This is a genomic window from Flavobacterium anhuiense (genome assembly GCF_900101855.1).
Taxonomy (GTDB): domain Bacteria; phylum Bacteroidota; class Bacteroidia; order Flavobacteriales; family Flavobacteriaceae; genus Flavobacterium; species Flavobacterium anhuiense.
Map to the genome: position 1 here is coordinate 1 of NZ_FMVC01000011.1, position 57,671 is coordinate 57,671.

55 protein-coding genes and 2 tRNA genes (1 of these 57 running past the window's edge) are annotated in these 57,671 nt (G+C 33.6%); 29 read left to right on the top strand and 28 right to left on the bottom strand.

The genetic code is table 11. The annotated features are described in order from the left end of the window. From BLP44_RS22265 to BLP44_RS22280, 4 genes are all read left to right on the top strand, one after another. Positions 1-333 (top strand): integrase core domain-containing protein (locus BLP44_RS22265; protein ID WP_139159231.1); only part of this gene is annotated, 333 nt, incomplete at its 5' end. A 289-nt stretch (positions 334-622) separates the two neighbouring features. Next, positions 623-1,339: a pirin family protein gene (locus tag BLP44_RS22270; RefSeq protein ID WP_091136487.1), complete on the top strand. Its 717-nt coding sequence runs from the start codon at positions 623-625 to the stop codon at positions 1,337-1,339. 167 nt (positions 1,340-1,506) lie between these two features. After that, the gene (locus BLP44_RS22275; RefSeq protein ID WP_091136491.1) at positions 1,507-1,734 is read left to right on the top strand and encodes a (4Fe-4S)-binding protein; all 228 of its coding nucleotides are present in this window, start codon (positions 1,507-1,509) and stop codon (positions 1,732-1,734) included. A gap of 133 nt (positions 1,735-1,867) precedes the next feature. Then, positions 1,868-2,401 carry a YceI family protein gene (locus tag BLP44_RS22280; RefSeq protein ID WP_008467251.1) on the top strand — a complete coding sequence of 178 codons (534 nt, stop codon included), beginning with the start codon at positions 1,868-1,870 and terminating at the stop codon, positions 2,399-2,401. A gap of 224 nt (positions 2,402-2,625) precedes the next feature. Here BLP44_RS22280 and BLP44_RS22285 read toward each other — a convergent pair whose 3' ends face one another. Then, a complete protein-coding gene (locus BLP44_RS22285) occupies positions 2,626-3,489 on the bottom strand; it encodes a helix-turn-helix domain-containing protein (RefSeq protein ID WP_091136494.1) in 864 nt (287 codons plus the stop codon). Positions 3,490-3,584: 95 nt separating this feature from the next. Here BLP44_RS22285 and BLP44_RS22290 point away from each other — a divergent pair, with 95 nt between their 5' ends. Together BLP44_RS22290 and fabD are read left to right on the top strand one after the other, a co-directional pair. Continuing rightward, complete coding sequence (locus BLP44_RS22290; RefSeq protein ID WP_091136496.1) at positions 3,585-3,947, top strand: DUF983 domain-containing protein; 363 nt, start codon at positions 3,585-3,587, stop codon at positions 3,945-3,947. Between the two features lie 73 nt (positions 3,948-4,020). Beyond that, positions 4,021-4,893, top strand: coding sequence for an ACP S-malonyltransferase (gene fabD / locus BLP44_RS22295; protein WP_091136500.1), 873 nt, complete (start codon positions 4,021-4,023; stop codon positions 4,891-4,893). A gap of 200 nt (positions 4,894-5,093) precedes the next feature. On the opposite strand, the gene BLP44_RS22300 is transcribed toward fabD, so the two are convergent. From BLP44_RS22300 to BLP44_RS22315, 4 genes are all read right to left on the bottom strand, one after another. Next, entirely contained in the window at positions 5,094-5,999 is a 906-nt protein-coding gene (locus BLP44_RS22300) for a DMT family transporter (protein WP_091136504.1), read from the bottom strand. 79 nt (positions 6,000-6,078) lie between these two features. Continuing rightward, complete coding sequence (gene galE, locus BLP44_RS22305) at positions 6,079-7,095, bottom strand: UDP-glucose 4-epimerase GalE (RefSeq protein ID WP_066032742.1); 1,017 nt, start codon at positions 7,093-7,095, stop codon at positions 6,079-6,081. 14 nt (positions 7,096-7,109) lie between these two features. Further along, a complete protein-coding gene (locus tag BLP44_RS22310) occupies positions 7,110-7,550 on the bottom strand; it encodes a nuclear transport factor 2 family protein (protein ID WP_091136508.1) in 441 nt (146 codons plus the stop codon). Positions 7,551-7,552: 2 nt separating this feature from the next. Next, positions 7,553-8,686 carry a DegT/DnrJ/EryC1/StrS family aminotransferase gene (locus BLP44_RS22315; RefSeq protein ID WP_091136512.1) on the bottom strand — a complete coding sequence of 378 codons (1,134 nt, stop codon included), beginning with the start codon at positions 8,684-8,686 and terminating at the stop codon, positions 7,553-7,555. 136 nt (positions 8,687-8,822) lie between these two features. Between BLP44_RS22315 and BLP44_RS22320 the strand changes: the two genes are divergently transcribed. Both BLP44_RS22320 and BLP44_RS22325 read left to right on the top strand, forming a co-directional pair. Then, positions 8,823-10,052 carry a 3-deoxy-D-manno-octulosonic acid transferase gene (locus BLP44_RS22320; RefSeq protein ID WP_091136516.1) on the top strand — a complete coding sequence of 410 codons (1,230 nt, stop codon included), beginning with the start codon at positions 8,823-8,825 and terminating at the stop codon, positions 10,050-10,052. Between the two features lie 338 nt (positions 10,053-10,390). After that, positions 10,391-10,606 (top strand): PG1828 family lipoprotein, encoded by a 216-nt coding sequence (locus BLP44_RS22325; RefSeq protein ID WP_008467260.1) that lies wholly within the window; start codon positions 10,391-10,393, stop codon positions 10,604-10,606. A 137-nt stretch (positions 10,607-10,743) separates the two neighbouring features. Here BLP44_RS22325 and BLP44_RS22330 read toward each other — a convergent pair whose 3' ends face one another. From BLP44_RS22330 to mutS, 4 genes are all read right to left on the bottom strand, one after another. Beyond that, a complete protein-coding gene (locus BLP44_RS22330) occupies positions 10,744-11,127 on the bottom strand; it encodes a DUF1508 domain-containing protein (RefSeq protein ID WP_066032745.1) in 384 nt (127 codons plus the stop codon). A 197-nt stretch (positions 11,128-11,324) separates the two neighbouring features. Further along, a tRNA-Leu gene (locus BLP44_RS22335) sits at positions 11,325-11,410 on the bottom strand. 15 nt (positions 11,411-11,425) lie between these two features. Next, positions 11,426-11,498 (bottom strand) — tRNA-Gly (locus BLP44_RS22340). 162 nt (positions 11,499-11,660) lie between these two features. Further along, entirely contained in the window at positions 11,661-14,267 is a 2,607-nt protein-coding gene (gene mutS / locus BLP44_RS22345) for a DNA mismatch repair protein MutS (protein WP_170830270.1), read from the bottom strand. Positions 14,268-14,425: 158 nt separating this feature from the next. On the opposite strand from mutS, the gene BLP44_RS22350 reads away from it, so the two are divergent. The 4 genes from BLP44_RS22350 (at position 14,426) to BLP44_RS22365 (ending at position 18,047) form a co-directional block, all read left to right on the top strand. Beyond that, on the top strand, positions 14,426-14,857 hold the full coding sequence (locus tag BLP44_RS22350; RefSeq protein WP_008467274.1) for a DUF1573 domain-containing protein: 432 nt from the start codon (positions 14,426-14,428) through the stop codon (positions 14,855-14,857). A 74-nt stretch (positions 14,858-14,931) separates the two neighbouring features. Further along, positions 14,932-15,468, top strand: coding sequence for an RNA methyltransferase (locus BLP44_RS22355; RefSeq protein ID WP_091136519.1), 537 nt, complete (start codon positions 14,932-14,934; stop codon positions 15,466-15,468). A gap of 42 nt (positions 15,469-15,510) precedes the next feature. Further along, a complete protein-coding gene (locus BLP44_RS22360; RefSeq protein ID WP_091136522.1) occupies positions 15,511-17,694 on the top strand; it encodes an Ig-like domain-containing protein in 2,184 nt (727 codons plus the stop codon). A 2-nt stretch (positions 17,695-17,696) separates the two neighbouring features. Next, positions 17,697-18,047: an MmcQ/YjbR family DNA-binding protein gene (locus BLP44_RS22365; RefSeq protein ID WP_008467279.1), complete on the top strand. Its 351-nt coding sequence runs from the start codon at positions 17,697-17,699 to the stop codon at positions 18,045-18,047. A gap of 2 nt (positions 18,048-18,049) precedes the next feature. Here BLP44_RS22365 and folK read toward each other — a convergent pair whose 3' ends face one another. Next, complete coding sequence (gene folK / locus BLP44_RS22370; RefSeq protein ID WP_091136526.1) at positions 18,050-19,186, bottom strand: 2-amino-4-hydroxy-6-hydroxymethyldihydropteridine diphosphokinase; 1,137 nt, start codon at positions 19,184-19,186, stop codon at positions 18,050-18,052. 138 nt (positions 19,187-19,324) lie between these two features. Here folK and sppA point away from each other — a divergent pair, with 138 nt between their 5' ends. The 3 genes from sppA to BLP44_RS22385 all read left to right on the top strand — a co-directional run bounded on the left by sppA (position 19,325) and on the right by BLP44_RS22385 (position 24,825). Continuing rightward, positions 19,325-21,082 (top strand): signal peptide peptidase SppA, encoded by a 1,758-nt coding sequence (gene sppA / locus BLP44_RS22375; RefSeq protein WP_091136530.1) that lies wholly within the window; start codon positions 19,325-19,327, stop codon positions 21,080-21,082. Positions 21,083-21,094: 12 nt separating this feature from the next. Continuing rightward, entirely contained in the window at positions 21,095-22,042 is a 948-nt protein-coding gene (locus tag BLP44_RS22380; protein WP_091136534.1) for an alpha/beta hydrolase, read from the top strand. A 176-nt stretch (positions 22,043-22,218) separates the two neighbouring features. Beyond that, positions 22,219-24,825 (top strand): AsmA-like C-terminal region-containing protein, encoded by a 2,607-nt coding sequence (locus BLP44_RS22385; protein ID WP_008467287.1) that lies wholly within the window; start codon positions 22,219-22,221, stop codon positions 24,823-24,825. A gap of 115 nt (positions 24,826-24,940) precedes the next feature. On the opposite strand, the gene BLP44_RS22390 is transcribed toward BLP44_RS22385, so the two are convergent. Together BLP44_RS22390 and BLP44_RS22395 are read right to left on the bottom strand one after the other, a co-directional pair. Beyond that, positions 24,941-26,023 carry a glycosyltransferase family 9 protein gene (locus BLP44_RS22390; protein WP_091136537.1) on the bottom strand — a complete coding sequence of 361 codons (1,083 nt, stop codon included), beginning with the start codon at positions 26,021-26,023 and terminating at the stop codon, positions 24,941-24,943. Positions 26,024-26,271: 248 nt separating this feature from the next. After that, entirely contained in the window at positions 26,272-27,066 is a 795-nt protein-coding gene (locus BLP44_RS22395) for a DUF2797 domain-containing protein (protein ID WP_091136541.1), read from the bottom strand. A 239-nt stretch (positions 27,067-27,305) separates the two neighbouring features. Here BLP44_RS22395 and BLP44_RS22400 point away from each other — a divergent pair, with 239 nt between their 5' ends. Together BLP44_RS22400 and BLP44_RS22405 are read left to right on the top strand one after the other, a co-directional pair. Continuing rightward, positions 27,306-28,817: a GH3 auxin-responsive promoter family protein gene (locus tag BLP44_RS22400; RefSeq protein ID WP_008467294.1), complete on the top strand. Its 1,512-nt coding sequence runs from the start codon at positions 27,306-27,308 to the stop codon at positions 28,815-28,817. A gap of 12 nt (positions 28,818-28,829) precedes the next feature. After that, positions 28,830-29,072 (top strand): redox-active disulfide protein 2, encoded by a 243-nt coding sequence (locus BLP44_RS22405; RefSeq protein ID WP_066032755.1) that lies wholly within the window; start codon positions 28,830-28,832, stop codon positions 29,070-29,072. Between the two features lie 281 nt (positions 29,073-29,353). Here the strand turns inward: BLP44_RS22405 and serB are convergent, their stop codons facing one another. The 6 genes from serB to BLP44_RS22435 all read right to left on the bottom strand — a co-directional run bounded on the left by serB (position 29,354) and on the right by BLP44_RS22435 (position 33,110). After that, the gene (serB, locus tag BLP44_RS22410; RefSeq protein WP_035691791.1) at positions 29,354-30,583 is read right to left on the bottom strand and encodes a phosphoserine phosphatase SerB; all 1,230 of its coding nucleotides are present in this window, start codon (positions 30,581-30,583) and stop codon (positions 29,354-29,356) included. Between the two features lie 156 nt (positions 30,584-30,739). Further along, a complete protein-coding gene (locus BLP44_RS22415) occupies positions 30,740-31,177 on the bottom strand; it encodes a VOC family protein (RefSeq protein WP_008467300.1) in 438 nt (145 codons plus the stop codon). An 89-nt stretch (positions 31,178-31,266) separates the two neighbouring features. After that, positions 31,267-31,704 carry an SRPBCC family protein gene (locus tag BLP44_RS22420; RefSeq protein WP_008467301.1) on the bottom strand — a complete coding sequence of 146 codons (438 nt, stop codon included), beginning with the start codon at positions 31,702-31,704 and terminating at the stop codon, positions 31,267-31,269. 1 nt (position 31,705) lies between these two features. Further along, a complete protein-coding gene (locus BLP44_RS22425; protein WP_066032758.1) occupies positions 31,706-32,116 on the bottom strand; it encodes a VOC family protein in 411 nt (136 codons plus the stop codon). Positions 32,117-32,244: 128 nt separating this feature from the next. Beyond that, positions 32,245-32,649, bottom strand: a complete 405-nt coding sequence (locus BLP44_RS22430) for an SRPBCC family protein (RefSeq protein WP_091136545.1) — start codon at positions 32,647-32,649, stop codon at positions 32,245-32,247. A 50-nt stretch (positions 32,650-32,699) separates the two neighbouring features. Next, complete coding sequence (locus BLP44_RS22435; RefSeq protein WP_066032759.1) at positions 32,700-33,110, bottom strand: VOC family protein; 411 nt, start codon at positions 33,108-33,110, stop codon at positions 32,700-32,702. A gap of 140 nt (positions 33,111-33,250) precedes the next feature. Between BLP44_RS22435 and BLP44_RS22440 the strand changes: the two genes are divergently transcribed. Further along, positions 33,251-34,216 carry a GlxA family transcriptional regulator gene (locus BLP44_RS22440; RefSeq protein ID WP_091136548.1) on the top strand — a complete coding sequence of 322 codons (966 nt, stop codon included), beginning with the start codon at positions 33,251-33,253 and terminating at the stop codon, positions 34,214-34,216. A gap of 66 nt (positions 34,217-34,282) precedes the next feature. Here BLP44_RS22440 and clpX read toward each other — a convergent pair whose 3' ends face one another. From clpX to BLP44_RS22465, 5 genes are all read right to left on the bottom strand, one after another. After that, positions 34,283-35,515 (bottom strand): ATP-dependent Clp protease ATP-binding subunit ClpX, encoded by a 1,233-nt coding sequence (gene clpX, locus BLP44_RS22445; protein ID WP_008467306.1) that lies wholly within the window; start codon positions 35,513-35,515, stop codon positions 34,283-34,285. Positions 35,516-35,707: 192 nt separating this feature from the next. Then, complete coding sequence (gene clpP / locus BLP44_RS22450; RefSeq protein ID WP_008467307.1) at positions 35,708-36,382, bottom strand: ATP-dependent Clp endopeptidase proteolytic subunit ClpP; 675 nt, start codon at positions 36,380-36,382, stop codon at positions 35,708-35,710. A gap of 330 nt (positions 36,383-36,712) precedes the next feature. Next, complete coding sequence (locus tag BLP44_RS22455; RefSeq protein WP_091136553.1) at positions 36,713-38,035, bottom strand: trigger factor; 1,323 nt, start codon at positions 38,033-38,035, stop codon at positions 36,713-36,715. A 114-nt stretch (positions 38,036-38,149) separates the two neighbouring features. Then, positions 38,150-38,494 (bottom strand): phage holin family protein, encoded by a 345-nt coding sequence (locus tag BLP44_RS22460; RefSeq protein WP_008467309.1) that lies wholly within the window; start codon positions 38,492-38,494, stop codon positions 38,150-38,152. Positions 38,495-38,547: 53 nt separating this feature from the next. Then, positions 38,548-39,312 (bottom strand): alpha/beta fold hydrolase, encoded by a 765-nt coding sequence (locus tag BLP44_RS22465; RefSeq protein ID WP_091136557.1) that lies wholly within the window; start codon positions 39,310-39,312, stop codon positions 38,548-38,550. A 209-nt stretch (positions 39,313-39,521) separates the two neighbouring features. On the opposite strand from BLP44_RS22465, the gene BLP44_RS22470 reads away from it, so the two are divergent. Beyond that, positions 39,522-40,877, top strand: a complete 1,356-nt coding sequence (locus BLP44_RS22470; RefSeq protein ID WP_091136561.1) for a hypothetical protein — start codon at positions 39,522-39,524, stop codon at positions 40,875-40,877. A gap of 37 nt (positions 40,878-40,914) precedes the next feature. Here BLP44_RS22470 and BLP44_RS22475 read toward each other — a convergent pair whose 3' ends face one another. From BLP44_RS22475 to BLP44_RS22485, 3 genes are all read right to left on the bottom strand, one after another. Further along, the gene (locus tag BLP44_RS22475) at positions 40,915-41,781 is read right to left on the bottom strand and encodes a DUF4249 domain-containing protein (protein ID WP_091136565.1); all 867 of its coding nucleotides are present in this window, start codon (positions 41,779-41,781) and stop codon (positions 40,915-40,917) included. Between the two features lie 4 nt (positions 41,782-41,785). Beyond that, positions 41,786-44,056, bottom strand: coding sequence for a TonB-dependent receptor plug domain-containing protein (locus tag BLP44_RS22480; RefSeq protein ID WP_244511838.1), 2,271 nt, complete (start codon positions 44,054-44,056; stop codon positions 41,786-41,788). Positions 44,057-44,138: 82 nt separating this feature from the next. Beyond that, entirely contained in the window at positions 44,139-44,852 is a 714-nt protein-coding gene (locus BLP44_RS22485; protein ID WP_091136633.1) for a pyridoxine 5'-phosphate synthase, read from the bottom strand. A 115-nt stretch (positions 44,853-44,967) separates the two neighbouring features. Here BLP44_RS22485 and BLP44_RS22490 point away from each other — a divergent pair, with 115 nt between their 5' ends. The 8 genes from BLP44_RS22490 (at position 44,968) to murI (ending at position 53,416) form a co-directional block, all read left to right on the top strand. Then, the gene (locus tag BLP44_RS22490; protein WP_008467315.1) at positions 44,968-45,627 is read left to right on the top strand and encodes a CBS domain-containing protein; all 660 of its coding nucleotides are present in this window, start codon (positions 44,968-44,970) and stop codon (positions 45,625-45,627) included. Between the two features lie 99 nt (positions 45,628-45,726). Further along, positions 45,727-46,611 (top strand): NAD kinase, encoded by an 885-nt coding sequence (locus BLP44_RS22495; protein WP_008467317.1) that lies wholly within the window; start codon positions 45,727-45,729, stop codon positions 46,609-46,611. Positions 46,612-46,784: 173 nt separating this feature from the next. Beyond that, on the top strand, positions 46,785-47,477 hold the full coding sequence (gene porG / locus BLP44_RS22500) for a type IX secretion system protein PorG (RefSeq protein WP_008467319.1): 693 nt from the start codon (positions 46,785-46,787) through the stop codon (positions 47,475-47,477). Position 47,478: 1 nt separating this feature from the next. Continuing rightward, a complete protein-coding gene (locus BLP44_RS22505; RefSeq protein ID WP_008467320.1) occupies positions 47,479-48,219 on the top strand; it encodes an isoprenyl transferase in 741 nt (246 codons plus the stop codon). Further along, a complete protein-coding gene (locus BLP44_RS22510) occupies positions 48,152-50,899 on the top strand; it encodes a BamA/OMP85 family outer membrane protein (protein WP_035691792.1) in 2,748 nt (915 codons plus the stop codon). Before BLP44_RS22505 ends, BLP44_RS22510 begins: the two co-directional genes overlap by 68 nt. A 42-nt stretch (positions 50,900-50,941) precedes the next feature. Beyond that, positions 50,942-51,973 (top strand): OmpH/Skp family outer membrane protein, encoded by a 1,032-nt coding sequence (locus tag BLP44_RS22515; RefSeq protein WP_091136571.1) that lies wholly within the window; start codon positions 50,942-50,944, stop codon positions 51,971-51,973. A gap of 14 nt (positions 51,974-51,987) precedes the next feature. Beyond that, positions 51,988-52,491, top strand: coding sequence for an OmpH/Skp family outer membrane protein (locus BLP44_RS22520; RefSeq protein ID WP_170830271.1), 504 nt, complete (start codon positions 51,988-51,990; stop codon positions 52,489-52,491). 148 nt (positions 52,492-52,639) lie between these two features. Further along, a complete protein-coding gene (murI, locus tag BLP44_RS22525) occupies positions 52,640-53,416 on the top strand; it encodes a glutamate racemase (RefSeq protein WP_008467324.1) in 777 nt (258 codons plus the stop codon). Positions 53,417-53,420: 4 nt separating this feature from the next. On the opposite strand, the gene BLP44_RS22530 is transcribed toward murI, so the two are convergent. Together BLP44_RS22530 and BLP44_RS22535 are read right to left on the bottom strand one after the other, a co-directional pair. Then, the gene (locus BLP44_RS22530; protein ID WP_091136574.1) at positions 53,421-54,656 is read right to left on the bottom strand and encodes a BamG family beta-barrel-assembly machinery protein; all 1,236 of its coding nucleotides are present in this window, start codon (positions 54,654-54,656) and stop codon (positions 53,421-53,423) included. Next, entirely contained in the window at positions 54,657-55,985 is a 1,329-nt protein-coding gene (locus BLP44_RS22535) for a DUF4270 family protein (RefSeq protein ID WP_091136577.1), read from the bottom strand. A 231-nt stretch (positions 55,986-56,216) separates the two neighbouring features. Here BLP44_RS22535 and BLP44_RS22540 point away from each other — a divergent pair, with 231 nt between their 5' ends. Together BLP44_RS22540 and BLP44_RS22545 are read left to right on the top strand one after the other, a co-directional pair. Then, a complete protein-coding gene (locus tag BLP44_RS22540; protein ID WP_091136580.1) occupies positions 56,217-57,059 on the top strand; it encodes a DUF6268 family outer membrane beta-barrel protein in 843 nt (280 codons plus the stop codon). 12 nt (positions 57,060-57,071) lie between these two features. Next, positions 57,072-57,671, top strand: the 5' portion of a protein-coding gene (locus tag BLP44_RS22545; RefSeq protein WP_091136583.1) for a Kelch repeat-containing protein. The gene runs 408 nt beyond the window's last position; only the first 600 of its 1,008 coding nucleotides appear in the window; it begins with the start codon at positions 57,072-57,074; the stop codon falls past the right edge of the window.

A 57,671-nucleotide genomic window follows, 5' to 3' on the forward strand; every position in this document is an offset into this window, starting at 1 on the left:
GAAATAAAATTTGAAGAGATATTATCTGATAATGGAGCTGAATTTGGAATTAAAACCAGCAAGGTAAAAAATCAGCATCCTTTCGAAAGAATGCTGATGGAGCTCGGGATCGTACACAGATACACCAGACCTTACCGCCCACAGACAAACGGCAAGGTGGAGAGGTTTTGGAGAACTCTGGAAGAGGATTTATTGCGAGATACTGATTTTGATTCTCAAGAAGAGTTAAAAGAGGAATTGCTGCAATATTTATATTATTACAATCATGAAAGACCGCATCAGGGAATTGATGGAAAAAAGCCAATCGAAATGATAAATCCGTTACCGAAATAAGTAACTTTTACAATTTCGACGAAGGAGAAATCCTCGTAAGAAGCTCGACAAAGATTGGATTCACATTGCGGAGTTACTTGCGAAGATTTCCCCTTCGTCGAAATGATAAACCGTATGGTTACTTTGAGGTAAAACCTTTAACCTTCTGTAACTTTGTGCCTTTGTTCCTAAAAACTTAGTCCTCAGAACCTCCAAAACTTAGCACCTCAAAGAACTTAACCTAGATTAAGTGCTTTTCCTTTACATCGGCCGTATCTTTGTACTATAAAAATAACAAAAGGACAAAATCATGGAAAATATAGTATTGCACAAAGCAGAATCAAGAGGAAATGCAAATCACGGATGGTTGAACGCTTATCACAGTTTTAGCTTTGCGAGCTGGTACAATCCCGACAGAATTCAGTTTGGAGCGCTTCGTGTTTTGAATGATGATACAATTGCTGCCGGAATGGGATTTGGAACTCACCCACACGATAATATGGAAATTATTACGATTCCGTTAGAAGGTGATTTGGCTCACAAAGACAGTATGGGAAATACTGAAGTAATTAAAAATGGAGACATTCAGGTGATGAGTGCAGGAACCGGAATTCAGCATAGCGAGTTTAACCCGAATGCAGATCAGCAGACTAAACTGTTACAGATTTGGCTGTTTCCAAACAAAAGAAATGTTACGCCACGTTATCAGCAAATCACTTTGGATGTTGCCGACAGACATAACAAATTGTCTCAGGTTTTATCACCAAATGCAGATGATGAAGGAGTTTGGATTCACCAAGACGCTTGGTTCAACATGGGTAATTTCGATTCTGGAGTTACTGCTGAATATAAAATCAAAAAAGAAGGAAATGGAGTTTATGCTTTCGTTTTAAAAGGAAATGTTACGATCAACGGTCAAGAATTAAATTCTCGTGATGCGGTTGGAATCTCAGGAACTGATACTTTAAATATTAAAGCCAATACAGATGCTGAATTTTTAGTAATGGACATTCCGATGAATTATTAATTCAAACAAATAACAATTAATACCTGTACTTTGAAACGATAATGAATCTGGAAATCAGATTATTATCGTTTCTTTTTTTTTATTTCATTTCAAAAAAGAAGACTAACTTTATAAGTAAAAAAATTGGTCTGACTTTAAAATTAAACTAACTCTTAAAATTTTAAACCATGAATCCAAATAACCTCACTAAAGAATACACAAACGGCGAAGTAACAATTGTATGGCAATCTGGAAAATGCATTCACTCGGCTAATTGTGTCAAAAACAATCCAGATGTTTTTCGCCCAAAAGAAAAACCGTGGATTACTCCAAAGCAATCTACAACTGAGAAAATTATTTCTACTGTTAATAAATGCCCGTCAGGAGCGTTGACATTTTACATGAATAAAAAATAATCGCAAGAGACCTAACGGGTTTTAAAACCTGTTAGGTCTTTCACATTTCTTAATCTAGGTTAAGTGCTTAAGGACAACTGCCATCGTAACTTTGTCCTATCAAAATGAAATTAATTATTTAAAAAATAAAATTATGGCAACTACAAAATGGTCAATTGACCCAACTCACTCAGAAATTGGTTTTAAAGTTAAACACATGATGTTTACTAATGTTTCAGGAAAATTTGGAACTTACGAGGCTTCTGCAATCACAGAAGGAGAAAGTTTTGATAATGCAGATTTCAGTTTTTCTGCTGATATCGCTTCGATCGACACTGCAAATGCAGATCGTGACGGACATTTAAGAAGCGGTGATTTCTTTGACGCTGAGAATCATCCTAAATTAACTTTCAAATCTTCTGCTTTCAAAAAAATTAATGATGGTGAATTTGAATTAACTGGAGATTTAAACATTAAAGGTGTTTCAAAAACAGTAAAATTCCCAGTTGAATTTAGCGGAATCATGACTGATCCTTGGGGAAATACAAAAGTAGGCTTAAGCATAGAAGGAAAAATTAATCGTAAAGATTGGGGTTTAAACTGGAACTCAGCTCTTGAAACAGGGGGTGTTTTAGTAGGCGAAGAAGTTCGTTTAAACATTGAATTACAATTTGTAAAACAAGCCTAATCTATTTGGTTTTAGATTTAATTGGTTGGTTAAAAGCCTTGCGTTTACTCGCAGGGCTTTTGTTTTTTTAGCCACAAATTACACAAATTTCCACAAATTATTATTTTTTAATTTTTTTTGCCACAGATGAAGAATTTCCTCAGATTAAAAATCCAAATAATCTTTTTAATCTGTGGCAAAAAATTAATTTGTGGAAATTTGTGTAATTCGTGGTTATAAAAAACTCAACGCGAAGTATTTCTAAATTCTGTAGGCGACATTCCGGTTTGTTTTTTGAAGAATCTTGAGAAATAGGAATAATCTTCGTAACCGACTTTGAATGCGACTTCATTTACGGCTAATTGTTTGTCAATCAGCATTCTTTTGATTTCTAGGATCACCCTGTCCATAATTACTTCTGTCGCTGTTTTTTGGAGAATTTCATTGCAGATTCTGTTTAAATGTTTCAGCGTAATATTTAGCTTTTCCGCATAAAATGAAGGCAGTTTCTGAGTTCTGAAATGCTCTTCCAAAAGCGATTCAAACTTATTGATTTTGATATTGTACGAATGGGTTTGATGCGAATAGGTTTCTCCATATTTTCTAGCTACTTCAATATGAATGCAGTCTAGCAAATTCAGTAATTTGTCTAATTGGTATTTGTTATCTTGGTTGTTTTCTTTAATCAGTAAATCAAAATATGGAACGATTTTCGGGATTTCTTTTTCTTCAAAAACCATTTCTGGTCGGTTTTGAATGGAATGATAAAAATTATAATCGTTGATTTTCTTCTGTCCGAAATACAAATTGTACAATTCCTGAGAAAAGATAATTACAAAACCTTCAATATCTTCAGACAAATTCCAATGGTGCATTTGTCCAGGCTGTAGCACAAAAAGACTTCCTCTTTTGATTTCAAACTGGTCAAAATCGACTTCATGTAATCCCGAACCTTTAGTAAAAAAGACCATCAAATACGAATCATGACGATGCGGTTCTTCGACAAAACTGTGACTTTTTAAGTGTTCCGTAAAAGTATTGACATAAAAATCGCGGTGAATATCGTTACAGCTGAAATTCTGAACACTATAAATTGGATATCGCTTCATAAAAATGTCTTTATTGTGCTATAATAAGCGAAGATACTAAAAAGACTTTTATAATGCTCTGAATTACCTTTGTATAAACAAAAATCAATAATATCATGTCAAGTGCATTAACTCATATTTTAAAAAACGAATGTCCTGTTTGTCATAAAGGAAAAGTTTTTACAGACAAAAATATTTTTCTGAATTTCAGTTTTCCAAAAATGAATGAATACTGCAATCATTGCCATTATAAATTCCAAAAAGAGCCTGGCTATTTCTTTGGCGCCATGTATGTAAACTATGGGCTAACCGTTGCTCAAGGAATTGCAACGTATTGTATTGCACAGTTTTTCTTTGAGAAAAATTTCGATTTAAGAATCCTTCCAATTATTGCTGTTTCTATCACTCTACTTACTCCTTTTAACCTGAGATTTTCCAGATTAGCATGGATTTATATGTTTAAGGATTATACGAAATAAAAAAGTATTATTTTTGCCTTCCAATTGAAACTAATTTTCAATTTTAAAAAAAAGTAAAAATTAAATTAGACAAATGAAAGCATACGTATTTCCGGGTCAGGGTGCACAGTTCACAGGAATGGGTAAAGACCTTTATGAAAATTCGGCTTTAGCCAAAGAATTATTCGAAAAAGCTAATGAAATATTAGGTTTCAGAATTACAGATATCATGTTTGAAGGCACTGCCGAAGAACTAAAAGAAACTAAAGTGACACAGCCTGCTGTATTTTTACATTCAGTTATTTTAGCTAAAACTTTAGAGGATTTCAAACCGGAAATGGTTGCAGGGCATTCATTAGGAGAATTTTCGGCTTTGGTTGCTAACGGGACTTTATCTTTTGAAGATGGACTTAAATTGGTTTCTCAACGTGCTTTGGCAATGCAAAAAGCTTGCGAAATCACTCCATCTACAATGGCGGCTGTTTTAGGTTTAGCTGATAATGTTGTAGAAGAAGTTTGTGCTTCTATCGATGGTGTTGTGGTTGCGGCTAACTATAACTGCCCTGGACAATTAGTAATTTCTGGAGAAACTTCGGCTGTTGAAAAAGCTTGTGAAGCTATGAAAGCTGCAGGAGCAAAACGTGCTTTAATTTTACCTGTTGGAGGTGCATTCCACTCACCTATGATGGAGCCTGCAAGAGAAGAATTGGCTGCTGCAATCGAAGCAACTACTTTCTCTACTCCAATTTGCCCAGTATATCAAAACGTTACTGCAAACGCGGTTTCTGATGCTAACGAAATTAAAAAGAACTTAATCATCCAATTAACAGCTCCTGTAAAATGGACTCAGTCTGTACAGCAAATGATCGCTGATGGCGCAACTTTGTTTACTGAAGTTGGTCCAGGAAAAGTATTAACTGGATTGATTAATAAAATTGATAAAGAAGCTGCTGTTGCTAATGCGTAGTTAGTTTTCAGTCGCGGTCTCAGTTTTCAGTTAAAAAACTATACATATAAAAAGCTCTGAAAAAATTTTGTTTTTCAGAGCTTTTTGTCATTTCGACGAAGGAGAAATCTTCGCAAGAAACTCTACATAGAAAGTCTAAAAACTTTGCAGAGCTACTTGCGAAGATTTCTCCTTCGTCGAAATGACATACTAAAAGAATACTACAAAACTTTCTTTTCCTTCTTCTTGTAATTCACAATAAAAACTCCAAGAATAATTAAAGCTGTAGCAATAATAAAATCAATCGTAATTACTTCATCTAAAAGCGACCAGCCCAAGAAAACAGCAATTATTGTATTGATGTAGGACAAAATAGAAACCTGAACCGCTGTAACATGTTTTAGTGCATAATTATAACAAAAGAAAGCAATTACAGATCCAAATATTGATAAATACAAAGCAGCAAAAATACTTTTTGAACTCCAAGAATTAAAATCTGGATTTGGTGAGAATATTGAAGCCAAGACCAACTGAATACAAGATGCGATTGTAAATTGGTAAAATAAATTGAGCGTTATATTTTTCGATTTATTTGCATGCGTTTTGGTATAAATTGTTCCAGCCGCCCACGCCAAAATTGCAAATCCCATAAACATCATTCCAGTTCTGTAATTAACATCTAAAAATGATTCGAGTCCATCTTTAAAAATAAACACTACTCCTGAAAACCCAATAAGTACACCAATAAATCGCTTTAAACTCATTTTTTGCAATCCAAACATAATACTGCCCAAAAAAATAAGAATTGGAGTCAAGGCATTTATAACTGATGCTAATCCGCTAGGGATATTCTGCTCTGCAATTGTCGTAAAGCCATTTGCAATTACAAGCATTAAAACCGAAGCAATAAGCTGTTGTTTAAAATTCTCCCAGCCAATCCATTTTAATTCTTTTTTGAATAATAAAATGGTCATCATAATAAATCCCGCAAGACCTTGACGAATTGAAGTTACAAACCAAGGCGGAATCGTTTCAACGGCAACTCTAATTCCTAAAAATGTAGTTCCCCAAACAATTCCAACAGCCGCTAGGGCAAATATTAATTTATAATCTAAACTTTGTTTCATGATAATTAATAGCTAAAAAAAATCCCAAACTATATTACTATAATCTGGGATTTTAAAAATTTATAATTTTATTAAAAAATTACTTATTCCTCACTTTTTGTTCCCATTTCCAAGCACTTGCCATCGCTTCATCCAGACTTAGTTCAGCTTTCCATCCTAAGACATTATTTGCCTTGTCTGTATTTGCATAAGCCTCAGTAATATCACCTTCGCGACGAGGCATCATCTTATAAGGCAATTGTTTACCGCTGACTTTTTCAAAACTATGAATGACTTCAAGAACAGAACTTCCTTTTCCTGTTCCTAAGTTGAAAGTCTCCACTTTTGCCAAATTCTTTTTATTCAACAAACGCTGTAACGCAATTACGTGTGCTTTCGCTAAATCTACTACGTGAATATAATCGCGAATTGCAGTTCCGTCTGGCGTTGGGTAATCATTTCCGAAAACAGATAATTCCTGACGTAGACCCACTCCCGTTTGTGTAATAAATGGAACTAAGTTTTGAGGAACCCCCAATGGCAATTCTCCAATTTCTACAGATTCGTGCGCTCCAACTGGATTAAAATAACGCAATAAAATAGCGCTGATATTGGTAACTTTAGCTGTATCTATAATAATTTCTTCTCCAATCTGTTTTGTATTTCCGTAAGGAGACATGGCAGTTTGAACCGGAGCATCTTCTGTAATTGGCATTTTTTCAGCTTGACCGTAAACTGTACAAGAAGAACTGAAAATAAAACTTGCTTCAGGTTTTTGCTGTAATTCCTGTAAAAGATAAACTAAACTGCTAATGTTGTTTTCGTAGTACAACAATGGTTGTTCAACACTTTCGCCAACAGCTTTTGAAGCTGCAAAATGAATAACCCCAGTAACATCATTATGTTTTTTAAAGAAATCCCGAACATCGCTTTTTTCTCTTAAATCAATTTTTTCGAATAACGGCGTTTTTCCCGTAATCGCTGTAATTCCTTTTAAAACATCTTCTGAAGAGTTTGAAAGATTATCAATAATCACTACCTCGAAGCCTTCATTTTGCAATTCGACTACGGTGTGGGAACCGATAAACCCTAATCCTCCTGTTACTAATACTTTCATTTTGTGGTTGTTTGTTATGTAGTTAATTTATATGCTTGTCTGGCAATAAGAATCCATTTATTTTTTTGTTTCTGCCAAACCAGCATTATTCCTATTTTAATATCTCGATCTATACCATCATCTTTGGTATGAGCCGATAAAACATGCCGAACAATAGCAACATCATTCTGAATTGTTATAGTTTGGTTTTGAAAATCGATAGATACAAAATCAGATTTTCCGCTAACTATTCCCTCTATAAATTCAGCTTGATTTTGAAAATTGCCATTAGAATGAACATAATTTAATTGATCAGAAGTCAGTGCTTTCAACTTCGCTCCGTCAGCATCAATCATTGCCTGACGCAATATTTCAACCTGACTTTTTACAGCATTCTCTTCTTTAGCGTTCGTTTTTTGAGCAAAAACCGAATACTGAAAAAATACCATTAAAAGTAAAAGACCAAATCTTTTCATTTTTATTTATTCAAAAATTCTAAAACAGAATCGGTAATAAATTTAATTTGTTCGTCGTCAAGTTCAGTATGCATTGGCAAAGCAATTACTTCTTGCACTAATTGGTTTGTAACTGGAAATTGCTCCTCTTTATAACGTGGATCTAAATACGCTTTTTGTGAATGCAACGGAATTGGATAGTAAATCGCACATGGAATTCCTTTATCCAATAAATATTGCATTAAAGCATTTCTATCTGCATTTAAAATTCTCAGCACATATTGATGGAACACGTGGTCATTTTCATTTGCATCAAAATCTGGTGTAATGATTTTTGCATTTCCCGCGAAAGCTGCATTATATTTTGTTGCCGCCAAACGACGCGCTTTATTATATTCATCTAAAAGAGGCAGTTTTGCATTTAAAACTCCAGCCTGAATACTATCTAAACGAGAATTCACTCCAACAACATCATGGTGGTAACGCTCATACATTCCGTGATTTACGATTCCGCGAATGATGTGAGCCAATTTATCGTCATTTGTAAAAATTGCACCTCCGTCTCCATAACATCCTAAATTTTTAGATGGGAAGAAAGAAGTTGCCGCAACGTGACCGATTGTTCCAACTTTGCTTTTTGCTCCAGATTTAGAAACATAATCAGCTCCAATTGCCTGAGCATTATCTTCAATTACATATAGATTATGCTCTTTAGCAATTTCCATGATTGCATCCATATTAGCTGCACGCCCAAATAAATGAACCGGAACAATCGCTTTTGTTTTTGGCGTAATCGCTTTTTTCACTGCATCAATATCGATGTTCATATTGTTCAAATCAACATCAACTAAAACTGGAGTTAATTGCAATAAAGCGATCACCTCAACCGTTGCTGCGAAAGTAAAATCGGCCGTAATAACCTCATCACCTGGCTTTAAATCCAACCCCATCATGGCAATCTGCAACGCATCTGTACCATTTGCACATGGAATAACATGTTTTACTCCTAAATAATCCTCAAGATTTTTTTGAAACTGATGAACTAAAGGTCCGTTGATGTAAGTATTTGTATCTAAAACTTCTTGAATTGAAGCATCTACAGTAGATTTTATTTTTTCATATTGACTTTTTAAGTCAACCATTTGAATTTTTTTCATTTTGAATGTATTTAAAAAATTAAAGACCCTGTTTTTATACAGAAATCTCTAAAAGGAGGAACAAAAATAGTTATTAATAGCTTCAAACCAATGAAAATAGTCGAAAGAAATGTAATTTAGCTGCAAAAAAAATTACATGCTTTTTTTATACAATCTAGCCATACACCTTGCAGGTTTTTTCTTAAGAATCATAGCGTTATTTAGTCCGAAAATTAAGCTTTTTGTTGAAGGCCGAAAAAATGTATTTTCAATTTTAGAAGAAAAAATCAAAGCAGAGGACAAAACGATTTGGTTTCATTCAGCCTCTCTCGGAGAATACGAACAAGGACTTCCTGTTATAGAAAAAGTCAAAGAAAAATATCCTCAACATAAGATAATTGTAACTTTTTTTTCTCCTTCTGGATATGAAGTGCGTAAAAATAACACTGTCGCAGATGTTACCGTTTATTTACCGCTTGATTCCAAAAGTAACGCTAAAAGATTTTTAAAATTAGTTCATCCCGAACTTGCATTTTTCATTAAATATGAATTTTGGCTGAACTACTTAAAGGAACTAGAAAAAAGCAAAACGCCTACTTACTTGATTTCTGGAATTTTCAGAGACAATCAGGTGTTTTTTAAATGGTATGGCGGTTTCTACAGAAAAGCTCTAAATGCCTTTACTTATTTCTTTGTTCAAAATGAAAAATCAAAACAAAAAGTTGAAAGTCTAGGTTTTAAGAATGTAATTATTTCTGGCGATACTCGTTTTGATCGTGTAAACGCTATATTAGAAAGAGACAACCGACTGGATTATGTTGAAAATTTTAAAAACGGCCAGCTTACGATAGTTATTGGAAGTTCATGGCCAAAAGATGAAATTTTAATTGCAGAATACATTAATCAAGCACCCGATGATGTAAAATTTATAATTGCACCACACAATATCAAACCAGATCAAATATCAGATCTTCTATCAAAAATCACAAAACCGACAGTTTTATTCTCAGAAAAAGAAAACAAAGATCTTTCAACCTATAATGTCTTTATAATTGATACAATTGGAATCCTTACTAAGATTTATAGTTATGGAACCATAGCTTATGTCGGCGGCGGATTCGGAAATCCTGGAATACATAATATATTAGAACCAGCTACTTTTGGCATCCCGATCGTGATTGGACCAAATTATTCCAATTTCGCAGAAGCAGTTGACTTAGTGGGCATTGGCGGCTGCATGCCAATTTCAACAAACATGGAACTTAAAGCAATTTTTGACCGATTACTAAACGACAAAAACTTTTTGGCCGAAAAAAGCGAAATCTGCAGGTCATTTATTCAAAATAACAAAGGAGCTACTGAGACAATCATGAAACGCATTTCATAATCTTTTACAGTTGAAAAAAGTGCTAAATTCTAAAAAACAACAACAAGATCTCCTTTTTTGCTTTTAAAAGATTCTAGCAAATAGTCTTAAAAAACAAAATAAACTATTAGTTAGAGAAATAAAACAGCCTATTTTTATAAAGATTCTTCAACGAAAAATTATTTCGCTAAGAAATTAGATAATTTAAGAAAAAATTATAATTTTGGCATATTCTTTGATAAATAAGATAAACGTGAGCAAGGAAAATATTTTAAAAAAAAAGTGAAAAAATATTTTACATATTAAAAAATTTATATCTTTGCCACGAATTAATAATTAACCTTTTATAATAAAGTAAGATGAAAAAAGTATTTTTAAGTTTAGCTGTTGTTGCTGTATTAACTGTTGTATCTTGTAAAAAAGCTGACGCTGCTGCTGAAGCTCCTGCTGTAGACTCTACTGCTGTTGCTGTTGATTCAGCTGCTGCTGTTGTTGATTCTGCTGCTGCAACTGTTGATTCTGCTGCTGCTAAAGTTGATTCTGCTGCTGCTAAAGTAGAAGAAGTAAAAAAATAATTAGAACCTAAGTTCTAACGATTTTAAAACCATCTTTTTAGATGGTTTTTTTTGTGATTAATATTTCTATTAATTCACAACAATAAAAAAAGCGTCTGTATTTACAAACGCTTTTTTTATTACCCATATCTTTTTTTTTACTCCGCAGCTTCTTCCATTTCCTCTTCAAGCTCTTCATCACCAAAAATCGATTCACTCGAAGAAAAATCCAAAATCTCCGACTTGGAAGAATATGTTACAATTTCTTTTATCCCTTTTTGCAAAAGCAATTCCGTACTGTATTTTCGACTTGTAGCAAAGTGAACATCACCAAGCATCAATTTAAAAAAATACTTCCCTCCAGAACCTTTAAATTTTAAAAATTTCGCAAGATCAATATTCGCTTTAAACCTCTCAATATCCTCTTCACATTCAAACCTCAATTCATAGCTTAAACTTGTAAAAATCACCTTCCCTTTTCGAGAAGTAAACGTAAACTTATATTCATCATTAAATCGCTTGCTAATTACAAAAGCACCCATTTATAAATTTTAGATTTTAAAGATTATTGATTTTAGATTTTTTCCTGAGATTCTGAGATTCTGAGATTCTGAGATTCTGAGATTCTGAGATTCTGAGATTCTGAGATTCTGAGATTCCCTAAAATAAATTTACTGCGCAAATTTATTTTCTGCAAGTCTGCAAATAAAAAAAGCCTCTTCAAAAGAAGAGGCTTTAGTACTCAGAGCGGGACTTGAACCCGCACGAACATTGCTGTTCACTGGATTTTAAGTCCAGCGTGTCTACCAATTTCACCATCCGAGCATTGTATGGTTTTAGAGCGAAAAACGGGGCTCGAACCCGCGACCTCGACCTTGGCAAGGTCGCGCTCTACCAACTGAGCTATTTTCGCATTTTCAAATTTTACTAAGAACCGCAACACTTGATTTGTTTCGTATTGCGAGTGCAAATTTAGGACATTTATTCAATTACACAAGCGTTTTTTCAAAAAAAAATCGACTTATTTTATAACATTCTGATAACCTAAAGTTTAAAATTGAAAATATTTTGAATTTTATTTTTTAACCAGCATTCTTTTGATCTCATTCAGTTTCATCAATGCTTCTACCGGCGTAATGGCATTAATATCGAGATTCAAAATCTCTTCTTTTATCTCTTCTAGCAAAGGGTCATCAAGATTAAAGAAACTCATCTGCATTTCTTCATTTGCCGATTTTATTCCATTCAAAGCATCACTAGAATGATTCTTTTCTAATTTCTTTAAAAGTTTCTGAGCCTTCGAAATAACCAGCTGAGGCATTCCAGCCATTTTTGCCACGTGAATTCCAAAACTATGCGCACTTCCTCCTTTCACCAGCTTTCTAACAAAAAGAACAGTGTCTTTTAATTCTTTTACTGCCACATTGAAATTCTGAATTCTCGGCATCGATTCAGTCATTTCGTTCAGCTCGTGATAATGCGTTGCAAAAAGTGTTTTTGCTCTTCCTGGATGCTCGTGCAAGAATTCCGCAATTGCCCAAGCAATCGAGATTCCATCATAGGTACTTGTCCCTCTTCCAATCTCATCCAGCAACACCAAACTTCTATCTGATAGGTTATTCAAAATAGAAGCCGTTTCATTCATTTCGACCATAAAAGTAGATTCTCCCATCGAAATATTATCTGAAGCTCCTACTCTGGTGAAAATCTTATCTACAATTCCCATTCTAACGCTATCAGCAGGAACAAAACTTCCCATCTGAGCCAAAAGCACAATTAATGCCGTTTGCCTTAAAATAGCCGACTTACCCGACATGTTAGGTCCGGTAATCATTATGATCTGCTGCTTTTCTCTATCTAAGAAAACATCATTTGCAATATATGGCGTACCAACAGGCAATTGTTTTTCGATTACGGGGTGTCTTCCGTTTTTGATATCCAACTCAAATGAATCATCAATTTCAGGCTGTACATATTGATTTTCGACAGCCATTTGTGTAAACGAACATAAACAATCCAACTGCGCAACCAAATACGCGTTCATTTGAACAGGTTTGATGTAAGTAGAAATCCAAGCTACCAATTGCTCAAAAAGCTCGCTTTCTATTTTATAGATCTTTTCTTCTGCTCCTAAAATTTTGGTTTCGTATTCTTTTAATTCTTCGGTAATATAACGCTCTGCATTTACCAAAGTCTGTTTACGAATCCATTCTTCTGGAACTTTATCTTTATGCGTATTTCTAACTTCAATATAATATCCAAAAACATTATTAAAAGAAATTTTCAATGAAGAAATTCCTGTTCTTTCCGATTCACGTTTTTCGATTCCTTCCAAGAATTCTTTTCCAGAAGTTGAAATAGAACGCAATTCATCTAATTCCTCATTTATTCCTGCCGCTATCGCATTTCCTTTTGAAATGGCAACTGGCGCATCTTGATTTAAAGTCGTTTTGATTTTTTCGCGAAGCAAATCGCAAGCATGCAAACTATCCCCAATTACTTTTACCGCTTCCTGCGGACTTTCAAGCGCAAGAGTCTTAATTGGAATTATAGCATCTAAAGACTCTTTCAAATACACTATCTCTCTTGGCGAAACTTTTCCTGCAGCAATTTTAGAAATCAAACGTTCTAAATCTGAAATCTGCTTGATTTGATATTGGATATTATGAAGGATTTCAGGATTTGATTTTAAATACGCCACAACTTCATGTCTGCTTTTTACCTTGTTCGCATCTTTCAAAGGCAAAGCCAGCCATCGTTTTAGCAAACGTCCTCCCATTGGAGAAAGCGTTTTATCAATCACATCCAAAAGCGTCACTGCGTTCGGATTATAACTGTGGTATAATTCTAAGTTTCTTATCGTAAAACGATCCATCCAAACGTAGGCATCTTCTGCAATACGCTGAATTGCTGTAATATGCTGCACACGATTGTGTTGCGTCTCTGACAAATAATACAAAATTGCTCCAGAAGCAATAATTCCTTCTTTTAATTCTTCAACACCAAATCCTTTTAAAGAATTGGTCTGAAAATGCTTAGTCAAGGTTTCTAAAGCATAGTCTTCTTTATAAATCCAATCTTCTAGAAAAAAGCTATGAAAATCTTCTCCGAAAGCAGTTTTAAAGTCATTCTTACAAGTCTTTGGAACTAAAACTTCACTTGGATTAAAGTTTTGCAGCAATTTATCAATGTATTCTGCATTTCCTTGAGCGGTTAAAAACTCTCCTGTAGAAACATCTAAAAATGAAATTCCGATATTTTTATTAGCAAAATAAACAGATGCTAAGAAGTTGTTTGATTTTGACTGCAAAACCTCATCATTCAGAGAAACTCCAGGAGTAACAAGCTCCGTCACACCTCTTTTTACGATTGTTTTGGTCATTTTGGGATCTTCCAGCTGATCACAGATCGCCACACGAAGTCCGGCTTTTACCAGTTTTGGCAAATAAGTATTTACAGAATGATGCGGAAACCCAGCCAATGCTGTTTCGGTATCAGAACCTGCTCCTCTTTTAGTTAATGTTATCCCTAAAATTTTTGAAGCTCTAATGGCGTCTTCTCCAAAGGTTTCATAAAAATCTCCTACTCTGAAAAGCAGACATGCATCAGGATATTTAGCCTTGATTTCGTTGTACTGTTTCATTAAAGGTGTTTCCTTCACCACTTTCTCTTTAGCTGCCAAATTATTATATTTTTAAATGAAAAATTAAGACAGCGAATTTATGATTTTTTGGCGGCATATCGAAAGCTTCAAAAATTAAAATATTTTAAGATTTTTTTAGTTACTGATTTAAGAATTTTATATAGCTTTGTTTATCATTTAAAAAAAGACCCTTAAAGATGAAAAAAATAATTTTATTCGCTATGTTGGCTGTTGCTGGTATCACGGCTACAAATGCACAAACAACTAAAAAAGCTAAAGCAGCTAAAGTTGCTAAAGTTGAAGGAGCAGGAATGCTTTTCGAAACTGAAACTATTGACTACGGAACTATCGCACACAATGCTGATGGAAAACGTGAGTTTGTTTTTGTTAACAACGGAACTAAACCATTAATCATTACAAACACTCAAGGATCTTGCGGATGTACTGTTCCAACTACTCCAAAAGAGCCAATCGCTCCAGGAGCTAAAGGTGTTATTGGTGTAAAATATGCTACTGACAGAGTTGGTGCTTTTACAAAAACTGTAACTGTTACTTCTAACGCAGAAGGACAACCAACAAAAATCCTTACTATTAAAGGTACTGTTTTACCAGATCCAGTAAAAAGCTAATCTGAAAAACATTTAAATAATGAAAAAGCTTCCTTATCTTTGGAAGCTTTTTTTATGACTACAATTCAAAAACAATGAGAAAACTCGAAAACAGCGAACTTGACCGTAAATCAATTGAAGATTTTAAAAAATCGGAGAAAACTCCATTAATCTTGGTTTTAGATGATATTCGAAGTCTGCACAATATTGGTTCTGTATTTAGAACAGCTGATGCGTTTTTGATTGAAAAGATAATTCTATGCGGTATTACTGCCACTCCTCCAAACAAAGAAATTCATAAAACAGCTCTTGGCGCAACTGAAACTGTTGCATGGGAACATCACGAGAATGTTTTGGAAGTAATTGAGAATCTAAAGAAAGAAAATATACTAACAATGGCCATCGAGCAAGTTGAAAGCTCGGTATTTCTTCAGGATTTTAAAATTGAAAAAAATCAGAAATATGCTTTAGTTTTTGGAAATGAAGTTTATGGCGTATCGCAAGAGGCCGTTGCCATCTGTGATGGGTGCATTGAAATTCCTCAGTTGGGAACAAAGCATTCTCTTAATATTTCTGTAAGTGCCGGAATTGTTGTCTGGGATTTATTTCAAAAAATAAACTGGCCTGAATAAAAATTTATTTTTTTATTCTCAATTTATTGATATTTTTAGCGAATGAAGAATATCAAATTAACAGCATTTGCCGTTTTACTTTCCGTTTTAAGTTTTAATTTTTCTAATGCAAATGAAAAATCAAAAACTTTTAACAAAAAGAATATATACTTTTCAAAACCTATCGTAAATTCAAAAATAAAAAAACAAAAGAAAAGCGATTTTGCCATTGACCCTCCAAAACTTATTGCGCAAGGAGATCAATTTTACTGCCCACAAACATCTATAAAGATTGTAACCGACTTTACAATTAATCATGATATAGCCGAAAATGGGACACAAGTACTTTATATTCAGATTTCGTCTGGATATTCAAATGGCTTTGACCGATTAGAACTAACAAATCCGACCTTGCATCCTAATATTGTAACCAGTTGGGACGCTACTTCCGGAAAGCTAAGGTTGTCGGGAACAACTACTGCTGACATTCCTTATGATGATTTTGTTTCAGCAGTAAAGGATGTTGTATTTACTAACTCTTCTGCAACAGCTAATGGAACAAGAACATTTTCGATTACTATTGGACAAGCCAATTATTTGCCATCTACTGGACATTACTATCTCTTTATCCCAAATGTGGGTGTAACTTGGACAAGTGCACGAGATTTAGCCACATCAAGCACCTATTATGGTCTTCAAGGATACTTAGCCACCATTTTATCTGCTGATGAAGCAAAACTAATTGGTGAGCAAGCTTCTGGAACTGGATGGATTGGAGGAAGCGATGCTGAAACTGAAGGTATCTGGAAATGGGTGACAGGTCCTGAATCTGGAACTGTTTTTTGGAATGGCAACGCAAATGGTTCGACTCCTAATTTTGCTTTTTGGAACACAGGCGAACCTAACCAACAAGGTGACGAAGATTATGCCCATATCACTCAGCCTGGTGTTGGAATAAGAGGTTCTTGGAATGATTTATCAAATACAGGAGATGCGACGGGTAATTATCAGCCAAAAGGCTATGTGGTGGAATATGGCGGAATGCCAGGAGAAGCTCCGTTAGAAATTGCCACAAGCACCAAAATTACCATCCCTACAGCAACTCCAGCTATTGATCCAATTCCAGTTTGTGATTCGGGAAGCTTTACCTTTAATGCGACTTCAACTGCTGGAACGACAATTAGATGGTTTGATGCCGCTGTTGGAGGAAATTTATTGGCAACTGGCCCAACATACACTACACCACCAATAAACGCAACTACAACTTATTATGTTGATGCTGGTTGCGAATCTAACCGTAAATCAGTAAAAGCAACTGTATATCCCACCCCTGTAGCTCCAATAGCTGAAAAAAATACTTATACAAATTGCGGTCCAGGAACTCTAACGATTAAAGCAACTTCAAATATTGGAACTATAAACTGGCATACTTCGGCAACTGGTGGAACAAGCGTTTTTCAAGGAACAACTTTTACAACTCCAACAATTTCATCCAATACAACTTATTATGCTGAAGCTTCAAATAATGGATGCACAAATCCAACTAGAACTCCTATAGACATTGTAATCTATACGCCTCCAACTGTTACAGATGAGACTTTGACTTTATGCCAGTTTCAGTCTAGAACATTAGACGCAGGAATTTCTGGAATGAGTTATTTATGGTCAAATGCCAATGAAACTACTCAACAAATTACGGTTAGCAAAGAAGGAACCTATACTGTTGTTGTTACAAGTCCTGAAAACTGTTCGAGCACAAAAACAATTGTAGTAGAAGAACACAAGATTCCGCAAATTGCACGTGTTGATGTTGAAGGAACAAGAGCTATTATTTATCCTGTAAAAGAAGAAGATTATTTTGAATATTCTGTTGATGGTGTCAATTATCAAAACTCTACTGTTTTTTACGATGTTCCTGGCGGATTGCAAACTGCTTATGCACGAGAAAAAAATGGATGCGGAGGAACTATCAAACAATTTGTAGTACTTGCTTTTCCTGCATTTTTTACGCCAAACAATGATTCTTATAACGATGTTTGGGAGGTTACCGGAATGGAAAATTATCCTCAAGCTGTCGTTACAATTTTTGATCGCTACGGAAAACTAATAGCTCAATTAAGCCGTTTCAAAATGAGTTGGGATGGCACTCTAAACCAAGTTCCGCTTCCCGCATCTGATTATTGGTACGCTTTAAAAGTAGACGATTCAATGCCGGTTTTAAGAGGACATTTTACATTAAAAAGATAATTATGAATATAGAAACCATTCGAGAAATCTGTCAAAAACTAACTGGCACAACTGAAGATATTAAATGGGAACACGACCTAGTATTCTCTGTGGGCTCAAAAATGTATTGTGTTGTTGGGCTTGACCAAAATCCCACTTCTGCTTCATTTAAAGTTTTGGACGAAGAATTTGAGGAAATGAGCAATAGACCTGGATTTAAACCTGCGCCTTATGTTGCCAAATACAAATGGGTTTTAATTGATGATATCACTCGAATGAAAAAATCAGAATGGGAAAAATACATTCAACAATCTTATCGTCTTGTTCAGGAAAAATTATCTGCAAAACTTAGAAAACAGCTCGGAATAATATAAATTTAAGAAGCCGTTTTATTCTTAATTTCATTTAAAATATAAAGATAATCTTCGTGATTTTTTACAAAATCACGGTCAGAAACATCGATGATTAAAACATTCAAATCGGTTTGAGATTTTATGTATTCCAAGTAACCGTTATTGATTTTTTCTAAATATGCCGCTTCAATATTCTGTTCATAAACGCGTCCGCGTTTTTTGATATTTTGAAGAAGACGATCCGTATTTTGATATAAATAAATATACAAATCTGGTTTTGGCATTTCTCTGTAAATAATATCGAATAAATTTCTGTACAAACGATATTCGTCTTCAGCAAGCGTTATTTTTGCGAAAATCAGCGATTTAAAAATATGATAATCGGCAACAATAAAATCTTTAAACAAATCAAATTGCGCCAAATCATCGGCTAACTGCTGATAACGATCGGCTAAAAAAGACATTTCTAAAGGAAACGCATATCGGCTTTGGTCTTTGTAAAACTTTGGAAGAAACGGATTATCAGCAAATCTTTCTAAAACTGTTTTCCCATTAAAATCCTCTGCAATTTTATGCACCAAAGTAGTTTTTCCTGCTCCAATATTGCCTTCAAAAGCAACATAATTAAATTGGTTTAACGGAATTTCTCCTATCGGACTTTTTAAATCCTGAACAACTGTACATACACTGTCATCTGGAGTAATTGCGATTAGTTCAGAAATTGTTTTCTGCAAAATAGGATGTTTCCAATTTAACTTTAAATCTTGCATTGGCAGTAAAACAAAATTTCTATTCTGCATTAATGGATGCGGAACCTGAAGTTTTTCTGTATCAATTATTTCAGCATCAAAAGCAATCAAATCAACATCAATAATTCTAGACTGATACCCTTCTTGATTCAAGCGGATTCTTCCCAGTTCCTTTTCGACTTTTAAAATTTGATTGAGTATTTTTTGTGCAGATGAATAGGTATGCAAAAGAAGTGCGCAATTATAAAAAGCATCACTCTCAAAACCCCATGCAGGAGTCTCGTAAAGTTTTGAAACCTGAATGACAGTTCCCACATTTTGGTGTATTAAATCAATACATTTCTGAATGTTTTCTAGTCTGCTGCCTTGGTTGCTGCCTATCGATAAAACGACTTGATGCTGTAATTTCATAATTAATGCAAATTAACTAAAACTATTTTAGAATTAACCAATATATTTGTGAAACGACGTCTCAAATCAAATCATAAATTTAGAAGTCTAGTTTGTAACATTTTGCCCTTTTTCGCTACTTATTAAAAAAATATACATATGAAGTTTTTAGGAAATGTAATTGCCACAGTAATTGGTATTTTTGTATTTATTATGCTCTTCTTTTTTGGAGTAATCTTTATCGGAGCCATTTTTGGCGGAGACGACACGGTTTCTGTTAAATCTGATTCGGTTATCGAATTGAACTTAAAAGAAATCAAAAACGATTACGCAGGAAAATACAAAGATCCGTGGGTAACTGTTTTTTCAGACAAAAAAGGCATTGGTCTGACCGATGTTATTAATGCTATCGAAGCGGCAAAAACAGATGATAACATCAAAGGAATTTCGATTTTAAATGACGAATCTTCTCTTGGTCTTGCACAATATAAAGATTTACGAAATGCTCTTGAAAGCTTTAAAAAATCTGGAAAATTTGTCTGGGCTTATGCCAATACTTATTCTCAAAAAGAATATTATTTAAATTCTGTTGCTAATACGATTTATATAAATCCAGCAGGAGATTTAGATTTTAAAGGTCTTTCTTCTGAAGTTATGTTTTTCAAAGATTTTCAAGATAAATCTGGAATCCACATGGAAGTAATTCGTCACGGAAAATATAAAAGTGCCGTCGAACCTTTCTTAGAAAATAAAATGAGCGATGCCAACAGAGAACAGATTACTGCACTTTTGAACTCTATTTGGGCAACTGTTTCAGCTGATATTTCAAAAAGCAGAAATATTCCGTTGCCTAAACTAAACGAAATTGCAAATGGTCTTCTGGCAAGAACTCCAGAAATGGCCAAACAACAGCATTTGGTTGATATTGTTGCTTATGAAGACGTTTACCATGATGCGATTAGAAAAGCCTTAAAGGTAGACAAAGACGAAGATTACAATAAAATCTCGATCACAGATTATACTCAAAATCACGTAACAACAGCTTTAGCTAATACTGCAACAGATCAGATCGCTATTATTTACGCTCAAGGCGAAATTGGAAGCGGCGAAGGAGATGTAAATACAATTGGAGAAGGTTCGATGAGACGTTCTCTACAAGAAGCAAGAAAAAATGACGATGTAAAAGCGATCGTTCTTAGAATTGACAGCCCAGGCGGAAGCGCTCTAACATCTGATTTAATTTGGAGAGAAATAGAAATCACGAAAAAAGTAAAACCAGTTGTGGTTTCTATGGGGAATTATGCTGCATCTGGCGGTTATTACATCGCTTGTAACGCCAATAAAATCTTTGCTGAAAACAACACTATCACAGGATCTATTGGAGTTTTCGGGATGCTTCCAAACTTTAGTCCATTAGCAAATAAATTAGGAATCAATTCTGAGCAAGTTAAAACGCATGAAAATGCTGCAAACTATAGTCCATTTTTACCTGTCGATGAAAAATTCAAAGCCTTTACTTTAGAAGGAGTAGAAAAAATTTATAACACATTTGTAAGCCATGTTGCTGAAGGCCGCAAAATGTCTTTTGCACAAGTTGATTCTATTGCTCAAGGTAGAGTTTGGTCTGGAACTGAAGCTTTAAAAATTGGTTTGGTTGATAAAATCGGCGGCTTGAATGATGCGATTGTTGAAGCTGCAAAAATTGCTAAAGTGAAAAAATACAGCACTCAGAATTATCCTGAATATGAAAAAACCTTAAATGATCTGCTGGGTAATCTCCCTTTTGCAAAATCGAAAGAAGCGTTTATAAAAGAAGAAATTGGAGAAGAAAATTATCTTCTTATTGAACAGGTGAAAAAATTCCAAAAACAAAAAGGAATACAAGCCATATTGCCTTACGGAATCAATATTTATTAATTGGATTAAAAGATGAATAAAGTAATTCTTTTTCTAACGGTTTTATTTTGGAGTTTCTTAAATGCCCAAACCAAAAAAGAAATCACGTTTAAGGAAACGCCAGCAATCTTAAAAATAAATAATGATCAGATTTTTGGTACGCTGACAACGCCAGATTTAACCAAAAAGTTTCCAGTTGCTTTGATCATTGCTGGTTCTGGCCCAACGGACAGAAACGGAAATAATCCGATGATGAAAAACAATTCGTTGAAAATGCTGGCAGAAGCGTTGGCTAAAAACGGAATTGCATCATTGCGTTACGATAAAAGAGCTATTGGGGAAAGTAAAGCAGCAGGCGGATCTGAAAGCAGTTTGGTTTTTGAAAATTACATTCAAGATGCCAAAAGCTGGATTAATTATTTAAAACAAGACAAACGTTTTTCTAAAATAATTATAATTGGACACAGCGAAGGTTCTTTAATTGGAATGGTTGCCAGTGCAAAAGCCGATAAGTTTATCTCGATTGCAGGCGCAGGCGAACCAGCAGATCAGATTTTAAAAACACAGATTGGAGCAAAGTCAATGAAACAGCTTAATGACATGACTTTTCCAATAATTGATAGTTTAAAAAACGGATTTGAGGTAAAAAAAGTAGATCCAATGTTGAATTCTCTTTTTAGACCAAGCGTTCAGCCTTATCTGATTTCTTGGTTCAAATACAATCCGCAGACCGAAATACAAAAACTTACTATTCCTGTATTAATCGTACAAGGAAACAAAGACATTCAGATTGCAGTAAAAGATGCCGAAAACCTAAAACAAGTCAGCAAAAATGCAGATTTGCAGATTATTGACAAGATGAACCATATTATGAAAATTATTGATGGCAATCAGGAAGATAATATGGCTAGTTATAATAATGAAACACTTCCAATTTCTGAAGCCTTAGTTGAGAAGATTGTCTCTTTTATTGAGAAATGATAAAATAAATACCCTAAAAAATCCGTTTTGAAAATAGTTCTCAACGGATTTTTTTTATTTTATAAATTTTAATAAAATTCCTACACAATTAAGAAAACTTTATCTTCAAACTCTAGTAAAAAAAACTATTTTTGCAGGAGTCGATTTTAAAAATGTAAACCCTCAAATCTATTTATATGCTAAAAAAAGTTCTAAAAATAAGTGCCATAGTCCTTGTGGTATTTGTTGCTGCATTATTTGCCATTCCGTTTTTGTTTAAAGACCAGATTAAGGCTAAAATTGTCGAAGCCATTAACGAAAGTGTTGATGCTAAAGTAAGTTTTACAGATGCTGATTTAAGTTTGTTTAAGAATTTTCCAAACGCAACAGTTGGAATCGAGAAATTAGTCATCATCAACAAAGCTCCTTTTGAAGGCGACACTTTGGTTTCATTAGGAGAATTGAATTTAAAAATGAGCATTAAAGAACTTTTCAAAGGAAAAGATGAACCTTTAAGCATTCAGGGAATTAGTTCTACAAACGGATTAGTAAATATTATCTTCAATAAAGATGGTATCGGAAACTTTGATATTGCTCTAAAAGACAAAAAAGAAGAAAATGCCAAAGACGAAGCAAGCAAACCTCTTGCCTTGAAAATTCAAAACTATAAAATTGAGAATTTTACTTTTAGATACATCGATCAAGGTTCTAAAATTAAAATGGTAATTGACAGTTTAAACCACGAAGGAACTGGAGATTTTACCAATTCAAAATTAGATCTGGCTACAAAATCTACTGCAAAAGTTTCATTAGACATGGATAAAATAAATTACATGAAAAATGTGAAACTAACTTTAGACGCTGTCCTTGGAATCGATTTAGAGAAAAGCAAATATACTTTCAAAGAAAATAAAGCTTTAATCAATCAATTGCCTTTAGAATTCGATGGATTCATTCAAATGGCAGAGAAAGCTCAGATTTACGACTTAAAGTTTAAAACTCCTACTTCATCTTTTACCAATTTCTTAGGCTTAATTCCTTCGGCTTACGCTGCTGGTTTAGATGGCGTAAAAACAACTGGAGATTTTACCGTAAATGGTTTTGCAAAAGGGGAACTTACAGATACAACTGTACCTAAATTTAATATTGAAATTGCATCAAACAATGCTTCTTTCCAATATCCAAACCTTCCAAAATCGGTTCAAAATATTGTAATTGATACGAAAATCATTAACGAAACTGGAATTTTAAATGATACTTATGTGAACCTGGACAAGCTATCATTTAGAATTGACCAAGATGTTTTTAACGCTAAAGCGAATATCAAAAACATTACTGTAAATCCTATTATCGATGCGGCTTTAAAAGGAACAATCAACTTAGCTAATCTTTCAAAAGCGTATCCAATTAAAATGGATAAACCTTTGGCAGGTATTTTAAAAGCAGATGTTACTACCAATTTTGATATGGCTTCTGTAGAAAAGAGCCAGTACCAAAACATCAAAAATGCTGGTACAATGAGCTTGTCAGGATTTAAATATACTGATGAAAACAATAAATCGATGAACATCAGCACAGCGTTGGTCGAATTCAATCCGAGCAAAATTAACTTAAAGCAGTTTGATGCTACGACTGGAAAAAGCGATATCAGCATTAACGGAGTTTTAGAGAATTTCTATGGTTTTATGTTTAAAAAACAAGAACTGAAAGGAAACTTCAATATGAGCTCAAACCAATTAGCTGTTGATGATTTCATGACTGCTGGCGAACCTGCAAAAGAGGAAACCAAAACTCCTGCAAAACCAGCTGATGCAATGAAGATTCCTGCTTTCTTAAACTGCACGTTAAATGCAAAAGCAACAACAGTTTTATATGATAATTTGAAATTAAAGGATGTTTCTGGAAGATTGCTTATTAAGGATGAAAAAGCAACTCTTGAAAACTTTAAAACAAACATTTTTGGAGGGTCTATCGGTCTTAACGGAGCGGTTTCTACAAAAGAAAAAGTGCCGACTTTTGACATGAATTTAGGTTTCAATCAAGTTGATATTGCGCAGACTTTTACACAATTGGATATGATGAAAAAAATTGCGCCAATTGCCGGAATCATAAACGGAAAACTGAATTCGACTATCAAACTGAATGGTAATTTGGATGCAAAAGAATTGACACCAGATTTAAAATCGATTTCAGGAGATTTATTAGGTCAGCTTTTATCTACTACGGTAAATGCCAAAAATTCGACAGTTTTAAATTCGCTTACTTCAAACGTGAAGTTTCTAGATCTAAACAAATTGAATCTAAACGATTTAAAAATGGCATTGACTTTTGATAACGGAAAAGTAAATGTTAAACCGTTTGATATTAAATACCAAGACATTAAAGTAAGCGTTGGCGGAACTCATGGCTTTGACCAAAGCATGAATTACAATCTAAAATTTGATGTTCCTGCCAAATATTTAGGAACTGAAGCTAATAATTTAATTGCGAAAATGTCTCCTGCAGACGCTGCAAAACTAGATAATATTCCAATTAATGCTTCTTTGACAGGGAATTTTTCAAATCCTAAAGTCAGTACAGATATGAAAGCTGCTGTTAGCAATTTGACTACGCAATTGGTCAACCAGCAGAAAGAAAAACTGACTCAAAAAGGAACTTCAGCACTTACAGATTTGATCAACAAAAACACTAAAGCAAAAGATACGACTCAGGCTGCTAAAACTGAAAAAGAGCAAAAAACTCAGGAAGTAACTAAAAAAGCAAGTGATTTATTGAATGGATTGTTTAAGAAGAAGAATCCATAAAGAAAGATGCTGAGATGCTAAGCTTCTAAGATACTGAGTTTATTCTAAAGCTAAAAAATCTTAGAATCTTAGAAGCTTTAAAAAAAAATCCTGTTCAAAATGAACAGGATTTTTTTTATATCGCTTTTGACAAACCATTCAATCTACCGTTATTCAAAATAGTATTTATTGTTTTTATGTATTTCTTTTTCGTGTAGAGATTTACATCTATCCCAATGCTGCAATTATCGTACGGCTCATATTTTTTCAAATTTGATACGGAAAACAGCCCAATAGTTGGTGTATGTACCGCACTCGACAAGTGCATAATGCCACTGTCTGCACCAATAAACAACTCTGTATTTGCAATAACAGATCCTATTTCGCGAATATCTTTACTATAAAATGATGGTGCTTTAAACCCGATTTGCGATACGTTTTCTACCGGCAGAATTTCAATAATATTATAATCTTTATATTCTGCAGTAAGCTGAGAATAAAATTTTTCCCACCACTCTTCCGAAAGACATTTTGCTCCTGTCGCATAAGTAAAAATGCAAATCGTTTTTTTATCGTTGTCTGTAATTTCTTTTAGTTTTTTTCTACCTTCTGTAATTTCAGAAGCTGATAATTTGAGATCTATAGGCGCAATTATTTTATTGCTGTTTGTTGGCAACCTAAGTTTTGATAAAAAATTTCGAAAATTATAGACTGGATATTTTGCAATGTGTTCAAAATCATTCTTTTGTTCCGCAGACTCATCGATGGAATCTCCAAAAAACTTGTATTTTGCATTTGAAAATTGAACTGCCAATCGGCCCGAAGAAGAATTTTGATCTACATTAATAGCTAAATCATAGTGTGCTTTTTTTAATGAAATCCAAACCTTTGAATATTCTACTAAACTTTTAAATGGCTTTTTAGGCAAATGAATTATTTTGTCAACGCTATCATATTTTTCAAAAATAATGGGAGCTAATGTGCCTTTTACAAATAAATCGATTTTACAATTTGGAAACATTTCAGACACTTCTTGAACGAGTGGGGTAATCAATAAAAGGTTACCTAACCTTCCATTTGGTCTGCAGATAAGAACTTTCTTGATTTCACTCTTGTCGACCAAAATAAAATCGTCCTGTATATTTGCTTTTCCAACATTCTTTGTCAGGTTCCGCATTATGTTTCTTCTGTGTACATTAATTTTGCTTAAAACACTCATTTATGGAATAATTTAGGGGGATTACAAATCTCAATTAAAATTTAAAATAGTGGCAAACTCAAATCTACCTCCTTTTATTTTCTAAAAATAAATTCTTCCAATAAGCATTTGTTACAAAATTGTAACGAAATGTATCAATATTTACATCTTTTTGTTTTTGGAATTGAGTTAAAATTACAATAAATTATAATATATTTAACACTTTAATAGACGTATACATAAAAATTATCGACAAATACCGACTAAACCTAGACATTAATTGTGACAACATAACCTTCAGAACCTCGGATATTAAATACTGTTCCGTTCTCAAATAATAAATACTGGCCTTTAATCCCCGTTAGTTTTCCACTGAAAGAAGATGTTTTATCTAAATTTAAGCTATTCACTTTTGCAGGATAACTTAAAACTGGATATTGAAGTTCGTAAACATCATTTTTTTGAGCATAAAAATAATCTTTAACTTCTGACGGAATCAAACTTTCGATTTTGGCTTTTTCTGCAATCAGGTCAAAAGTCTCAACAGAATTTTGCAACATTTTTCTCCAATTCGTCTTATCTGTATAATAATCTTTTAGTGCCACCTCTGTTATTCCAGCCAAATATCTGTTCGGAACCTCAACAATAGCAATAGCTTGCGAAGCGCCTTGATCTATCCAACGAGTTGGCACTTGCGATTTCCGCGTTACACCCACTTTTATCTCACAAGCCGAAGCCAAATACACAATGTGGGGCTGTAGCTGCGCTTTTGATTCGTATTCTAAATCTCGGTCTGCAATTCCTAAATGTGCTGTACTCAATTCTGGCCTCATAATCCAATCTCCAACTGCTGGACTTGAATAAAAGCATTCGTAACAAAAACCTTGTCGGTATATTTTTTTCTTCTTCCCGCAATTCAAGCATTGACAGCCTACAAAATCGATTTCAATTTCTTTGTCTAATAATTGATTCACATGTAAGAAACTATCTTCGAAAACCAAATAATATTGAATTGGACTTCCAAGTTCAGTTTGCATTTTTGTCAGTACGCCTTGATATTGCATTCGTATTTTTTTATAATTGCTGATTTAGATTTATCAAAAGATTTAAAATTTTTTGTGTTAAAATTCGTTTATATAGTTGGAATCTTTACTTCAAATAGAATTGTTTTTTACAAAAAAATAGTATTTTTGATATGAAGACAAAGTTACTATTTGTCTCTCGATATTCAAATTTTATGTTTTTTGTTTTACAAAGATTGTAAGATTTAAAACCTAAAATCAGTTAACTTAAAAACAAATTCATGCCTTTATCTATTATCAATTCGTTTGCATCTTGGGTCCTAAAACAAAGGATTCATCAAATAGAGCTTTTTTTAAAATACCCTAATGAAGTTCAGGAAGAATTATTGCACAACTTATTGACGGCATCTGAGAATACAGTTATTGGAAAACAATATGAATTTTCGAGTATTAATTCTTATCAGACCTTTGCAGAAAGAGTTCCTATTGCAACTTATGAAGAACTGCAGCCACTTATTGAACGCACACGTTTAGGCGAACAAAACGTTTTTTGGGAAAGCCCTATTAAATGGTTTGCCAAATCGAGTGGCACTACAAATGCTAAAAGTAAATTTATTCCCGTAAGTAATGAGGCTTTGGAAGATTGCCATTATAAAGGCAGTAAAGATCTTCTTTGTCTTTATTTGAATAATAATGAAGATTCTGAATTGTTTTTAGGAAAAAGTCTCCGTTTGGGAGGAAGTTCTCAGATTTACGAAAACAACAATACTTACTTTGGAGATTTATCGGCAATTTTGATTGAAAATATGCCAATTTGGGCAGAATTCAGCAGTACTCCAAGCAGCAAAACTTCATTGATGAGCGAATGGGAAACCAAACTTGCAGCTATTATCAACGAAACCAAAAATGAAAATGTAACTAGTTTTGCAGGTGTTCCATCTTGGATGCTGGTTTTAATGAATAAAGTTTTAGAGAATACAGGAAAACAAAACTTATTGGAACTTTGGCCAAATCTTGAAGTATATTTTCATGGCGGTGTGAGTTTTTCTCCATATAAAGAACAATACAAGAAAATTTTACCTAGTTCAGATTTTAAATATTACGAAATTTACAATGCTTCTGAGGGCTTTTTTGCGATTCAGGATCTAAATTATTCGAGCGATTTACTACTGATGCTGGACTACGGAATCTTCTACGAATTTATTCCGATGGACACTTTTGGAACTCCAAACCAAAAAGTAGTTCGTCTGGCAGATGTTGAATTAAATAAAAATTACGCTATTGTTATTACTACAAATTCTGGTTTATGGCGATATTTAATTGGCGATACAGTTCGTTTTACTTCTTTAAATCCGTACAGAATTAGAGTTACGGGAAGAACGAAGCATCACATTAATGTTTTTGGTGAGGAATTAATGGTTGAAAACACCGATCAAGCTATTGCAAAAGCTTGTCAGGTGACTCAAACTGAAGTTATAGATTACACAGTTGCTCCTATTTTTATGCAAGACAAAGAAAAAGGCGCTCATGAATGGATGATCGAATTCAAGAAAAATCCTGCCGATGTAGGTCTTTTCCAAAAAGTGCTTGATGAGACTTTACAAACGTTGAATTCTGATTACGAAGCGAAACGCTACAATAATATGACTTTAAATCCTTTGGTGGTTAATGTTGCCCGTGAAAATTTATTCTATGACTGGCTAAAAGAAAGAGATAAATTGGGCGGTCAGCATAAAATTCCGAGACTTTCGAATCAGAGAGATTATTTAGAACAATTAAAAGAAATGTGCTAAAAACAATATAAAATGAAAGACACAAAATTTAGCGAAATGACCACTGAAGAACTGATTAAAAATCAGAAAACACTAAAAACCGTGAATACCGTATTTTGCGTTGTGCTTTTTATGCTGTTCATTCTTAATATATTCATCGTTTTCATGAAGGGTTTTAGTGCCATGAATGTTATTCCTGTTGCCTTATTGCCTATTCTTTTCTTGAATCTTAAGAATTTGAAGGAGATTAAAAATGAATTGGAATCTAGAAAATAAAACGTTAATTCCACTAAACCCGCATGAGGGATAGAAGTGGAAATCCTTTTTATTTTTTCTTTAAAAATAAAAAGATTGAAACGGATAGCCCGACCCGGAAACAAACCTCAGCCTTTTATTGCAAAGACTGAGGTTTGTTTTTTATTTTGATTATGGAATTCTGAATGCTATTTCTTCTTTGCTGAATAACATAGATGAATTTACTTTGTCAGGCTGAGCGGAGTCGAAGCCCTTTTCTACATGAAAGTCCTCCGACTCCGCTCAGGGTGACAGATTGCAAATTACATCATATCAATATATCTATCGTGATATCCTAATAAGTATAAAACACCGTCAAGACCTAAACTTGAGATGGATGTTGAGGCGCTTTCTTTTACTTTTGGTTTCGCATGGAAAGCGATTCCAAGACCTGCTAAGTTTAGCATGGGCAAGTCGTTGGCTCCATCTCCAACTGCGATTGTCTGATTGATGTGAATTCCTTCTTTTTCTGCGATTGCTTTTAGATATTCGGCTTTTTTCTGGCCATCTACGATGTCTCCTAAATATTTTCCCGTCAGTTTACCATCTTTTATTTCTAATTGATTGGCGTGAACGTAGTCTATTCCTAATTCTTTTTGAAGGTATTCTCCGAAATAGGTAAATCCTCCTGAAAGAATTGCAGTTTTATAGCCATAATATTTTAAAGCTTTCATCAAACGGTGTGCTCCTTGTGTTATTGGCAGATTTACGGCAACATTTTGCAAAACTTCTTCGCTCAAACCTTCTAGAAGTGCCATACGCTTTTTGAAACTTTCGTTAAAATCAATTTCACCGTTCATAGCCGATTCTGTAATAGCACGAACTTGGTCTCCTACTCCATTCAATTCCGCAAGTTCGTCGATTACTTCGGTTTGAATTAAGGTCGAATCCATATCGAAGCAAACCAAACGGCGGTTTCTTCTGTAAATATTGTCTTCTTGGAAAGAAATATCAACGTTTAGCGTTCTGGAAATTTCCATAAAACTCGCTGTCATTATGATCTTGTTTACAATTTCACCCGTTACAGACAATTGAATACAAGAACGCGGATATTCTTCTTTTTCTACAACAGAAGTTCTTCCTGTTAATCGAATAATCGAATCGATATTTAAATTTTGGTCTGACAATATTTGGGTCACTGCAGACAATTGTGAAGCCGCCAGTTTTTCTCCCAAAATATTGATAATATAACGTTGTTTTGATTGTGATTTTACCCAAGTTTCGTAATCTTCTATAGAAATCGGAATAAATTTCACTTTGATTTCCAATTCGTATGCTTTAAACAAAAGATCTTTTAAAACAGGTGCAGATGATGATCCTGCAGCAATTTCGAACAAAATTCCTAGAGAAAGCGTATCGTGAATATCAGCTTGCCCGATATCTAAAATATTGGCATCATATGCCGCCAATACAGCTGTTAATCCTGCTGTAACTCCAATTTTATCGTGTCCAGAAACTTTTAGTAAGATTATTTCTTTGTCTTCTGCTGCCATTTTTCTTTCTTGATTATGAAGCGACAAAAATCGACAATCTCTCGTTGATAAAAAAGAATAATCTTTGTTTTTTTGAAACAAAAAAGCACATTTTCATGTGCTTTTTTGAGTAATTTAACAATTATGTACCGCTATTAAAATAACGTAACTTTTATGTTATTTCATTCCTTCGTTTTTGTCAAAACTCACCATCCAGTTGATGCCGAATTTATCTTTAAACATTCCGAAATAAGATCCCCAGAAAGTGTCATTCATCGGCATTTCTACTTTTCCACCTGCCGAAAGTCCGTTGAAGATTTTATCTGCCTCTTCTCTGCTTTCTGCATTAATAGAAACAGAAAAATTATCTCCAAAACCGACATCTCCATATCTTGGATGTGTGTCGCTTCCCATTAAAATACTATTTCCAATTGGAAGCGATACGTGCATAATTCTATTCAAAGCTTCTTCAGAAAGCACCTCGCCTTCTTCTGCTGGAGCATCTTTAAATTTTCCGATATAAGGAAAATCTCCACCAAAAACTGATCTGTAAAACAGAAATGCTTCTTCGCATGTTCCGTTAAACATTAAATATGGATTTACCGCTGTTGCCATGATATTTTGTTTTTAATTGTTAATTATCAGTTGTAAATTCTCTTTCTTCTATTCTCTTTCTTCTATTCTCTTTTCACTCTCTTATAGCTTTACTTCTCTGACAATTCCTTAATCAATTCTACCGCTTTTGGAAAGGCATCTTTGAAATAATCAATATGTTTTTCGATTACATCTACCTCAACATGAAGATCTACAACATCTCCTTTTTGAGTCAGTCTGTATGTTTCCATAGAACCACTCCATTTTTCCGTTTCCTCATTTGGCGGCACTTCTTTAAAATCTTTGATTTCGCCAAGATGCTTAAAAGCCATATATTCGTTTGGAATTTTAGTCTCAATAAGGCTATTCATCCCTGTTCCTCCAGGTCCAAGAAAATAAATTTTATCCCCTTCGTTCCAATTCGATTCAGCGTAACTTCCTTCACAAAAAGCGCTTGTCCACTTTCGGTAAGTTTCATCATCCCATAAGACTTTCCAAATTTTCTCTTTAGAAGCCTTTATCTCAGTATTAAATATTAATTTTTCCATCTTAACCTGGTAATTTACTAAAATCCATAAATAGAATATTCCAACGATGACCATCCAAATCGGCAAAACCACAGCCATACATCCAACCTTGGTTTTCTGCAGGAGGAGCAAAAATGGTTCCGCCAGCTTCTTTGACTTTTTCAGCTAATTCATCAACTTCTTCCCTGCTTTCTGCGTCGATTGAAATCAAGACTTCCGAACTTGAATTCGTATCGGTAATGTTGTTCTTGGAAAAACTTGAAAAAAGCATTTCTTCAAAAAGCATTATCACAAAATGTCCTTCACCTACAACCATGCACGTCGAACTTGGCGTATCATGTTGTTCATTAAACGAAAAACCAATTTTCCAGAAAAAATCTTTCGCTTTTGCCACATCCTTTACAGGAAGATTCAACCATATTTGTTTTGTCATTTTTTTGTTTTTTTTGTTTTTTTTGTTGGGTTAGATATTTATTTCTTTTAAACCATATGAGTAATGTAAGCTAATTTAAGTTTGTAATCTTTGAACCTTTGTCACTTTGAGACTTTAGAGTCTAAAAACTAATTTTCTTCAATGTAACTTTTAAAATTATCCAAAATTGCCTGCCAACCAGCGCGTTGCATCTCTTCTGGATTTTGTGTTTCTGGATCGAAACTTTCAATTATTTCAACACCTTCTGCTGTTTCTGTAAAAGTAATTTCAACCTTTCTTCCGTCTCCCATAACATACGAAAGCGCTTGGTTTGGTTTTACTAAAGTAAATTCGCCTTCAAAGTCAAAACTCATACTTCCGTCTTTTGCAGCCATAGTCGATTTGAATCTTCCTCCTTCTCTCACATCGGCTTCTGCATAAGGCGTGTGCCAATCAGGAGAAGCAAAGCTCCATTTTGTAATATGTTCTGGAGTGTTCCAAAAATTCCAAACTTTGTCAAGAGATGCATTAACGGTCTTTTTAATTGTGATCATTTTTAAGTTTTTTAATAATTTATTTTCCGTTTGATTTTGTTCTTACTTAATTACATGTTTTCTGGAATCTGACTTTCATCCATAAAGAAAACTTCCCAATGATGTCCGTCTACATCTAGAAAAGTTCTTTGGTACATCCAGCCATAATCTTGAGATTGCTCGTAATCTGTTCCTCCAGCCTTAACTGCCTTCTCAATCATTTCATCTACCTGTTCTCGAGTTTCTACAGAAAGTGCCATAAGCGCTTCGCTGGTTGTTGTAGAATCACAAATTTCCTTCTTTGTAAATGTTTGATAAAACTCTTTTACCAAAAGCATTACAAAGATGCTTTCGCTTATAACGATACAAGCTCCTTTGTCATTAGTAAATTTCGGATTAGTTGGAAAGCCGAGTTCGTTAAAAAAAGATATTGCGCGATTTAAATCTTTTACAGCAAGATTTAAGAAGATTTTTGTTTTCATCTTTATAAAATTACGAATTAATTAAAACAAATTTAATTTTTTAAGATTACTTAAAAATGCCAATAAAAGTCATTTTTAGGGGCATTTGAGACAATTTGCTTATTTTTGTAAGATACTGAAATTCCAAAAGACCAAAAATCATGAGCAAGAAACTAGGATTAATCGTACCTCACGACTATAAATTACTGAGCATTGCTGCAATATTAGAAGTATTCGAAACCACAAATAAACTTACGTCTGGAGATGAAAAGCCATTTGATATTATGATTTTTCAATCGAAAGAACAAAACGATCAAGGAAATGTATTTGGATATAAAAGCAATGCCATTGAAACTTCGGATAGTATTCTAGACTTAATTTTAATTCCCGCTTTTACTACCGACAATATGAGCGAAATGATCAAGAAGAATAAAAGTTTTATTCCGTGGTTGCAAAAACAGCACAAGGCAGGAGCTGAATTAGCGAGTTTTTGTACTGGAGCTTTTTTGTTTGCTGCTTCTGGTTTACTAAATGAAAAATTGGCCACAACACATGTTGATGCTTGCAGCGCTTTTACAAAAGCTTTTCCGATGGTAAAACTAAAACCTGAAGAAACGCTAACTGCAGACGGAAGTTTATACACCAGCGGAGGATCAACTTCAACTTTTCACTTGCTGATTCTTTTGGTTCAGAAATTCTGTGGCAACGAAATGGCAGTCAAAATCGCCAAAATATTTTCTATCGATTTGAACAGATACAAACAAAGCTATTTCAGTACTTTTAGACCCAATCATTTACATAATGATTCTTTAGTAGCTATGCTACAGCAAAAAATTGAAAGTCAGTACCATTCCATCGAAAAACTGGAAGAAATCACGAAAGATATTCCGACAAGTGCTCGAAACATGACACGCCGTTTCAAACAAGTGACAGGAATTCCGCCAATTGAATATTTACAGAATATTAGAGTCGAAAGTTCGAAGAAATATTTAGAACAAACCCAACTTTCGATTTCAGAGATTATTGAAAAAACAGGTTACAACGACCCGAAAGCGTTTAGAAAGGTTTTTTATAAAATGGTCGGCATGAAACCTATTGAATATCGCGAAAAGTTTAGAGTGCAATAATAAAAAAACCTGCTCAAATAAATGAGCAGGTTCTATAATTGAACTTTGTCAAAGTTATTTTTTACTTTAAGAAGCAATTTCCATACGCTTCAATAAGTTTTTGCTTAGCGTATGTTCTGCATATTCTTTGTCGATTGTCAAACTTATATCATCTGATGTTGGCAGTTCGTACATGGCATCTGTCAAGATAGCTTCACATAATGAACGCAATCCACGAGCTCCTAGTTTATACTCTAAAGCTTTATCTACAATAAAATCTAAAGCCTCGTCTGTAATCGTAAATTCAACATCATCCATTAAGAATAATTTCTGATATTGTTTGATCAATGCATTTTTAGGTTGTGTTAAAATCGCACGAAGCGTTGCTTTATCCAAAGGATCCATGTGCGTTAAAACTGGCAAACGTCCAATAATCTCAGGAATCAAACCAAAGTCTTTGATATCTTTTGGTATGATGTATTGCAATAAATTATCTTTATCAATATTGTCAGTGTTTTTAGAAGTAGAGTAACCAACTGCCTGACGGTTTAAACGTTTTGAAATAATACGTTCTACTCCATCAAAAGCACCACCAGCAATAAATAAGATGTTTTGAGTATTTACCTCAACGAATTTTTGGTCTGGGTGTTTACGTCCACCCTTTGGCGGTACGTTTACGACTGTTCCTTCCAATAACTTCAATAATGCCTGTTGAACACCTTCTCCAGAAACGTCACGCGTTATTGAAGGGTTATCACTTTTACGAGCGATTTTATCGATCTCATCAATAAATACGATTCCTCTTTCTGCTTTTGCTACGTCATAATCTGCGGCTTGAAGCAAACGAGTCAAAATACTTTCAACGTCTTCCCCAACATAACCCGCTTCTGTCAATACTGTAGCATCAACAATTGCTAAAGGAACGTCTAACATTTTAGCAATAGTTTTTGCCACTAATGTTTTTCCCGTTCCTGTCTGACCAACCATAATGATGTTGCTTTTTTCAATCTCAACCTCATCGTCCAATTGCTGTTGCATTAAACGTTTGTAGTGATTGTAAACCGCAACCGACATTACTTTTTTAGTCTGATCTTGACCAATAACATATTGATCTAGGAAAGCTCTAATTTCTTTTGGTTTCTTCAAAATCAAGTCCCCAACTAGTTTCGCGCTTCCGCTAGATTTTAATTCTTCTAAAACAATTCCGTGTGCCTGCTCAATACACTTATCACAAATATGTGCATTGATACCAGCTATTAATAAATTAGTTTCTGGCTTCTTTCTTCCACAAAACGAACATTCTAATACTACTTTTGCCATTCTATTTAAGTTACTAAGCTGCAAAGATACTAAGTTTCTAAGCTTTTTGATTTAATTAAAACTTAAAAACTTAATTCTTTGCAGCTTAATATTTATTTTTTTATTTCAAGTTTCAGGTTCCAAGCTTCATGTTGGTTTGTGTTATACACCAAATTTGAACTTGAATCCTTAAACAATTTAAAGCTTAAAAAATTATCCTCTTCTTAATACTTCGTCGATCATTCCGTATTCTTTTGCTTCGTCTGCTTTCATCCAGTAATCACGTTCACTGTCTTTGTGAACTCTTTCGAAAGTCTGACCAGAATGATGAGAAATAATATTGTAAAGCTCATCTTTTAATTTTAACATCTCACGTAAATTGATTTCCATATCTGTTGCAACACCTTGCGCTCCTCCAGACGGCTGGTGAATCATAACTCTTGAGTGAGGCAATGCAGAACGTTTTCCTGCAGCTCCAGCACATAATAAAACTGCCCCCATAGAAGCTGCCATTCCTGTACAAATTGTCGCGACATCAGGCTTGATGTATTGCATAGTATCGTAAATTCCTAAACCTGCGTAAACACTTCCTCCTGGAGAGTTTAAATAAATTTGAATATCTTTTGAAGCGTCAGCGCTTTCTAAAAATAACAACTGAGCCTGAACGATATTAGCAATCTGATCGTCAATACCAGTTCCTAAAAAGATAATTCTATCCATCATTAATCTTGAGAAAACGTCTAATTGAGAAATATTCAGCTGACGCTCTTCTATAATATATGGAGTCATGTTGGTTGGAGTCATTGCCGCTACGATTTTATCGTAATACATTGCGTTTACCCCTTGGTGCTTTGTAGCAAATTTTTTGAATTCTTTACCGTAGTTCATATTTTTAGTTTAAAGTTGAAAAGTCTAAAGTCAGAAAATGACTAAAACGAATTAAACAAAGTTCATACCTTTTTATGAAGGATGCCAATTTGTCTTCTTTTTTTAAGATGCTAAGATTCTAAGGCGCTAAGGTTCTAAGTTTTTTTTTTGCTAAGGAACATTTACCAACTTGAAATCTGAAACAAAAAAAGAACGTCAACAGAATAAAAATTCCATTGACGTTCAAATATAATTATTTTTATCTTTCAGTTTCTGTAATAAAATCTTAATTTTTAAAAAGTATACTTCCTAACTTTCGACTTTAAAACTTTTGACTTTTCAGACTTAGATTTATTCACCATAAGAAGCTGCGATAAATTCTTCGTAAGTAACCTCTTTAGTAGTTGGGTTAGCTTTTTCTTTGAAGATTTCCAACATCTTAGATGCTACAACTTGCTCAGAAAGTCTTTTCACTTCGTCTTGGTTAGATAAAACTCTAGCTACGATTCCTTGAACTTCTTCGTCAGTTGGGTTTGTTTGACCAAATTGAGCCATTTGCTGTCTGATTGCGTTTGATGTAAACTCTTTCAAATCTTCAAATGTAATTTGGATATTGCTTTGAGCTAAAGCTTTTCCTTCAATTAATTGGAAACGTAAACCTTTTTCAGATCTTGCGTATTCTACCTCAGCTTCTTCTGGAGTTAATTTCTTCTCTCCAACAGTTTGCAACCATTTTTTCAAGAATTCAGCTGGTAAATCGAATTTTGTGTTTTCGATTAAGAAATCCTGAACATCTAATAATAATTTTTGTTCTGCTTGCTGCGCGAATTGTGCTTCAGCATCTTCTTTAATTTTAGCTTTTAAATCTTCTAAAGAAGCTACTTTTCCTTCTCCAAAAAGTTTGTCAAATAATTCTTGGTTCAATTCAGCTGGCTCAGAACCGTTGATAGCTTCGATTGCGAAGTTTACCTCAACATCTAAACCGTGAACTCCTTCGTGACCTACTTTTAAGTAGTCCATTAATTGGTGATCGTCATCAAATAAACCTTTTGTGCTTACTGTAACAACATCTCCAACTTTTTTACCTATGAATTGTTTTTGAGCTTTTTTGCTGAATGTATCAACAGAAATTGTAGTAGTATTGTTGATTCCGTTTGCTTCGCTTGAGAAAGCTCCAGTTAAGTCAGATTTTGCATCAGATACTTCTTGTGGAACTGCTTTTCCAAATTGTTTTTGGATACGCTCAACTTGTCCGTCGATTAATTTATCGTCAGCAGTAACAACGTATTTTACGATATTATTTTTAGCTTCCAAATCAATTTCGAAGTTTGGCACTAAACCAATTTCGTACTCGAAAGTTAATTCTTCTGCATCCCAGTTAAAATCTTCGTTTACTTTTGGAAGCGGAGTTCCTAAAAGATTTAATCTTTCAGATTGAATATAACGCTCTAAAGCCAAATCAACTACTTTTTTGATCTCTTCTTGCTTAATAGCTTTTCCGTATTGTTTTTCAACAAGATCTTTAGGAACTTGTCCTTTTCTAAATCCTTTTACTTGCGCTAAAGGCATTTTTTCGTTGATTCTTTTTGCTACTTGACCTTTATAATCCATATGAACAACGTTCATAACAATCGTCTCGTTTACAGCGTCTATTGCTACTCTTTTAATATCCATCTTCTTCTTTAATTTACGTAATAAAATTGGGTTGCAAAATTATAAAATTTTTGCAACCCAACCAAGTTTTTAATCTATTGTATTTGAAGCAGTTTTAATCTGCTCGATTTGTTTTTATTTATCGTCTCCCAATATTTTATAAGTAAGGGATTGGAGTATAGACAAAATAATACTGAATATTAATGCTGTCCAAAATGAATTTACTGCAAAACCGCCTACAATATTAGTGCACAGCAAAATAATTACCGCGTTGATCACCAGTAAAAACAAGCCTAATGTGACCAATGTAACTGGCAAAGTTAAAATCACTAAAATTGGTTTTATAAAAACATTCAGTAATCCTAAAACTACTGCAACAATTAGAGCTGTACCAAAACTAGCCACATGCACTCCAGTCAAAATATTAGACAACAACAAAACTAAAGCAGCAGTAACAAGGAGTCTAAGTAATAATTTCATGGTTCTTGAGGTTTAAAATTTATTTAAAAGTAATAAAATTTCATCAAAAAGGACTACTCTTTTAAAAACGTAGTGGTCAATTCGAAAAACAGCTGCGGATTTTCAGCATGAAGCCAATGCCCAGCATTTGGAATCGTTTCTAATTTTAAATTCGGAAAATGCTTTCGGATTCCGTCAATATCCTGATCTTGAATATAGCCCGAATTTCCTCCTCTAATAAATAATGTCGGATTATTAAAAACCAAATAATCTGCCAAAGGCTTCCCAATAGCATCTAAATTATTATTGAAAGCCTCTAAATTAAATCGGAAAGCCAATTGCCCAGGTTCTTTCCAATATAAATTCTTTAGCAAAAACTGGCGTGTTCCGAAATCTGTTACATATTGTGATAAAATTGCCTCCACATCATTTCGGCTTGGTTTTACCGAAAAATCAACAGCATTTAATCCTGCCAAAATATCTTGGTGATGCTGTTTGTAGAATCTCGGACCAATATCTGCCACAATCAATTTGTCTACAATTTCAGGATGAGTCGTTGCAAAAAGCATCGCTACTTTTCCTCCCATTGAATGGCCTAGGATATCGATTCGTGTTAGATTATTTGCCTGACAGTATTCATAAACATCCTGAACCATCGCCTCGTAACTCCATTCCTCCGAATGAAAACTGCGGCCGTGGTTTCTTAAATCTAAAATATGAACTTGAAATCCGGCTTCTACATATTGTCCCGCAAGAGTTTTCCAGTTATCAGACATTCCCAGAAAGCCATGCATGATGATAAATGGTTTTCCTTCGCCTTCTATTTTTGAGTATAACATTTGTATTTGTATTAATATCTTTTACAAAGGTAGAAAAGTTGAGCAAAAAAGATTCAAAAACACCACCACAACATATTGTAAGATATTTAACACAAAAATATTTTGCATTTTACGGTTTTACGTAAGGAAATTCGTTTTAAAGTATCTATCTTCGCGCCAAAATCAAGGCTTAAAAATTTTGATTTAATAACTAATTTAAACACCTAATCATGATTAAAAAATTCATTTTGTTATCATTAGTTGCTTCTCAACTTATGGTTTCATGTTCAAATGACGACAGCCCGACAACAGATCCAACTAAAGAACTAACTCTTGAAGAGCAAATTGCTAACTTAGTAAAACAGCCTTACTCGAAACTAACTCCAACTGAGCAAAAAGCAAAACTAGAGATTGAAGCTAATGACATGTTGGTCCAATTAGACAAATCTAAATCTTCTAGCGCTATTGAAGCAATAGAAAATTTAAGCCGTCTACTTGGTGTAAGCAGCATCGATATTTTTGATGGAAAAAATGACAATGAAGTTGAAGATATTTTAAATGTATCTGGTGTTTACGGCGTATATACTTGGGACAATGCTGGGAAAAAATGGGTTAAAACTGCTTCAACAACTGAATTAAAATTTGTTTTCCCTGCAAAAGAATCTCAAACAGCAAATAACGCAATTTTTTCTTCAAAAAGCACTTCTTCTGACATTAAAGTAAAATACAATGACAGCTATATTTATGGAGGAAACGGAACTGTAGAAGTAAATGATTATTTCTTCCTTCCTAATACTGCAGATGCTACTTTAACAATTGACAATAAAGAAGCTGCTGTATTTACTCAAACGGCTAAGTATGCTAACGGAAAAGAAGTTCCTACTGAATTCTCATACAAAATGAGCTTAAACGATGGTTATGTTTGGGAAATGAGCGGTACAAAAGCAAGTGCAAACACTTCAAAAGCTACACTTACTTACAATGGAAAGAATTTAATTTCATTTAATGCTGGAAGTTCTGCTGAAATTGACAAATTAATTGATAACGACGAACTTGTTCAATACAGAGGGAAAGCTAATGGTTTATTCCAATTAATGGACAATTTTGTAATTGTTGCTGATATGGATTTAGCTACCGAAGCTGCCGATAAAGAAGCGTTGTACAAAAACAATACCCGTCCAGCTTATTTAGACTATAAAGATCCTAAAAGTGACTACAAAGCTTATTACACTGCCTTGAACGCATATGAGAAAAAAATCTCTGAAGGAAATGCTGCTAATTTCAACAAAAACATGAAACTGATTTTAGTTTCTAAAAAAGACGGAACTAAAATTGCTGATATTGTCCAACATTCAGAAAAAGATGGCGAATACACTTTTAACTTGCCAATTTGGGATGCAGAGTTTAAGTATTGGGATAACTGGAATAGTACTGGAGAGTCTTTTACACGTCCATATCTTTACGAAGCTTATTACTTAAAATTCAATGACAACACTGAAGTTGAAATGAGCGCTTACTTCTCTAGCGGATTTGAAAAATTACAAACCAAATTTGATGACTTTATTGCCGCTTTTAACAAGCAATAATTTTTTAAATACAATTGAGAAAAGCCGATTTGAGTTTTCAAATCGGCTTTTCTTTCTTAGGAGGAGTCTTAACAATTAAAGTACTCTGCCCATATCCTGACCAAATTCCTATTCCTCCCTTGATATTTGATTTTAAACTAATATTGGCTGGATAGATTGGATTCTGACTATTGACAATTTCATTTTGCCAGCTGTTCCAAAAATCTAAGGATTCTTTTGTTTGAGTTCTTAGTTTTACGTGAATTAAATCTCCATCAGCAAAATAAGGTGTAAATTTAGTTTTAGGAAACAATATAACTCCTCGATTTATTTGCACTGAAACAGCTGGATTTTCGAAATTTTTATCATCTAAGTTTCCATAAAATGAGGGAACAAAAATAGGTTCCTCTCCTTCAATTTTAGTTGCAATCTGATAATAATTTTTCTGATCACTAGGATCATCGAATTTCACAAAGACATATCCCGTCGTATCAGCAGGATTTCTCTTTATATAATCTGCACTTTTTAAAGCAACACTCTTAGGAATAATTGTGACAGCTTCTATTGTCCTATTTAAATATTCAATTTTTAATGAATATTCTTTTCCCGCTTCTCCTTTTAATGATGAACCAAAATAAACAAACGGTGGCACCCTATTTTTATCATTTTTTACCCTCAAAACTTCAGACGTTACACCATCTGAAATTGTAATTTTTGCAGATCTTATGACATGATTTAAAACATTTGTCGAATCAATAACATCTGTCACAGGTATACTGGTAGACAACAAAACATTGGCAAAATCGCCTTCTTCAATCCAGCCTTCCACTACTATTTTAGATTCTAGACTTTTCTCCGTTTTAACATCATCATTAGAACAGCTTACGAAAATTAAAGCTAAAAGAAAGAACAGATACTTTTTCATATGCTTAAAATTTAAATCTCCAGCTAATAGAAGGCAGTATTCTATACAGCACTTTTTCTTTCTGGGTTACTACTACTTTATCTTTGTTTTCGTTTACTTCCACATCCAAAACGACATAAATTGGATTGGCAATATTAAAAGTGTTATAAATTGAAAAATTTAAAGCACTTTCTTTCTTTGGCGTTTTTATAAAATAATAATTGGCAGCAATATCTGTTCGAATATAATTTGGCATTTGCGCATTATTATAGCCTGAATATTCTTTAACCGGGTTATTATTGATAAAATACCACGAAGTCGGCATTGTAAATCTATTTCCAGAACTAAATAATTGTGTAATGCCAAAGTTCCATTTAGAATTCAAATCGTACATTCCGACAAGAGAAAGATTATGACGTCTGTCATATTTGGCAAAATACGTTTTGCCATTATTCAATTCATCAAAATTTCGATCTGACCAGCTTAAGGTATAACTCAGCCAACCACTAAATTTCCCATTGCCCTTTTTGAGCATCATTTCAAGTCCGTACGCTTTTCCTTTCCCTACATACATATCATTTTTGAACGTCGTGATTTCATTAAATTGGGTAATTCCATATGGATATTCCAATAAGTTTTTCATCGAACGATAAAAACCTCCTAAAGAAGAAGTCCAGTTTCTTGTTATATTTTGATTAGAACCAATAGCAAATTCATTTGAAGATTGTGGTTTTATTCCTTCAGAACTTGCAATCCAAAAGTCAGTAGGAATCCCAACACTCGATGTTGTTATTAGACTTAAATATTGATATTGCTTATTATAAGATGCATAAAATGAGTATCTTTTATTTGGCATATAATCCAACACTACACGGGGTTGAAAATGTAAATATGAATCTGCTCCTGATGCATAATAATTAATACGAAGTCCAAAATCTGCCGTAAGGTTTTCTAATATTCTAGGTTTTGCGGTAGTAAAAATTACCGCTTCATTGGCATTTATAATATCCTGCGAATTATTGTTTACAGTGGTAAAATTTTCCACATTTACCTTTTGTGGCTGTAAATTGTGGTAAGCATACTGGATTCCTGATTCAAAGGGTGTATTTTTAAAGAAGTATCGAACTGAATTCGTAAATCCAAAATCTTTTACGAATGAGGAAACGTTAAACTGAATTGTCGCCTGCTGCATACTTAAATCATTAGAATATTGACTAAAGTAAACTGTATTTGACATACTTACTTTAGGAGAAATCGTTGTAATAAGTGATGGAGACACGGTAAAATTACTCCATTTTAAACTAGTCCAGAGCGCAAGATTTTCATCTTTAACTTTCAATTCATCTCCGCTGGCAAAAGCATCAACAATAAATAAACTATTCTTAGAAATCTGAGACAAAAATGTGAAATTTCCATCCGAAAAACCGTATTTCATATCCTTAACATCATTGTTCTTTGACCCAGATTTCATAATTGGTCCAACCATTTCATCTATATATGTTTTTCTTCCCGAAATATAAAATCCTGTTTTATTAGAAAGAGGCGCCGCAATAGTTAATTGTGAAGCTAAAACTCCAATGTTTCCCTGAATACCAAATTCAGATGGCAATTTTTTATTGGAATTCAATAACGTTGTTGAGCTTAATCTTCCTCCATATTTTGCATTCGAGCTAGACTTATCAAATTCGACATCTTTAATATGATCTGCATTATAAAAAGGAAAAATCCCCAATAAATGAGACATTCCATAGATGGGAGTATTATTGTATAGTATAGCATTATGTCCCGGATCACCACCTCTTACATAAAAATAACCGTTTGCATCACCCGAATTCTGGACACCAGGTGTTAATTGCAAAACTTTCAAAATATCAGTTGTTCCTAAAATACTTGGTACAGCAGATAACTCTTTTACATTAAAGGAAAGCTTCCCTCCTGACAGATTTTTAATAACATTCTTTTTATCATTCGCTACTACTACTTCTTTTAAAATTGTAATATCTTTTTCTAAAACAATCGAAAGTAAAGTATCTTTTTTAAGATCAATTTCAAGGTCTTTTGAAAGATAACCTGATTGATCAATTTTTATTTTGATCTGCCCTAACGATATATTTGCAGAGAAGTTTCCGAAACCATCAGTTGAAGAAAAATTTTGAGAATCTTTTGAAATAAAGGAAATCTTTACTCCAATTAAATTTTCATTTTCAGAAGATTTTATATTGCCATAAATAACTGCTTTTGATTGGGCAAATACACTAGAAAAACAGAGCAAACAGAAGAAAGTAATTATTTTCAACACCAAATTTTAATAAGAAAAGTGCGAAAATAAACAATTATAACCCAATTACATTAGGTTATAATTGTTTTTATCTTGAATATTATTTCAATTTATTCAAATACATATTTACGGTGTTATCCAAACCTAGATAAAGTGCCTCAGAAATTAAAGCATGTCCAATAGAAACTTCCAATAAACCTGGAATATTTTGTTTGAAAAACTTGATATTATCTAAACTTAAATCGTGTCCAGCATTGATTCCTAAGCCCAATTCATTTGCCAATTCTGCCGCTTTAGTGTACGGTTCAATTCCTTTTTCGTTTCCTAAACTATATTGATGCGCAAAAGATTCTGTATACAATTCAATTCTATCTGTTCCTGTTTTCTTTGCACCTTCAATCATTTCTAAAATCGGATCAACAAAAATAGACGTTCTAATTCCGTTTCTTTGAAATTCCTGAATAACTTCAGTTAAATAATCTTGATTTTTAATGGTATCCCATCCTGCAGATGAAGTTATCGCTCCAATTGCATCTGGAACTAATGTCACTTGATCTGGTTTGCATTCTAAAACCAAATCAATAAAATTATGCTGCGGATTTCCTTCAATATTATATTCCGTTGTAACAATAGCTTTTAAATCGCGTGCATCCTGATAACGAATATGACGCTCGTCCGGACGGGGATGAATTGTAATTCCCTGCCCTCCAAAACGCTGAATATCTGTCGCTACTTTTAATAAATCGGGAACATTTCCGCCGCGAGCATTTCGAAGCGTTGCTATTTTATTGATATTTACACTTAATTTTGTCATATAAATAGATATTAATTCTAGTAACATTATATTTGTTACGACAAAAATACAAAGTAAAACAGAGCGGTTTTCGGTATTTTTTGATTATTTTGCATCAAATATCCTCAATTGATTTATGACAGAAATTACAAACTATATCACAAACGATTTCAGGGCAATTGACAGTCAGGAAACAATAGCGTCGATTCAGGACTTTTTTGTCGATGTAAATTTTTCTCATTTTCCGATTTTAGAAGATGGTGTTTTTATTGGAAGCATCTCTTCTGACGATGTTGAAACATTTGACATTGAAAAAAAAGCAATTGATTACAAATATACTTTAGAACGTTTTTTTGCCAGAAAATCGATGATTTGGCTAGACGTTCTAGAAGTTTTTGCCAAAAACCACACCAACCTTCTTCCAATTCTTGACGAGAATAATAATTACATTGGATATTACGAAATGGAAGACATCATGAAATTTTTTCAGGAAACTCCATTTTTAAAAGAGCCAGGCGCGATTATTATTGTTCAAAAAGGCCTTTTGGATTATTCTATGAGTGAGGTGACTCAAATTGTAGAAAGCAACAATGGTAAAATTTTAGGATGTTTTGTTTCGGAGGCTGATACAGAGAATGTTCAGATTACTGTAAAAATTGGTTTAGGGGCAATTAATGAAATCATCCAAACCTACAGAAGGTATGGTTACGAAATCATTTCAGAACATCAGGAAGACACCTATATTAACAGTTTAAAAGAACGATCAGATTACTTAGACAAGTATCTTAATATATAAGTTATGAATGTGCCAATGGGAAAATTAGATAATTAGATGATTTTAGCATTTTCTAATTCTCTAATTGAAACATTGACCAATTCTCTAATTTAACAACGAATGAAAATAGCCATTTACGGACAATATTATCAGAACAGTACCGAACCTATCATAAAAGACATTTTCAATTTCTTTAATACCAACAATATCGAGATGGTAATTGAAGAAAATTTTCTGAATATGCTTTATGAAAAACAGCTTGTAAAAAAAGAATACAAAACTTTTTCCCCAAGTACTGCTTTAGACAATAGTTTCGAAATGTTAATCAGTATTGGTGGTGATGGAACAATTTTAAGAGCCGCTGCTTTCGTTCGTAATTCTGGCGTTCCTTTATTAGGAATCAACGCTGGAAGATTAGGCTTTTTGGCTAAAGTTCAAAAAGAAAACATCGATATTTTGCTTCAATATGTTATTAGCCAAAACTATACAACTTCTGAAAGAACCTTATTAGGAATAACATGTGAACCGTATAACGAAGCTTTTAAGGAACTAAATTTCGCTATGAACGAAGTTACAGTGAGTAGAAAAGACACGACTTCGATGATTACAGTTGAAACTTACTTGAACAACGAATATTTAAATTCTTACTGGGCCGACGGACTAATCATTTCAACGCCAACCGGATCAACTGGTTATTCTCTAAGCTGTGGCGGGCCAATTTTAACACCAGATGTAAAGAGTTTAGTTATTACACCAATTGCCCCACATAATTTAACCGCTAGACCGCTTGTTATTCCTGACGATACCGAAATTACATTGCGTGTTACAGGAAGAGAAGACCAATATTTGGTTTCTTTAGACTCGAGGATTTCTTCTGTAAAAAACGAGTCTATTTTAAAAATAAAAAAAACAGATTACAAAATTAAAATGGTTGAAATACCAGGCGAAACTTTCTTGAAAACCTTAAGAAATAAATTGCTCTGGGGAGAAGATAAAAGAAATTAAACTCTTTTCTGATTCTTCACTATACGATAATACCACATTTTCTCGTTCTGCATGTAGTGAATCATCATTAAATGGCTCAAAATCATATCATAAAATGAAAAAAAAGCACATTTAACTAAAGGAACTTTGATTCGTATTGATAATTATTATATTTGCACGCAATTTTGAATTAAATGAAGAAAATTTTTAATTTATTGTTATGTTTTTTCCCTCTTATTACACTAAATGCTCAAATAAACGAGATTGGTGTTTTTTTTGGCGGAAGTAACTTTATAGGTGATGTTGGAAAAACAACCTACATCTCACCTGAAAAACCAGCTTTTGGTATTCTTTACAAATGGAATAGAAGTCCGAGGCACTCTTGGAGATTTTCTTACACACAATCAAATATTACTGGAAATGACTTCAAATCTGATGAAACAGGAAGAAATCAAAGGGGCTATCGTTTCGACAATGACATTAAAGAGCTATCTGCAGGATTAGAATTCAATTTTTTCGATTTTAATCTCCACGATTATCATACAAAAATAACGCCTTATGTTTTTACAGGATTAAATTACTTTTTCTTTAGCAACTTATACCGATACACTACAAGCCCAAACACAGTATACGAACTAAAAAATCAAAGCTCTATAGCCATACCTATTATATTAGGTATAAAATCAAATATATCGCCACGTTTTATTTTGGCCGCTGAAGTCGGGGCGCGTTACACTTTTACTGATAATATAGACGGAAGCAATCCTAATACAAGTAATCCAAATATTATGAAATTTGGAAATTTAAATAATAATGACTGGTATGTTTTTTCAGGTGTTACTTTAACGTATACCTTTGGACAGAAACCTTGCTATTGCCCAGAATAAAATGAATTTAATAGAATCAATAGATCACACAAACTTACCTAAACACCTTGCCATTATCATGGACGGCAATGGACGCTGGGCAAAACAACAAGGCTATTTACGCGCGTTTGGCCATGAAAATGGGACAAAATCTGTAAAAGAAATCATCAAAACCTCAGCCAGACTTGGAATTGAATATTTAACCCTGTATGCTTTTTCAACAGAAAATTGGAATCGTCCTAAATTGGAGGTACAGGCATTAATGAAAATATTGATCAATTCATTAAAAAAAGAGCTTGTTACCCTTCAGGAAAACAATATCAGACTTAATGCAATTGGAAATCTTGATAAATTACCAAAAACAGCCCAAAAAGAACTTTTGGATGTTATGGAAAAAACTAAAAATAATACTCGTTTAACCCTTACTCTCGCTTTAAGTTATGGCTCCAGAGAGGAACTGGTAAATGCTGTAAAAGCAATTAGTGATAAAGTTAAAAATAATATAATTTCAATAGACACTATTGACGATTCAATTATAAATGAGCATCTTTACACGCAAAATTTACCTGACGTAGATTTATTAATACGAACAAGTGGAGAACATAGAATAAGTAATTTTTTGTTATGGCAGATTGCCTACGCAGAATTGTATTTTACTAATGTCTTGTGGCCAGACTTTAAAGACCAAGATTTATATGAGGCTATTATTAGTTATCAAAAAAGAGAACGTAGATTTGGAAAAACCAGTGAACAAATTAAATAATTTTTTAGTGTTGCAAAAAAAAATACAAATAGTCTTTACCCTTTTACTTTTGGGTAGTTTTTCACAAATTAAAGCACAAGAAAGAGTTCCTTTTGATCAAGGGAAAAAATATATTCTAGCTAAAGTTTCTGTTGTTGGTAAAATAAGCTTCAATGAACAGACTGTTGTCACTTTTTCAGGGCTTCAAAAAGGTCAGGAAATCACTGTTCCTGGAGAAGAAATCAGTAGCGCAATTAAAAAATTAGGTAAACTGGGTCTTTTTGACGAAATCGCTTTCTATGTTAATAAAGTAGAAAATGATAGTATTTATTTAGATTTAGATATTGTTGAGCTTCCTAAATTAAACGAGGTTAAAATTGTTGGTGTTAAGAAAAGTAAAGTCGAAGGCTTAATTAAAGATAACAACCTGACAAAAAACAAAATTGTCAACGAAAACTTAATTACAACGACCAAAAATTACATCGAAAACAAATACAAAAAAGAAGGGTTTTATAACACAAAAGTTACTATCACCAATACTCCAGATACTATCAACGGGCATCAGGTAAACATGCTTGTCAGGATAGATAAAGGAGACAAAGTAAAAATCAGCAGCATTGATTTTACAGGAAATAAACAGCTTACAGACAACCAATTGCGAGCTGCAATGAAAGACACGAAACAGAAAAATTTCATTCGCGTATTTAAAGCCTCTAAATTTATTCCTGAGAAATATAAAACTGACTTAGAAAAAGTAATCGCGGCCTACAAAGAAAAAGGGTATCGTGACGCTCGTATTATTTACGATTCAGTACAATATAATAAGAAAAAAAATACGCTTGCAATTAAGATTAATGTAGAAGAAGGTAACAAATATTACTTTGGAAATATTAAATTCTTAGGAAATACAGTTTATTCAGATCAGCTATTAAGCCGTTATTTAGGAATCAAAAAAGGTGAAACTTATAATGGGGTTTTATTAGAAAAAAGAATCGCTGATAAAACAAAACCAGACGCAGAAGACATTACCAATTTATATCAAAACAATGGTTATTTGTTCTCAAATATTAATGCTGTAGAGGTAAAAACAGTTAATGATACTATCGATTTTGAGATTAGAGTAACAGAAGGTCCTATTGCTTATTTCAACAAAATTACAGTTGTTGGAAACGACAAAACAAATGACCACGTTATTTACCGTGAGTTAAGAACAAAACCAGGCGAAAAATACAGTAAAGAACAATTAGTGAGAACGATTCGTGAGATTGGTCAATTAGGTTTCTTTGATCCTGAGGCAATCGATCCTAAATTCAAAAACGTTGATGCTGGAGCTGGAACTGTTGATATTGAATACAACGTAGTAGAAAAAGGATCTAGCCAAGTCGAGCTTCAAGGAGGTTATGGCGGCGGAGGTTTCATAGGAACCTTAGGGCTTTCGTTCAACAACTTCTCTGCTCGAAAATTATTTGACAAAGAAGCTTACAAGCCTTTACCAATGGGAGATGGACAAAAAGTAGCGCTTCGTTTACAAGGAAGTACTTATTTCCAAACCTATAGTTTATCTTTCTCAGAACCTTGGTTTGGAGGAAAAAAACCGGTACAGTTTAGTTCATCTATTTCATACAGTAAGCAATTTCTTAACAATTACATCACTAGAACTGTTGATAAAAGCAAAAGTTTTAATATTTTTACAGTACAAGTTGGTTTAGCAAAAAGATTAACAGTGCCAGATGACTACTTCGTATTATCACAATCTGTAAGTTATCAGCACTATGACTTGAACAATTATAATACTGGTTTGTTTACTTTTGGTAATGGTGCATCAAGAAACTTAGCGTATACTATAGGACTTTCAAGAAGCAATAAAGGGGTAAACCCAATATTCCCGACATATGGTTCTGAATTCAGTATTACAGCAAAAGTTACGCCTCCATATTCATTATTTAATGGAGTTGATTATGGTGATTTACAAAACCAAAAAGAATATAAAACACAATATACAGGAACATCTGGAAGTGGTATAGACGGAAAACCGCTTAATAATGGTGACTACGTTAAAACAGAAACCATAAATGGAACAACTGGATATGTAAGCGTTGGATCTGATTATGCAAGCGCTGATACAGATGTAGCAAAAGTCGATCAAAAGAAATATAACTGGTTAGAATATTATAAAGTTAAATTTAGAGGAGACTGGTATACTAAAGTTTATGGAAAACTAGTATTAAGAACCTTAACAGAGTTTGGTTTCTTAGGAGCGTATAATCAAGAAAGAGGTGTAATTCCGTTTGAGCGTTTTTATTTAGGAGGTGATGGTATGGCAAACTACTCAATGGACGGTAGAGAGACGATTCAGTTGAGAGGTTATCCAAACAACTCTTTGACTCCTGTAAATGCAAATGGAGATGCAATTGGAGCAACGATTTACAACAAGTTCTCGATGGAATTGCGTTACCCAATTACATTAAAAGCATCTGCTTCGATTTATGCCTTAACGTTCTTAGAAGCAGGTTCATCATATCCAACGTTCAAAGATTATAACCCATTTGACTTAAGCCGTTCTGCTGGTGCTGGTTTACGTGTATTCATGCCTGCATTTGGTTTATTGGGTATTGACTTTGGTTACGGATTTGATGCTCTTCCAGGACAAACAAAAGCTAATGGTTGGGAAACACACTTTATCATTGGACAACAATTTTAGTGAAATAACGTTTGGTTAAAAATCATCAAATAAAGTTATGTTATGAGAAAACAATTTTTATTTATATTTTTAGCCTTGATTGTAGCAAATACAAGTCAGGCACAAGGAAAGACTACTCGAATTGGCTACATCGACATGGAATATATTTTAGAAAATGTTTCCGATTATAAAGAAGCTAAATCACAATTAGAGCAAAAAGCTCAAAAGTGGAAACAAGAAGTTGAAGCCAAAAAATTAAACATAAATAATTTAAAAGAAAGCTTAAAAACAGAAAAAGCTTTACTAACAAAGGAATTGATAGAAGAAAGAGAAACAGAAATTAAGTTTCTTGAGCAGGAAATGATGGATTATCAGCAGAAGCAATTTGGTTCTGATGGAAATCTAATGAGACAAAAAGCGGCTTTGGCAAAGCCAATACAAGATCAGGTTTTTACTGCCGTACAAGATATAGCCGAAGCAAAAAATTATGATTTTGTTTTTGATAAATCATCCGATCTAACTATGCTTTTCAGCAATAAAAGATTTGACATCAGCGATCAGGTTTTAAGAATCTTAAACCGTACTGAAAAACGTGAGCAGCTGACCAAAAAGCAATTGAAGGAGCAAGAGGCTAAAGAAAATATGGAAAATGCTATTGACGAAAATCCAGCAATGGCCGATCGCCAAAAAGCACTTGACGAGAAAAGAGCTGCCAGAGAAAAACTAATTCAGGATAGAAAATTAGAGCAGGAAGCTAAGAGAAAAGAATACGACGACAGAAGAAAAGCGCTGCAAGAAGAAAGAGAAGCTAAAAAAAATGGCACGGTTTCTGGAACAGCTCCAGTAGCAGTCCCTGCCTCAGCGGCAGATGCTGCCAAAACAAACTCAACTGCTAAAACTGCAACGCCAACAGCAACTGGAGAAACACCTGCCGCTCAACAGCCAGCAATGACAAAAGCAGAGGAAAGACAATTGCTTTACGAACAGCGTAAAAAGGAATTGGAAGAAAGAAGAAAGAAAATTTTAGAAGAAAGAGAAGCGGCTAAAAAAGCAAAAGAAGCCGAATCGCAAAAAACAAATACGACCAATAATTAATTAATATTTTAAAAATGATGAAACAAATCAAAACTTTACTAATTGCTGCAATTCTTATTTTAGGAGCAAGTAACACAATGAACGCACAAGCGAAGGTAGCTCATGTTGATGTAAGCGAGATCATGTCGAAAATGCCTGCTATGCTAGATGCTCAAAATCAACTGCAAAAATTAAGTGGTACATATGATGCTGAATACAAAAAAATGGTTGACGAATATCAAGTGAAAATTAAAAAGTACGAAGCTGAAGCTGCAACTGTAACAGATGCTGTAAACGGTGAGCGTTCTAAAGAAGTTCAAGATATGCAAAAGAGAATTGTTGATTACAGAGACAATGCTCAAAAAGAATTACAACAAAAAGAAACAGATATCGTAAAACCTTTAATGGAAAAAGTAAGAGCTTCTATCCAAAAAGTTGGAAAAGCTAAAGGTTTCCAATATGTTTTAGACGGTTCTACTTTATTATTAGCTGATGGTCCAAACATCACTGCTGATGTTAAAAAAGATTTAGGATTCTAAGAAATTAAATTCCGATAATTAAGCTGCTCAATTTATATAATTTGAGCAGTTTTTTTTTACAAAAAATTAAACCTAATCTTTGGTATTATTTCAAGATTTCGCTTAATTTAGAATAACGAATTTTATTAAAAAATATTAAATTTGCTTTATGATAAACAATAATCCTATAGGCGTTTTTGATTCTGGTATTGGTGGAACTTCCATTTGGAGCGCCATTCATGACCTTCTTCCAAATGAAAAAACCATTTATCTGGCTGACAGTAAAAATGCTCCTTATGGGCAAAGAAGCAAAGATGAAATTGTTGCATTAAGCAAAAAAAATGTAGAATTTTTACTAGAGAATAATTGCAAGCTAATTGTTGTTGCTTGCAATACCGCAACCACAAATGCTATAGTAGAACTTCGCGCAGAATATGATGTTCCGTTTGTCGGAATTGAACCCGCTATCAAACCAGCGGCTAACAATTCTCAAACTCAGGTTATCGGAATTTTAGCTACAAAAGGAACTCTTAATAGTGAGCTGTTTAATAAAACTGCTGAGATGTTTCATAACACAAAAATCATTGAGCAGGTTGGACATGGACTTGTACAACTTATTGAAGATGGCAATTTGTATTCGCCAGAAATGACTCAATTGTTAGAATCGTATCTACAGCCCATGATTGAAGCTAATATTGATTACTTGGTTTTAGGATGCAGCCATTACCCGTATCTGATTCCTCAGATAAAAAAAATTCTCCCAGATCATATTAAAATAATAGATTCAGGAGAAGCTGTTGCGCGCCAGACTAAAAATCTGCTTAAAGATAAAGTTGGATTTTCTGAAAGTACAGATATTGATCCAGTGTTTTATGTCAATTCTGACCCTAAAGTTTTAGAATCAATTTTAGAATATAAATATCCAGTAATCAAGAAAGACTTTTAGATTATTATTCGAATTTTCGCTTGACGAACCAAATTCCGTCTAACGATAGATTGAGTGATATTTTATGGTAGTTTTCTTTTATTAAATCATTTGCGATTCTCCCTTTCTGTCCATAAGAATAAGAAATATTGAGTGATGAAAACGTATTTTCAATTGGCAGATTTAGTCCAATAGAAATAGAAGCACTGTTAACACGCTGTTTGTCAACTTCGAGATAACCATTGTCAAAGTTTATACCTGCTGCATATCCTACTCTATCCCAATATCTTCTAACATTCTTTTTGGTACTGTAAGTAAACCCCAGCGCAAAACGATCCTGATTTACAAACTTTCCATAAAGCTCAGGCTGGTTGGTATCTTTCCATAAACTCCTTTCGTAATCTAAAGTTACATTCAGATTATTTTTAAATCGCTTACTAGCTCCAAAACCTATTTCTAAAGGCATATAGTAATCATCTACGTCTGTAGCTTTGTCCGTTTCTATAGAAGTCTCTACTTCATCTGCAATACTTGTTACCGTTTGCACTTTGGAAGCATTTATCCTTGTTGGAACTTTAACCGTAGTTCCAATTGTAAATGTAGAATCTATTTTATATTGAGCACCCAAAGTTGCGCGAACTCCTCTATAATCTGTTTTTTTGTGTATCGTAGTAATTGTATTTGAAATTAAAAAAGCGCGATCATCAACCGTGTTTCCAAAAAGCACTGTTCCAGTCGCCCCTACCGTTAATTTTTTTCCAAATCGATATCCGTATGAAAAATCCAGATTGTTTAAACCTCCTGATCCTTGTGCTGTTACATAGTAATATTCCTGACTTTCAGCAATTGGAAGTTTTAAATTAGAAATTTTAAATACAGAACTAGAATATGGACGAAGCGCTAAACTAAAACCAGAATTTTTAGAAACCGGAAAAGCAAAGGCCAAATGAGAAAATTGAAAATTATTTCGCTTTTCTGTGCGATTACTACTCTGATATGTGGTTGCGATAGCTTTTCCGCCAATATCAAAAAGAAAGTGATTCTGATACATAAATCCTAAAGAAGCTGGATTCAGATTATTGATAAAAGTATCTGAAGGCAAAGCAATTCCAGAACCGCCTATGGAAGGCAGATAACCAAAATCTGAATCATACAAACTTCCAACACCGTAAAGCGAATATGGAGAACTTGAAATACTTTGAGAAAATGAAGTCAGCGACATTAGAAAGAAGCAGCTCCATAAAACAATTCTATTTTTCATTTAGTAAGAGATGTAATAAATTTTCAGTTGAATTTTGTTGTTTGCATGTTTTTGGTTACCCAAAACAATGCGGTCAACAGATTTAGAAATTCCAGGTAATGTCAAGATGAGAGATGATCTTGAATCGGATTGTTTGAGCATTTCTTTCTGAAGGAAATTTCCAATTGGAATGGTATAACCAACATTTTCATTAAACTCGTCACTTTTTTTATTCAATATTCCATAAACAGTGCTTCCAGCAGAATTTACCAATGTTCCGCTTATTCGATTTAAATTATCACCCACATACACAGCCAGCGAATCTGCCAATGGATATTTCTCAGAATAAGAATTATTTACTGGTTTCAAAATCAGTTCAGCATTTACAATAGCTCCATTAGTTGAAATATTTTTAAACTGCTTAATATTAGGAAATTCAACTCTGCAGGCTACTCCAGTTCCAGATTGAATAAACCCTTGGTTATTTGTAAGGTTACTTGATAAATTGTTGCTCGAGATGGGAAGATTTTGCAGCATTGTCCCCGTTTTATTCAAAGAAATAGAATTAAACTGCTTTGCATGATTTATGATCGTAAAATCGAGAAAAAAAGAATCCTGATCTGAATCTCCCATATATTTTGAATAATACAATCTTACTTTGCTATTTCCCGCACTAAATCCAATTACACTTGAAGAATTGGAGGTTTCTGGAACTAAAACCAGCCCTTTCAAATATTCGGTAAAGCTGTCAAAATCTGTAATTTCTCTTTTTTTTATTTTCTGAAAAAGAGCATCTCCAAATTCATTGCTCATTTTAATATTTATAGAGTCCTTTTCGGTTGGCCTTGGTATAAAAGATATTTTTCCCAAGCTTTCGGGACTATAACTTAATGTAGAATTATTGTAAAAACTGCTGTCGTCAGTATTAGGCTTCACCTTCTGAATTAAGCGATGAATATCAAATGTTTGCACTTTGGTCGTATCTCCATAATAATATTTATCATATTTAAGAATCATAGAAATCGAATCGAAAACATAATTTATCGATTCGGTATCGGAACCAGAACTATTTAAAGCATAATTAGTACCTGAAAGCTGAAAATAACTGTCTGATTTTACTTTTCCGAAAATAGGATCATCGTAATTTCCTATCAAGATTCTACTCATGTTCGAAGTTACAAGCGAATCAAAATTGATGGTTGACATTTCTACCGTAACGGTATCTATCATGATCACTTTATTGCTTAAAGCCAAATAATCTGACCCAACAGTAAATTCTCCAGTATCTGTATCTGTACCGCACGAAAATAAGCTAAGTACAAAAAGCAGTATCAAAATAAACTTGTGCATAATTTAATTTTTGAGCAAATATAAATTGCACGCTTTGGCGACACACTATAACATATACTACTGCGCTTTTTACGGCTACAAACTGTACAAAACAATCTATAATCTGAATTCTATTCTCAAAATTTAATTCGACCCTAAAAACGGCGATTTTGTCTATCAAAACACGTCATATATATATCTTCTTTTTTTTAAGGACTTCATCCGTCTAATTTTGAGCCAATAAAATAAGTAATGAAAGTAAGGTTTTTAGTTTGTTCTCTTTTTTTGATTTCATTTTTAGGTTTAAAAGCTCAGGAAAATTTTGGCGCCGCTTTTAATTTTAGAACCGAGCCAACAGAAAAGATAAATTTTAGCGAAACAGGCCTTGCTATTTTTTATCAGAAAAAATTAGGAGCAAAAAGCAAAATAGCGAACACTTTAGAATATTCTAATTTGAAGGTGAATTACGAATTGAATCCTTATAATTTTTATGCGGATCAGGACAAATTCAACCAAGTTCAAAACAAATTTGATTATTCATCTGAAATAGCAGAAAGAACAAATTGGAAACTTTCTGTTATTCCGACGGCAAATTTTCAAAGCAAATTGGATTTTTCAGACGTTACTGTTTTAGGAAGTTTAGAAATCATTCAGCAAATCGGTTCAAAACTGAGTGTAATTGCCGGAGTTGGCAGAACATCAATTTTTGGAGCGCCCAAGATTACACCAATTGTTGCTTTTGATTATAACATGAATGAGAAAACCGATTTTAAAATCGGATTCCCCGACTCAAAGATTTCTTATTCTAATAATGATCGAAACAAATTCAGTCTGACGAATAGTTTTAATGGAAATTTTTATCATTTGGATAAAACATCTAGTACAGGAAACAATGCTGAAAAAGCTGTTTTATCGCAAATGACTTCGGCTTTAGAATACGAAAGAAATGTTGCCGGCAATTGGTTTTTAAATTTTAAAGCTGGTTATGATTTCAACAAAAAATACAATTTACTAGATAGTAATGACCATAAGGTTTACGACTATAATACCGGAAACGGTTATGTTTTAGGAATAGGGATCAAATACAAACAATAAATTAAATACACTATGATTAATCTAAAAAAAGGAATTTTATTCACAGCGCTTTTCTCAAGCCTCTTTTTTATAAGCTGCAGCAATGATGATGACGATGATGATTTGGTAGGAAACTGGATTAAAAAATCAGCCTTTGATGGCCCTGCAAGATCTAGTGCTACAAGTTTTGTTATCGGAGATTATGCTTACGTAGTAGGTGGTTATACTGGCGACGTTTATTTAAAAGATCTTTGGGTTTACAATTCAAATGGAGATTATTGGGAACAGAAAGCTGATTTTGGTGGTGTTGGAAGAAGTTCTGCTTCTAGTTTTGCATTAAACGAAAAAGGTTATGTAGGTCTTGGTTATGACGGAACAAACAAGCTGAAAGACTTTTATCAATACGACCCTACTGCAAACAGCTGGACACAAAAAACAGATTTTGCAGGAACGGCACGTTATGCAGCTGTAGGTTTTCAGGTTGGCGGTAAAGCGTATTTTGGAACAGGTTATGACGGGAATTATCTGAAAGATTTTTATCAATACGATGATCAGGCCAATATTTGGACTCTAGTAAATGGTTTTAGCGGTAACAAAAGACGTAATGCAACTGTATTTACAATTGCAGACAAA

What these genes read in the sequence shown, in the direction of transcription:
- BLP44_RS22360 (WP_091136522.1), top strand. Translation starts at nt 15,511, where the DNA reads ATGAAGAATATCAAATTAACAGCATTTGCCGTTTTACTTTCCGTTTTA.
- porG (WP_008467319.1), top strand. Translation starts at nt 46,785, where the DNA reads ATGAAGAAAATTTTTAATTTATTGTTATGTTTTTTCCCTCTTATTACA.
- BLP44_RS22510 (WP_035691792.1), top strand. Translation starts at nt 48,152, where the DNA reads ATGAGGCTATTATTAGTTATCAAAAAAGAGAACGTAGATTTGGAAAAA.
- BLP44_RS22290 (WP_091136496.1), top strand. Translation starts at nt 3,585, where the DNA reads ATGTCAAGTGCATTAACTCATATTTTAAAAAACGAATGTCCTGTTTGT.
- BLP44_RS22440 (WP_091136548.1), top strand. Translation starts at nt 33,251, where the DNA reads ATGAGCAAGAAACTAGGATTAATCGTACCTCACGACTATAAATTACTG.
- BLP44_RS22310 (WP_091136508.1), bottom strand. Translation starts at nt 7,550, where the DNA reads ATGAAAAGATTTGGTCTTTTACTTTTAATGGTATTTTTTCAGTATTCG.
- galE (WP_066032742.1), bottom strand. Translation starts at nt 7,095, where the DNA reads ATGAAAGTATTAGTAACAGGAGGATTAGGGTTTATCGGTTCCCACACC.
- BLP44_RS22300 (WP_091136504.1), bottom strand. Translation starts at nt 5,999, where the DNA reads ATGAAACAAAGTTTAGATTATAAATTAATATTTGCCCTAGCGGCTGTT.
- folK (WP_091136526.1), bottom strand. Translation starts at nt 19,186, where the DNA reads ATGAAATTACAGCATCAAGTCGTTTTATCGATAGGCAGCAACCAAGGC.
- BLP44_RS22435 (WP_066032759.1), bottom strand. Translation starts at nt 33,110, where the DNA reads ATGAAAACAAAAATCTTCTTAAATCTTGCTGTAAAAGATTTAAATCGC.
- BLP44_RS22270 (WP_091136487.1), top strand. Translation starts at nt 623, where the DNA reads ATGGAAAATATAGTATTGCACAAAGCAGAATCAAGAGGAAATGCAAAT.
- BLP44_RS22475 (WP_091136565.1), bottom strand. Translation starts at nt 41,781, where the DNA reads ATGAAAAAGTATCTGTTCTTTCTTTTAGCTTTAATTTTCGTAAGCTGT.
- BLP44_RS22540 (WP_091136580.1), top strand. Translation starts at nt 56,217, where the DNA reads ATGAAAGTAAGGTTTTTAGTTTGTTCTCTTTTTTTGATTTCATTTTTA.
- BLP44_RS22390 (WP_091136537.1), bottom strand. Translation starts at nt 26,023, where the DNA reads ATGAGTGTTTTAAGCAAAATTAATGTACACAGAAGAAACATAATGCGG.
- BLP44_RS22465 (WP_091136557.1), bottom strand. Translation starts at nt 39,312, where the DNA reads ATGTTATACTCAAAAATAGAAGGCGAAGGAAAACCATTTATCATCATG.
- sppA (WP_091136530.1), top strand. Translation starts at nt 19,325, where the DNA reads ATGAAGTTTTTAGGAAATGTAATTGCCACAGTAATTGGTATTTTTGTA.
- BLP44_RS22275 (WP_091136491.1), top strand. Translation starts at nt 1,507, where the DNA reads ATGAATCCAAATAACCTCACTAAAGAATACACAAACGGCGAAGTAACA.
- BLP44_RS22280 (WP_008467251.1), top strand. Translation starts at nt 1,868, where the DNA reads ATGGCAACTACAAAATGGTCAATTGACCCAACTCACTCAGAAATTGGT.
- BLP44_RS22530 (WP_091136574.1), bottom strand. Translation starts at nt 54,656, where the DNA reads ATGAAAAATAGAATTGTTTTATGGAGCTGCTTCTTTCTAATGTCGCTG.
- BLP44_RS22535 (WP_091136577.1), bottom strand. Translation starts at nt 55,985, where the DNA reads ATGCACAAGTTTATTTTGATACTGCTTTTTGTACTTAGCTTATTTTCG.
- BLP44_RS22365 (WP_008467279.1), top strand. Translation starts at nt 17,697, where the DNA reads ATGAATATAGAAACCATTCGAGAAATCTGTCAAAAACTAACTGGCACA.
- serB (WP_035691791.1), bottom strand. Translation starts at nt 30,583, where the DNA reads ATGGCAGCAGAAGACAAAGAAATAATCTTACTAAAAGTTTCTGGACAC.
- clpX (WP_008467306.1), bottom strand. Translation starts at nt 35,515, where the DNA reads ATGGCAAAAGTAGTATTAGAATGTTCGTTTTGTGGAAGAAAGAAGCCA.
- BLP44_RS22505 (WP_008467320.1), top strand. Translation starts at nt 47,479, where the DNA reads ATGAATTTAATAGAATCAATAGATCACACAAACTTACCTAAACACCTT.
- BLP44_RS22490 (WP_008467315.1), top strand. Translation starts at nt 44,968, where the DNA reads ATGACAGAAATTACAAACTATATCACAAACGATTTCAGGGCAATTGAC.
- BLP44_RS22455 (WP_091136553.1), bottom strand. Translation starts at nt 38,035, where the DNA reads ATGGATATTAAAAGAGTAGCAATAGACGCTGTAAACGAGACGATTGTT.
- BLP44_RS22485 (WP_091136633.1), bottom strand. Translation starts at nt 44,852, where the DNA reads ATGACAAAATTAAGTGTAAATATCAATAAAATAGCAACGCTTCGAAAT.
- BLP44_RS22350 (WP_008467274.1), top strand. Translation starts at nt 14,426, where the DNA reads ATGAAAAAAATAATTTTATTCGCTATGTTGGCTGTTGCTGGTATCACG.
- BLP44_RS22460 (WP_008467309.1), bottom strand. Translation starts at nt 38,494, where the DNA reads ATGAAATTATTACTTAGACTCCTTGTTACTGCTGCTTTAGTTTTGTTG.
- BLP44_RS22325 (WP_008467260.1), top strand. Translation starts at nt 10,391, where the DNA reads ATGAAAAAAGTATTTTTAAGTTTAGCTGTTGTTGCTGTATTAACTGTT.
- BLP44_RS22395 (WP_091136541.1), bottom strand. Translation starts at nt 27,066, where the DNA reads ATGCAATATCAAGGCGTACTGACAAAAATGCAAACTGAACTTGGAAGT.
- BLP44_RS22420 (WP_008467301.1), bottom strand. Translation starts at nt 31,704, where the DNA reads ATGGAAAAATTAATATTTAATACTGAGATAAAGGCTTCTAAAGAGAAA.
- clpP (WP_008467307.1), bottom strand. Translation starts at nt 36,382, where the DNA reads ATGAACTACGGTAAAGAATTCAAAAAATTTGCTACAAAGCACCAAGGG.
- BLP44_RS22315 (WP_091136512.1), bottom strand. Translation starts at nt 8,686, where the DNA reads ATGAAAAAAATTCAAATGGTTGACTTAAAAAGTCAATATGAAAAAATA.
- BLP44_RS22330 (WP_066032745.1), bottom strand. Translation starts at nt 11,127, where the DNA reads ATGGGTGCTTTTGTAATTAGCAAGCGATTTAATGATGAATATAAGTTT.
- BLP44_RS22470 (WP_091136561.1), top strand. Translation starts at nt 39,522, where the DNA reads ATGATTAAAAAATTCATTTTGTTATCATTAGTTGCTTCTCAACTTATG.
- BLP44_RS22355 (WP_091136519.1), top strand. Translation starts at nt 14,932, where the DNA reads ATGAGAAAACTCGAAAACAGCGAACTTGACCGTAAATCAATTGAAGAT.
- BLP44_RS22380 (WP_091136534.1), top strand. Translation starts at nt 21,095, where the DNA reads ATGAATAAAGTAATTCTTTTTCTAACGGTTTTATTTTGGAGTTTCTTA.
- BLP44_RS22400 (WP_008467294.1), top strand. Translation starts at nt 27,306, where the DNA reads ATGCCTTTATCTATTATCAATTCGTTTGCATCTTGGGTCCTAAAACAA.
- BLP44_RS22405 (WP_066032755.1), top strand. Translation starts at nt 28,830, where the DNA reads ATGAAAGACACAAAATTTAGCGAAATGACCACTGAAGAACTGATTAAA.
- murI (WP_008467324.1), top strand. Translation starts at nt 52,640, where the DNA reads ATGATAAACAATAATCCTATAGGCGTTTTTGATTCTGGTATTGGTGGA.
- BLP44_RS22520 (WP_170830271.1), top strand. Translation starts at nt 51,988, where the DNA reads ATGATGAAACAAATCAAAACTTTACTAATTGCTGCAATTCTTATTTTA.
- BLP44_RS22430 (WP_091136545.1), bottom strand. Translation starts at nt 32,649, where the DNA reads ATGATCACAATTAAAAAGACCGTTAATGCATCTCTTGACAAAGTTTGG.
- BLP44_RS22385 (WP_008467287.1), top strand. Translation starts at nt 22,219, where the DNA reads ATGCTAAAAAAAGTTCTAAAAATAAGTGCCATAGTCCTTGTGGTATTT.
- BLP44_RS22515 (WP_091136571.1), top strand. Translation starts at nt 50,942, where the DNA reads ATGAGAAAACAATTTTTATTTATATTTTTAGCCTTGATTGTAGCAAAT.
- BLP44_RS22495 (WP_008467317.1), top strand. Translation starts at nt 45,727, where the DNA reads ATGAAAATAGCCATTTACGGACAATATTATCAGAACAGTACCGAACCT.
- BLP44_RS22425 (WP_066032758.1), bottom strand. Translation starts at nt 32,116, where the DNA reads ATGACAAAACAAATATGGTTGAATCTTCCTGTAAAGGATGTGGCAAAA.
- BLP44_RS22285 (WP_091136494.1), bottom strand. Translation starts at nt 3,489, where the DNA reads ATGAAGCGATATCCAATTTATAGTGTTCAGAATTTCAGCTGTAACGAT.
- BLP44_RS22415 (WP_008467300.1), bottom strand. Translation starts at nt 31,177, where the DNA reads ATGGCAACAGCGGTAAATCCATATTTAATGTTTAACGGAACATGCGAA.
- fabD (WP_091136500.1), top strand. Translation starts at nt 4,021, where the DNA reads ATGAAAGCATACGTATTTCCGGGTCAGGGTGCACAGTTCACAGGAATG.
- BLP44_RS22320 (WP_091136516.1), top strand. Translation starts at nt 8,823, where the DNA reads ATGCTTTTTTTATACAATCTAGCCATACACCTTGCAGGTTTTTTCTTA.